The following is a 57,671-nucleotide window of genomic DNA, read 5'->3' as shown; positions in this document are numbered from 1 at the left end:
GCAAGGCCGCCGCTGAGGAGGATCGCAACATCTCGCTGCTGATTGCTGTCGGCGTCATGTTCCTGGTCCAGAACCTGATGACCGTCATATGGGGCGGCAACACCGCCGCCGTGGTCACCACTTATACGGCGAGCGGCATCGAACTGCTCGGCGTGCGCGCGTCCTTCACCCGCTCCATGGGCTTCCTGATCGCGCTCGCGGGTACCGCCCTGGTCGTGCTGTTCCTGCGCAAGACCCTGGTCGGCAAGGCGGTGCGTGCGGCATCGGAGGACATGACTGCGGCGACGTTGATGGGCATCAGCCCACACAAGGTCAACGCGATTGCTTTCGCTATCGGCATCGCGCTGGCGGGCGCCGCGGGTGTTGCCGTGGCAACCACCTTTCCTTTCAATCCATTCGCCGGCTTCATCTTCAGCCTCAAGGCGCTGGTGGCGCTGGCGCTTGGCGGCATCGGCAATGTCGCGGGCGCGCTGGCCGGTGGGATCATTCTTGGCCTCATAGAGGCTTACGTACAGTTTTTCATCTCCGGTGGCTGGACCAACGCCATCGCCTACGGCGTCTTCCTGGCTGTCTTGATGTTCAAGCCGGAAGGGCTGTTCAGCCGGCCCTACAAGAAGGCATGACCGCCATGACCAATGTTTCGTGGAAATGGGCGGCAGCGCTGCTCACCGTCATCCTCGCTCTGGTGCCATTCTGGCCGGGGGCGATAGACAGCTACCTGTTCTCCTTCCTGTTCTTCGTCTTCATCTATGCGGTGATGGCGCAGGGCTGGAACCTGGTTGCCGGCTTCGGCGGGCAGATCAGCCTTGGCTCGCACGCCTTCTTCGGGCTTGGCGCCTACACGACGGCCATCCTGTGGAGCGGCAACTATCTATGGGGCTCGCTATACGAGACGTTCCCTCGCATCTACTATTTCGATCCCGTGACCATGGTGCTGAGCGGACTGGTCGCCGCGCTGGCGGCTGCGCTGATAGGCCTGCCGCTTCTTTCCAAATTGCGCGGCGACTATTTCGCGCTAGGAACCCTGGGTTTTGGTGAGATCCTCAAGGTGATCTTCGTCAATGGCGGCGACTTTACCGGTGGTGCGTTCGGTCTTGTGACGCCCTCCGGCACCTTCGAGACGCTGATGCCGCACTACTATGTCGGGCTCGGGCTTACCGTTGGAACGGCCCTTGCGGTTGGTTGGCTGATGCGGTCGCGTTACGGCCTCGCACTCATCGCGGTACGCGACGACGAGATGGCGGCGTCGGCCAATGGCATCAACACGCTGAAGGTCAAGGTCGCCGCCTTCGCAGGCAGCGCCTTCATCGCCGGTATCGCGGGAAGCCTCTACAGTTATTACATTTTCCATGTGGGACCGGATTCTGTCTTCAACCTCGACTGGATGCTCCTGCCGCTGATGATGACCGTGGTGGGCGGGACGGGCACCGTACTCGGACCGATCATCGGTGCCTTCATCATGTATGCCGTCTTCGACATCGCCCGCATTTTCGTGCCGGATTATCACCCCATCATCTCGGGACTGACCATCATCCTGGCGATGCTGTTCCTGCCGAAAGGACTGGTGCGGAAGATTCTGCCGACGTCTTTAGCGCGGAACTGATGTCGCGAACGCAAGCTGCGAACGATCTTCGTTCAGCGCAGGCATGTCGTCTTGCCAAAAGCCGGCGCTGACAAGGTTGTGATTCCAAGTTCGCCGGGTCTCATGGTGCTGCCTTCCCCCAACCGGGAAGGCAAAAATCGTTAGTGCAGCCGGTCGAGAACAGTGTCGCGCAATTCGCGCGGCGAGACTTCGTACTTTGCCTTGAAAGCGCGCGAGAAGTGGGCGCTCGAATTGAAGCCGCTGGCAAAGGCGATTTCGGAGATCGAGACGCCGTTGCCCGCCATCAGCGCCTCGCGGCTGCGCTCCAGCCTGCGGTCCCACACAAAACGCTCCAGGGTTATGTCCTCGCCTTCGAAAGCGCGATGCAGGTAGCGGCGTGAGCAGCCCATGTGGCGGGCAATCTCATCAGCGGAAAGATCGCTGCGCGACAGGTTGGCGTCGATATAGGCGACGATGCGCTCGCGCAGCGCTCCCAAAGGTGAACGACGCTGGTCGGCGATCTGCGGTTTGGAGCAGATCAACCCGTTGACGAGCTGGATCAGGCTTTCGCCGACGCGTCGGCAATTGGCTTCATCCAGCCTTCGGCCATCGTCTATGGCCATGCGCATCAGTCCCGACACAATGTGCGTGAGGCTGTCGTCGTCGCCGGGCAAGGGAAGGGGCGCTGCCAGTCGCGCCAGCGTGTCGTCGCTGAAGGTGGAACGTGGTACCTGCAGGATGAGCTGGTCGACACCGGTCAGATTCTGCAGGGAATAACTGCGCACCGGATCGTAGATGATGGCCGAGCGCGGGTTGAGGTCGACGGCGACCGACTGTTGTTCGAAATGGCTGCGACCGGCTACCTGCACCAGGATCTTGATCGCATCGGGGTCAAAGCTGCGCCAATGAGCACGGTCGTTCACCACAACATGCGCCTTGGCCCTGATCTCGGAAAGCCGGCAGGGGCCTAGATTGACCGAAAGCAGCTTGGGGATCGATTCGACCGAGCCGCGCGCGAAACGCTGGGTGATCGGGCCGAACAGGATACGGGACGTCGACAGGAAAGCTTCGCCATCGGCAATGCTGACATGACGGGCGGCATGCTGCATGGTTTCCTCCTCGGTGGCATCTCCCGTCTTGGCGCGGGATGACATGACAACTGCCGCAAGTGGCGGGTGACACATTTTGAAACGGAACTTAACACGCTAATCATTCTGTTCGCAACGCTCATGCAAGCGGTGGCACATGATCTGGTCAAGCGAAATCGCCGCTTATCCTTCCACCCCTGTCATCAGTTGCCGAGAGCTGAAGCATGCAGGGGTCAACCAGGCGTTTCAGCGGCGCTGGTCGGAGCTCGACAACTGGGCTGCCGGTTCGACTGCTTCGCCGATCAGCCGCAATGTGATCAGCCGCGTCGTTTCCATCACCATCTCACCCTGGGCCGCAGCCACTGTATCGTTCGCACGCGAAACCGGCGACGCGATCGCGACCGTGCCAATCGGATAGCCATCGGAGCCAAGGATCGGCGCGGCCACCGAGTGCACCCCTTCCTCATAGCCTTGCGCGCTGCGCGAATAGCCGCGTTCGGCGGCCTGTTGCACGGCCTGCCAAACCTTGTCCGCGTTGGTCATGGTGTGCGGGGTGAAGGCGGCGAGCGGCGTTTCCAGATAAAGGCGACGCATGTCGTCACGGGCGAAGGCGAGCAGCGCGATGCCGGATGCTGTACCGTGCAATGGCAGGATCTGCCCGACATTGACGTTGACGCGGTTGGCCTTGGCCGAAAGCTCGACATGGACAGTGAGCAGGGCGCCGGCACTGTATTCCGAAAGATGGACGGTCTCGCCTGTCCGATGTGACAGCTCGCGCAGGATAGGCACGGCGACACGCGTCAGCGGCAATTGCGCGTCGCGGATGCGAGCGAGCCGGGTCAGGCCGGCTCCGAGGCGATAGCGGCGGCTTGCCGGCTCCTGTTCAATCAGCCGATGTTCTGCCAGCGCCACCAGCAGGCGTCGCGCTGTCGCCTTGTCCAGGTCAGCCTTTCTGGCCAGATCGGAAAGGCCGATTTCCGGCTCTTCCAGCGTGAACAGTTCCAGCAGTGACACAGCCTTGCGCACGGTACTCATGATCAGCTTCTAAAACGATAGTTAGCGCGTGAATTAACTTGACAGCAGGCAATTGAGCCTGCAGTTTGCATACAACAAATAAAACGCTGGTTCAAATAATGAACCGCTGCAAAATTGTAGTCATGCCTGTGGGGGCATGTACAGGGAGATTTCACAGCTTGACGCTTGCCGCACGATCAGACCGCAACACCGCGACCATCGCGGAATTGCTCGACCGGGAACAGGAGCGCTTCCGGCTTTCCCATCCGCGTTCGGCCGCAGCCTGGGAAGAAGGGCAGCGGCACTTCCTCTATGGCGGTCCATCGCACTGGATGCGGCGCTGGGCAGGCGGTTTTCCAGTCTACGCGGCGCAGGCCAAAGGCGCGCACATCCGTGATATCGATGGTCAGGATTACGTCGACTTCGCGCTCGGCGATACCGGCGGCATGTGCGGTCATGCGCCCGAGGCGGTGACGCGTGCCGCGCTTTACCAGTTGCAGAACGGCACCACGATGATGTTGCCGACAGAAGACAGCCTCTGGGTCGGAGCCGACCTGACCCGCCGCTTCGGCTTGCCTTACTGGACGCTGACCACGTCGGCCACCGATGCCAACCGCGGTGCCATCCGCATCGCCCGGATGATCACTGGCCGGCCAAAGGTGCTTGTCTTCTCTGGCTGCTACCACGGTGGCGTCGAGGAAGCGCATGTCGAAATCCGCGACGGCCGCGTCGGCCTGCGCAACATGATCCATCCCAACGGGGTAGACCATTCCACGGTATCGCGCGTGGTCGAGTTCAATGATGTCGAGGCGTTGGAGCAGGCCCTGTCGGCCGGCGACGTTGCCTGCGTTCTCACCGAACCGCTGATGACCAATTTCGGCATGATCCCGGTCGCCGACGGTTTTCATAAGGCATTGCGCGACATTACGCGGCGCACCGGTACGGTGCTGATCATCGACGAGACGCATACCATTTCGAGTGGCCCAGGCGGCTACACCAGCCAGCACGGTCTGGAACCGGATATTCTTGTCGCCGGCAAGGCGATCGCCGGTGGCATTCCGGCCGGTATCTTCGGCGTCTCGCAGGAGATCGCCGAGCGGCTTTGGGCGGTTGTGCCCAAGGTCAATCCACGTGTGCGTCAATCAGCGCATCTTGGTATCGGCGGCACGCTGGCCGGTAATGCGCTGACGGTAGCCACCATGCGCGCGGTGCTTGAGGAAGTGCTGACACCCGCGAATTTCGAGCTGATGACCGCCAACGCAACCCGGCTTGCCGAAGGCGCGCGCGATGTGATCCGGACCCGCGAACTGCCCTGGCATGTCACTCAGATCGGCGCGCGCGCAGAGATCATGTTCATGCCGAAGCCGCCACGCAACGGTGCCGACGTCATTGCCAGCCGGCGCGGCGATCTAGAGACGCTGCTGCATGCCTACTACATGAACGAAGGCATACTGGTGACGCCGTTCCACACCATGTTCCTGATGTGCCCGGCGACGACTGCCGAGCAGGTCGATCGCCACACGGAGGTGTTCGGGCGTTTCGTCGATCTTCTCGCCGACGCCGGGGTGTCCTGAACCATGAGCACGCCCGGCTTCGATCTGACCGGACGGGTCGCGCTGATTACAGGTGGTGGACGCGGCATCGGTGCTGCAATCGCAACGCGTTTTGCCGAGGCCGGGGCCTCCGTTGTCATCGCCAACCGCACCCTTGATGTTGCCGAAATGCTGGCGGCGGATCTGACCGCCCGAAGCCTGTCTGCTCGTGCCGTGCCGCTTCCCGGTCTCGGGCGCTCTGAGTTGCATGAGGTCGTCGGCAACGCCGCTTCGGGAGCGGGGCGGCTCGATATCGTCGTGCATAATGCGGGTGGCTGCCCCTGGGCTTCTATCGATGAACTCGACGAGGACAAGCTCGAACAGGCCCTGTCGTTGAACCTGAAGGCCTGTTTCTGGCTGGCGCAGGCGGCAGCACCCATCATGCGCAGGCAGAGGTTCGGCCGCATCCTGGTGACGTCATCGGTCTCGGCACGGGTCGCCATGGCCGGTGGGGCACATTATTCGGCCGCCAAGGCTGGCGTGAATGCCTTCATCCGGGGTACTGCCTTCGAATATGCACGCGACGGCATTACCGTGAATGGCGTCGAGCCCGGCTTCATCTCCAAGGATCGCGGTTCGATGAGCAAGCCTGAGGTGGCTGACAGGCTCAGCCGGTTCATCCCCGTCGGACGCTACGGCGAGGCCGACGATATTGCCTACGCCATGCTCTATCTGGCGTCCGCCGAGGCCAGATACACAACGGGCCAGACGATCGTCGTCGATGGTGGGTCGACGCTGCCCGAAACCGGTTACGCGGTCGAAAAGCACTGGGGGCTGTCGTGAGCGGGCGTTTGCAGGGGCGCAAGGCGCTGATCACGGGCGCCGCCACCGGCATGGGACGGGCGACGGCCGAACTCTTCGGCAGAGAGGGCGCTGAAATCATCCTGTTTGGCCTCGGAGGCGAGGTTCTCGACGATGCCGCCATGGCCAGCCGGGGCAAGGCCGTGCATGGCGACATCACAGACAACGCTGATGTGGCACGCGCCATCGATGCCTGCCGTGGGCAGGTCGACATCCTTGTCAACGCGGCTGGATTGCTGATCCCGGACGAGCCGGAAACCGTGTCCAACGAGGTCTGGGAGAAGACCTTTGGCGTCAACGTCACCGGCACGATGATGGTATGCCGCGCTGCACTGCCGTTGTTGAAGAAGAAGGGCGGTTCCGTCGTCAACATCGCCTCGGTCGGCGCCTTCAATGCCAGCGCCCAGAATTCCGCCTATTCGGCGAGCAAGGCGGCATTGGTCTCCTACACCCGCTCGCTTGCCTATGCGCATGGACCGGACGGCATCCGCGCCAACGCGCTGGCGCCAGGCTGGGTACGCACGCCGATGAGCGAAGAGGAGATGGAGGTTGCGGCGACCGCCAACGGCTCGACGCCGGAACGGGAATTCGCGGCGCTGACAAGCCGTATTGCCCTGCGACGGATCGCCGACCCTGCCGAGATTGCATCGTGCTGCCTGTTCCTGGCTTCCGACGAGGCATCCTTCGTGACGGGTGCGGTTCTGGTGGCCGACGGTGGAGGGCGGGCACCAACCCATAATCGGGCGGTGTGAGGAGAATACGGCCGCAGCGGCGGCCGGGTGAATGGGTGGAGGAAATGGAATGCCTGACAAAAGTGCCGATCTGGTTCTCGGCAACGGCCGCATCTACACGATGAACCGCAAGTTGCCCTGGGCATCGCATCTGGCGGTGAAGGGCGGGCGCATCGTGGCGGTTGGTGATACGGCAAGCGTCGCGCCATTTACCGGAAGCAGCACGCGCTACGTCGACCTGAAGGGCGCGATGCTGATGCCAGGCGTCGTCGACGTCCACGCCCATCTGATGATGGGCGGTCAGGCGGAGCTGTTCGAACTGCGTTACGCCTCAACCTCCAGCTTCGAAACCATTGTCGACAAGGTGCGCGAGAAGGCAGCTTCCACGAAGCCGGGCAGCTGGATCATCGGCGGCCAGTGGGGCAGCGATCTGCACGCCAAGCTGAACAGCCTGGACGCTCTCGCCCAACTGGATGCCGCCTCACAAGGCCATCCGGTGATGCTGCGCGACGACAGCTATCACAACCGCTGGGTCAACTCGGAAGCGATGCGACTGGCTGGCATCACCAAGAATACGCCCGACCCCGAGCAGGGCTCCATCGGTCGCGATCCGGCAACCGGTGCGCCGACCGGTCTGATGATCGAATCCGCCTCTGGTCTGGTTGAAAGCGTGATCGCCAATTCCGGCTACTACACCGAGGAAATGGACAGGGCGGCGATGGCGCAGTCCATCTCCACGCTGAATTCCTACGGCGTGACGGCGTTCCTCGATGCGGCCGCGATGCAGCCGATCCTGGCGGCCCTCAAGGGGCTGGACGACCGCGGGGAGCTGACGGCCTGGTCCGTCTCCGCCATGCCGGCGGTCGAGCCTTCCTTCATGTTCGGCATTGCCGGCGATGAGCTGATCGCGCTCAAGGAACAATATCGCAGCGCTCACGCCAAGCCGGATTTCGTCAAGGTCTTCCTGGATGGCGTTCCGGGTGCCAAGACCGCCGCGTTCCATGAACCCTATGTCGCCGATCCGATTCTCGGCTGCTGTTTCCGCGGCTCGACCATCGTCACGGTGCCGGATCTCATCCGCTGGGTCGGCAAATGCGAGAAGCTCGGGCTCGCGGTGAAGATCCACTGCGCCGGCGACGCGGCCGTCTCCCAGGCGCTCGATGCCATCGATGTCGTGCGCTCTTTCAACGGTCCGACCAGGCTGATCCACCATATCGCCCATGCCAGCTATATCGCACCTAGCGACATTCCGCGTTTTGCCGAACTCGGCGTCGCCGCCGACCTTTCGCCATTCCTGTGGTATCCGACCAGTTTCCTGGAAGGACACAAGCAGGCGATGGGCGTGGAGCGCGCCTTGCGCTTCTGGCCGAACAAGCAGTTGCTCGCCGCCGGCGCGCTGCTGGCAGGCGGCTCCGACTGGCCGGTCATGCCCAATCCCGATCCGTGGAACGGCATAGAAGGCCTGGTGACGCGCCAGAACCCCAGCGGTGAGTTCGCCGGCGAGGCGTTGTGGCCCGAAGAGGCGATCGACGTCGCCACCGCGCTGGAGATCTTCACCATCAATTCCGCACGCGCCATCGGGCTCGGCGAGACGATTGGTTCCATCGAGGTCGGCAAATCGGCCGACTTCATCGAACTCGACCGCAACGTGCTTGAAATCCCTGCCGACGAGATCGCCGACATCAAGGTCATGACGACCTGGTTCGAGGGAAGGGTGGTGTATGAGCGAACCTGACCCCGCCGGCAAACTTGTCCCGGTCACCATCCTCACCGGCTTCCTGGGTTCCGGCAAGACGACGCTGCTCAACCGGCTGCTCAAGGAGCCGTCGATGGCGGGTGCCGCCGTCATCGTCAACGAATTCGGCGAGATCGGGCTCGATCACCTGTTGATCGAAGCCAGCGAAGAGCAGTTCCAGCTGCTCGACAATGGCTGTGTATGCTGCACGGTGCGCGGTGATCTGGTCGAGACGCTGAAGACCTTGCATCGGCGCGCTGTCGACGGCGAGTTGCCGAAACTCAGCCGCGTCGTCATCGAGACGACCGGTTTGGCCGATCCCGTACCGATCCTGCATACGCTGATTGCGGAGCCGGATCTCGCCAGCCGCTACCGCATTGCCGGCGTCATCACCACTGTCGATGCCGTCAACGGTCCGGCGACGCTGGAACGTCACGCCGAAGCCGCCAAGCAGGTGGCGGTGGCGGATCGTCTGATCGTCACCAAGGCCGATCTTGTCGATGGCTGGAAAGTGGATGCTCTGCAGCACAGGCTGGCGGCACTCGCACCAGCCGCCGAACGCTGCCTCGTCGCGGACGCGGCGCTGGCAACGCTGCTCGACGCTGAAACACTGGACCGTGACGCGCGCGCGGACAGGATCGCGGCCTGGTTCGACAAGGCGGTCCAGTCGGTTCACGACCATGAGCACGAATGCGGTGCGCATTGCGATCATCACGACCACAATCACCACCACGGTCAGAGCCATCATCACGGCATCCAGTCCTACAGCTTCGTCATCGACGAGCCGGTGGAATGGACGACGTTTGCAACATGGCTGGACTACATAGCAGCCTTGAAGGGAGAAGATCTTCTTCGCCTCAAGGGGCTGGTCTGCGTGGCTGACGACATCGAGCGGCCATTGGTGCTCCACGGCGTGCAGCATGTGTTTCACCCGCCGGTCAGACTGGATTCATGGCCATCGCCTGATCGCCGCACGCGGCTCGTCTTCATCGTGCGCGACATCGCCCGCGAGACCATCGAACGAACGCTCGCGAAGTTCGCCGGGATTCGCCCGGCCCAAGCGTCCGAAAGGCACGCGGCATAGCAATCAATCAAGGCGTGCAGACACGCTTGAAACAAGGGGAGAGAGAAAATGCATTGGAAGTCAGCTTTGCTTTCTGGCGTCTTTGCCGCGATCGGCATCGGCGCCCTGACGGGAGGCGCCGCTGCTGTCGGCCCGACCTGCGCCAACGGTACCATCAAGGTCGGTGCGGTTTCGACCATCACTGGCCCGGCCGACTTCAGCGAAGTGCCGAAGGCGACACAGGCCGCGTTTGACGCCGTCAATGCCGCCGGCGGCATCAATGGCTGCAAGATCGAGTATACGATCGCCGACGACAAGGCCGATCCAGCGGTCGCCGCCCAGGCGGCCCGCGACCTGATCGACAACAAGGAAGCCGTCGCTCTTGTCGGTTCGGGCAGCCTGCTCGACTGCGCCGTCAACGCCGTCAACTACAACCGTAAGAAAATCTCTTCGGTTCAGGGGCTTGGCGTCGACGCCGCATGTTTCTCCTCACCCAGCGTGGCACCTGTCAATGTCGGTCCGTTCACCCTGTCGACCGCCATGGGCTATTACGCCACCAACGTGCTGAAGAGCCAGAAATTCTGCGCTTTCTTCATCATCATCGGCGGCACCCAGGAGGCCTACAAGAAAGGCATCGAGGATTGGGAGAAGATCAGCGGCCAGAAGGTGCATCTGCTTGACCTCACCCTGCCTTTCCAGGGCGATCTGACGCCTTATGTCATCAAGGCGCGCGACGCCGGCTGCGACACGGTGCTGACCAACCAGGTCGAGCCGCAGGTGGTGCAGCTCATCAAGACCGTCGACGCCCAGAAGATCAGCGGCATCAACTGGCTGTTCCTGGCTCCCGGCTATACCGTGCAGGTGGCCAAGGCACTCGCCGACACCAAGCAGCCGATCTATGTCGGCACCGAGTGGGAGCCGTTCACTGAGACGGGATCTGCCGCGAACGCGCAGTGGATGGCCGACATGAACAAGGCCGGCCGGCCGCTCACCGCCTTCTCGCAGGGTGGTTACCTGGCTGCCAAGATGTTCCTCAAGGTCATCGAGGGCATCGACGGTGAAGTGACGCGCGAAAGCGTGACCAAGGCGCTTCTGGAAATGAAGCCGATCTCGGATCCGCTCGCCGGCTCGCCTTACGTATTCGGTGAAGCAAAGACCCATTCGCCGATGCGCGCTACCAAGGTCATGAAGCTCGAAAACGGGGCTTGGAAGGTGGAAACACCGGAATGGGTCGTGCTTCCTGACGCAAAGTAGCCGCTGACTGAAGGACGGCAGACATGTTCTGCCGTCCTCTTTTTTCATTCGGGATCATCGATGAATTCGTTTCTCACACCCGCCATTGCGGGGCTGACGGCAGGCGGCACTTATGCGCTGCTCGGCGTCTGCGCCGTCTTCACCTACCGGCTTGTCGCCGTCGTCAATTTCACCGGCGCCGCCATCGGTTCGGCCGGCACCTTTGCGCTGATTGCCTTGACTGAGTCCGGCTATCCGACCTTTCCGTCCGTGATTGCCGGCATTCTGGTCGGTGCGGCCGTCGGCGTGCTGATCGGCTTCATCATGACGCGCTGGTTTGCCGAAGCGAACTCGTCGACCAAGGCTGCTGTGACGGCCGCCCTTCTGGTTGGCTTGATCGCGATCGGCCTCAGGCTGACCGGTGGCCAGCATCCACGTGTCATGCCGGACCTGTTTCCCGGCTCGGCCTTCCGCCTCGCCGGCGTCGAGGTGACGATCGCTTCGGCCCTCACCATCGGCCTTGCCGTACTTTTCACTGTGCTGTCCGATCTGTTTCTCAATCGGACCCGCATTGGTTTGCATCTGCGTGCGCTTTCGGACCGGCCGCTAGCCGCCGAACTGATCGGTGTGAAGGTGAGACTGTTGTCGCTGCTGGTGTGGGGTGCCACCGGTGCCTTCACCACTTTCACGCTGATGATCATCGCGCCACAGCGTTCGCCGAATTTCATGACGCTCAGCCTCTTGGTGGTGCCGGCTCTGGCGGCCGCACTCGTCGGGCTGTTCCGCAGCTTCTGGCTGACGCTCGCCGGCGGCATTCTGCTCGGCGTGCTGGAGGGCCTGGCGAGCTCAGTCGACTCGATCGCGCAATATCGCAGCGCCATTCCGTTCCTGGTCATCCTGGGTGTGCTTCTGTGGTCGCAAAGGGAGGCCCGCTGGGATGAAGCGCGCTAGTATCCGGGCCTCGCTCATAATCATCATCGCCGCCGTCGTTCTTGGCGGCGTCATCGCCGGCCTGCTGCCGTCCTATTGGGTGTTCCTGGCCACGTCGGTGCTGATCACCGGCGTGGCGCTGCAGAGCCTTGGGCTCGTGGCTGGCCGCACCGGCATGATTGCGCTCTGCCAGATGTCCTTTGCCGGCGTCGGCGCCTGGACGGTGGGCTATCTCAACCTCGCCGAGGCGCCGGGCGGCCTGGCGCTCTGGATCTTGCTCGGCGGCCTGGCCGCCGTGCCGCTGGGTGTGGCGATCGGACTGCCGGCACTCAGGCTGCGCGGCATCAATCTCGCCATCATCACACTGTCGTTTGCAGCTGCCTTCGACGTTATCCTGGCCACCATGACATTTCCAGGCCAGACCGCCTTCATCCAGGTGCCGAGGCCAGCGCTGTTCGACAGCGACGAAGGCTACTTCGTCTTCGCATTGATCTTCTATGTGGCGATCGCCGTGGCGCTGGAGTTCCTGACACGCTCAAGGCTTGGCGCCTCCTGGCTTGCTGTTCGCCATTCCGAACGTGCCGCGGCGGCACACGGTGTCAGCGTTGCCAAGGCCAAGCTCTCCGCCTTCGCCATCAGCGCCTTCATCGCCGGCATCTCCGGCGGCCTGCTCGCTGGTTATCTCGGCACGCTGGTCGCCGAGAACTTCTCGATGATGCAGTCGCTCAGTCTCTATGCTGTCGCAGTGATGACCGGTGCGCATTTCACCGAGGGCGCCATTATCGGCGGTCTCCTCGTGGTCATGTTCCCGGAAATCCTGCGCCGCTTCGACCTGCCGCAGGACATCGGCAACGTGCTGTTCGCGCTCGGTGCCACACAGGCATTGTCGACTGGCGAGACGATGAGCGAAACTTACCGTCGCTTGCTGCGCAAGCTGGCGCCAAAAAGGAAGGATGGCGGCAGCGCCCCTTCGGAAGGCGATTTGCCGACACGCACCGAACATACCAAGGGTGCTGCGCTCACCGTCGACAAGCTCACCGTGCGCTACGGCACAGTCTTGGCGCTGGATGGCGTCGATCTGACCATTCCCGCCGGTTCGGTGGCCGGCCTGATCGGGCCGAACGGTGCCGGAAAATCGACCTTCATCGACGCGGTTTCGGGTTTCCTTGGCTCTTATAAAGGCTCGATCAAGCTGGGAACGACGCCGCTGGAAGGGCAGGCTGCACATCTCAGGGCCCGGGCAGGGGTGCGCCGCACCTGGCAGACCAACCGCATCGCGCCCGAATTGACGGTGGGTGGCTATCTGCGCCTTGCCGCCGGCAATCTGAGCGAGGCCGAAGTTCGCGCCATGCTCGACTGGCTGGATTGCCCGAACCCGGAAACGCCCGTGGTTGCGGTCGATGCCGGTACGCGCCGTCTGCTCGATGTCGCCGGCGTGGTCGCGGCAAGACCTGCCGTCATCCTGCTCGACGAGCCGGCAGCCGGCCAGTCGCATGAGGAGACACTCAGGCTCGGCAAGCGCATCGCGGAGATTCCGGCACGTTTCGGATCTTCCGTATTGTTGGTCGAACACGACATGGATCTCGTGCGAGCTGCCTGCAGCCAGGTCACGGTGCTCGACTTTGGCCGAGTCATCGCATCTGGTCCGCCCGCCGTGGTTCTGGACCAGGGCCCCGTCAAACGAGCCTATCTCGGCATCGAGGAAAGCGTCGCGGCATGAGTGAACTTGTCATTTCCTCGCTGTCGATCAGTCGCTCCGAACTGCCTGTTGTCACGGGCATCGATGCGCGTGTCGAAAGCGGCTCGATCAGTGTCGTGCTGGGAGCCAACGGCGCCGGCAAGACGACGTTGCTCGAAGGGCTTTCCGGCATCATTCCGGTGGCGAGCGGAACCATCGCCATCGACGGCCACGAGATCCAGAAAGCCCGGCCGGGCCAGCGCTCGCGTCAAGGCCTGGCGCATGTCGAACAGGGCCGTACCATCTTCAGCCAGCTGACCACCGAAGAGAACATGAAGGTGGCGTTGCGCGACGGCAGTGATCTTTCCGAAGCCTATGGCCTGTTCCCCGAGTTGCTGCAGCGTCGCACGGTACGCGCCGGTCTGCTGTCGGGTGGCGAACAGCAGATGCTGGTCATCGCGCGGGCGCTCCTGACCCGACCGAAAGTGCTGATGATCGACGAAATGTCGGCGGGACTCGCCCCGGTCATCGTCTCGCGGCTGATGGCGGCAGTGCGTAAGCTGGCTGATGCTGGTCTTGCCGTGCTGCTCGTCGAGCAGTTCGCGGCTCTTGCCCTTGGCATCGGCAATCGCGCCTATGTCCTGCGCCGCGGCCGTGTCGTTTATGATGGTGACTGCAAGACGCTGCTGCGCTCACCAGACGAACTGCACAAGCTGTATCTGGGAGGGTAGCGCAACAAGGAAATCCGGCCCGGTTGACCGGGCCGGATTGCATATTGCGACTTTGTTGCTTACTGCGCCGGCGGCGAAGCCGTGCCGCCTCCGGCCGGAGCCGTCGTGCCGCTGTCGGATGCGCCCGGAGCGACGCCTTCGGCCAGCTTGTTCCTGTCGAAGGCCGGCGCGCTGTTGAGCTGATCCTTGCTGGCCTTCATGACCAGCCAGGTCTTGCCGTCACTGCGTGTCGCCATCTGCAACTGGTCGGGGCTGACCGCGACGTCCTTCTCGCCGACCCCAAGGAACCCGCCAACGCCGACCACTGCGGCTTCGATCTTGCCTTCAGGCGTGAAGATAAGATCATTGACCTTGCCGACGGTAGCGGCATCGGCCTTGTCGCTCTCATAAACGCTCTGGCTGATGAAGTTCGTCGCCAGGACCTGCCCGTCCTTCGGCTGGATCGAACCCACGGTGTTGGCGTCGGTGCCGGGAGGCGCCGTAAAGACATCCTTTGTCGAAACCGACATCTCGGTTTCAGTCGATCCACCGGCGTTTGGCGTTGCGGTTTGCGCGAGCGCGGAGCCACCAATCAGCAGTGCGCATGTCGCGCCCAAAAGTGCCGTTTTCATCATGCCTGATCTCCTTTTCTGCAACGGATGCACAAGGACCCAACGGCACGTCGAAGGGATCGTTCCGAAAAGTTGAGGGTTCGGGAAGGGATTATGTCAGGCCGTGGCGGACGAGATGACGCACGATCGGCGAGAACAGATTCTGGCCGACATAGTTTCCGATGTTGGTCTTCTCGAAGAGATCCTGCACAAGTGATGCATCCTCCACGATGGGGATGCCGGCTGACCGGGATTGGGCGATCATATCAAGTGCCGCGCGGCCCTGTCCCTTGGCCACGATTGTCGGGACCGGCGTTTCGCCCTTGATGTAGCGCAGCCCCACCGCCAGTTCGTTGCCCGCAAACACGATGACGGCGTTCTGGACACCCAGCCGCGCCGGCTGCTGCACCGCTTCCCGCCGCTGGCGTCGCTGTTCCTGGCGGATAAGCGGATCGCCTTCCATATCCTTGTGTTCGCGCTTGTACTCGGTCGTGGTCATGCGCATGTCGCGCAGGAACAGCCAGCGCTGCAGCGGGACGTCGAAGATACCGATCGCAAGGAAAGCGAGAGCGGCCGAAACGCCGACAGGGACCATCACGCCCCACAGCATCGGTGTCATGCAGGACATGCCGCATCCCGGTGCATCGAAAAGCGGTTGCAGCCACTGCACCAGGATCACCACGAACAGGGTGGACAGAAAGATCAGTTTGACCAGACCTTTCACGAACTCCACGACATTGCGCAGGGACATGATCTTCTGCAGGCCTTTGGCCGGGTTGATATGGTCGAATTGCGGTTTGATGGTCTCGAAGGAAAAGACCGGACCGAAGGTCGCCAGCATGCCAAAGACGAGGGTGACCGCGACGACGATCGCGACCATCGGCACGGTGATGTACATCAGCAGGAAGAATGCGTGACGGCCGCTGCGCTGCAAGATCTCGCCGAAGGGGACATTGTAGTCCGTGATGGTGTCGACCAGTTCGGAAAAATGCGCCGACGCGGTCGGCCAGACGAGATAGACATAGGCAAGCACCGCGCACAGGCCGAAGCCCGAAACAAAGTCGCGGCTTTGCGAAACCTGGCCCTTGCGTTTGGCATCGCGCAGCTTCTTGTCGGATGCCGGTAGTCTTTTTTCCTCGGCTTCTTCGGCCATCTCGCCCCACGGGCCTTCCGTCGCTAGCCGAGAACTGAACCGAGGGCCTGGGCCTTGGCCTGTGTGCTGCCCTTGGCACGGATGGACTGAGCTTGCGACAGCAGCTTGTTGATCTCCTGTGTCGGCAAGCCGACCGGAGGTGCTGCCCTGACCTGATCGCCCTGGCCCAGCAGCCCGTAGACGATGACGGCGTTACGTTTGTGGTGAAGCTGCGCGTTGGAGGCTCCGACCAGCTTTTGCGCCAGGGGCAACGCTACACCGGCATTGCCTTCGAGTCCCGCGGCCAGAGCCATGTTGGTTTCGATGTCGAGGTCGCCAGGTGCCATCTTGAGCGCCTGACCGAAGGTGACCTGCGCTTCCTGGGTGTGACCGGAAAGCGTCTGTGCCACACCGAGGCGATTGTAGGAACTGCTGGTGTTGACCAGCGGCGCCGCCTGAGCAAGCGCTCGCATTCCGGCGTTGTAGTCACCGGCATCCATCATCGCCGACCCCAGGCCAAGCATCGCTTCGCCATTGTTCGGCGCCTTGGCGAGCGCCGCCTGATAGGCTTTTGCGGCCTCGGCCGGCTCGCCGGCGCGCATGTAAGCATCGCCGGTCTTCACATAAGCGCTCGGCCGGGCATCAGGCAGCGCGGCGGCCTTTTGATAAAGGGCGATCGCTGTATCGCTGTCGCCGCGCTTCGCAATATCATCGGCGAGATTCACCAGTCGCTCCGACGGGGAGCTCGAAGCCGCGGCCTTCGGATTGACGGCACTGTGGCTTCCGGTCTGGCAGCCCGCCAGAGCCACGATGGCCAAGACCGGCAGGAGCACGATAGGTACACGCATTTCCATCTCTCCCCATTTACCTCGGTGGTCGGCTGATCAGCCACGTCGCCGGGTTGGTTTTCGTTGGTTAGTTGGTCGAAAGGTCGGAGGTCTCAGCTGGTGCCGCAGGTTGCTCGCCGTCGAGGTAGCGCCGCGCCGCGCGTGCAGTCGGGCCTGCGGCTGCTGGCCCCATGCGACGACCTTCGACAAGGTCCCGTTGGCTTTCCACCATGCGCTGCAGATTGTAGGCGTTGGCGCAGCCCGGCGGCAGGTGCTGGCCCACGCCGGAAATCTGCGTCAGGCTCGCCTTCGAAGCAGCAGGCGTATTGTCGTCATCGACCGGATCGTTCAGGCAGGAGTTGGGCGCGAGCACCGAACCGGATGCTGTCTTGTCCGAACCGCCGGGGCCGGTCGCCACATAGCTGTAGCCAGGCGAATAGTCCTGCTCAGGCCTGGTGGCAGCACCGACGCAGCCGCTCAGTAAAATGGCCGGGATGACGGCATAAAGGGCACGTGGCACTCTCATCGCGGTTCTCCTACTTGACGATTAGGCCGACGGACGCGCCGCTTTTTTTTCGCTTGGCGCGTTTCGCTGGCCGATCCTGTGGGGTGGCGAGGCTGTCACGCACCGGCTCGACCAGATAGGGCGTGATCAGGATGACCAGCTCGGTCTCTTCGCGCTGGAAACGTTGCGACTGGAATAGCGGGCCAAGCACGGGCACGTCGCCAAGCACCGGGAATTTCTCGACATTCCGAGATGTGCGCTGCTGGAAAAGCCCCGCGATGGCAAAGGTCTGGCCGCTGGCCACTTCAACGGTGGTGTCGGCTCGGCGAACCACGAAGCTCGGCAGCGAAAAACCGTTCGCGCCAATGGCAGTACCACTGTCGGACAACGAGCTGACTTCCGGCTGCACGTTGAGCGCGATGCGGTTGCGACCAATCAGCGTCGGCGTGAAACCCAGCGAAACGCCAAACGGCTTGTACTGGACGGTGACAACGTCATTGCCTTGCGGAATGGGAATGGGGATCTCGCCGCCGGCCAGGAATTTCGCCGTTTGGCCCGTGACAGCGGTCAGGTTCGGCTCGGCCAGTATCTTGACGATGCCGTTGCGCTGCAGCGCCTCGATCAGGATATCGAAGTTGACACCGGAGGCCTGGTCCATTCCCAGATGGAGATTTCCATTCCTGCCGATCGGCACGCCATTGTCCTGGAACATATTGAATTTGAAGCCGCCGCTCTCGTAACCGACATTCCAATCAACGCCATAGGACTGGAGTTCTGTCCGTGAGACTTCAGCAAAGCGCACGCGGATGTTGACCTGCTGCGAGCCCGTCACTGTCATGTTGTTGATCGGCGGCTGTTCAGGCGGAGCGACAGTGCGAGCGATGTTGTCCATGTCCGTCGCTTCTTCGACGCCGCGGGCCTCACCGGTCATGACGATGCGATTGCCGAAAATGGCAAGATTGGTGGCCGAGTTCGGACGCAGGGCTTTCTTTGCCTGATTGGCCGATGAAATATCCGCCGTTACGCGAAACTGCGCGGTTGCCTTGATGCGTTCGTCGGAGGTTATGGCGATCAGATTGGTCAGGCCGGGCTTCAGGCCGAAGACATAAACCACCCCCGGCGAGACGACCTGCAGGTCGGCGATCGTGGTGTCGGCAATCAGCACGGATTCGACCGGTTCGTTGAAACGAAGCAGACGTCCCTGGCCGACGGGGAGATCCACCATCGGTTGCGCGGGCAGGTCCGAGATTTCCTGCGCCCTCAACACTGTCAGGGACGACGCGAGGCTGATCAGGAAAACGACGAATGCAAGCACCACCCATGGCGCTTTTATCCAGGCTTCGAGCCGCCGGTCGGTTGTCGCGGCATAGTGGCTTGGCATGCAGTCCCTCTCTTCAGCATGGCCGGCATCCGTTGGTCCCCGATACCGTTGCTGCCCCGGTTCATCCGGCTCTGTTTTGTCCACCCAGCGCACCCGCCGAAGGCAGCGATGGGGTTCTCGATCGTCCTGAATTTCCTGAGATCGTTGCCAGTGGCTGGACGTTGAATTCGGGCGCGAGCTCCTGGAAGGAAAGAACCGACAGTTCGATGCCGTTTTGCACCAGAAGCGCGCGCATATGACGGCGCACATCGCTCGCCGTCACGACGACCGGCGAAACGCTTGCCGCGGCGCGTGAAAGATTGCGTTCGATTTCGGCGGCCACCGCCTGGACGCCGGAGTCTGCAGTGTTCAGGAAGCTTGCCGTCGATGAAGTCTGCACCGCTTCACGCAGGATATCCTCGGCGGAACGCTGCAGCACATAGGCGGAGATGATGTTGTTGCGGTCAGCAACGCGGAAGCTGATCTGGCGCCTCAGTGCTGTCCGGACATGCTCGGTGAGTGGAACGACGTCCTGTTCGCGTTGCCCGGCATCGACCAACGCCTCCAGAACAAGCCGAAGGTTGCGGATAGGCACATTTTCGGCCACCAGCCGCCTCAGCACGTCGGCGATCTTCTGCAAAGGCACGATCTCGGCGGTCTGTCGCACCAGGTCGGCATAGTCCGTCTCCATCTCGGAGAGCAGCTTGCGTGTTTCCTGGATGCCGACGAAATGGCCGCAATAGAGCTGGAGTGCATGCGCGGTCCATTTGGACGCGATATCAAGCGGCTCCGAATAGGGCAGCTGTGCCTCCTCCAGCGCCGGAACGTCGTCCCGATCGACCCATGAGAACTTACGTTGGCCGACAAGGGCCGCACCTTCCTCATAGGTGAGGCTGAGCAGTTCCAGATGGCTTGCCTCTGTCTCCACCAGCACCCGGTTGGCCGGGATCTCGGCTTCCAGGATCGGCACGCCTTCGAGGTCGATGCGGATGTTGCGGGGAGAAATCATGTCGCTGACATCAATCCCGACGGCCGGAATCTCGACACCGAGATCTTCGAAGATCTTTCGACCCATCGCCTCGGTCCGCTGGCGAAATTGCAACTCGGCCACTTCGGCGGCCAGTTCCTTGCCGAGCCTGACGATGATGCGTGCAGAGCCGAGCAACGGCCTGGAGTTACCCTCGAGCGCAGGTACGCCTTCGGTGTCTTGTGACGTTGCGGACAGGATCTCCTCCGGTTCCTCTTCGCGACGGGTATTGCGATGGATCATGAAAGCACCAGCGCCGAAGGCGATGCCGAGTGCGACGAAGACAAGACTGGGGAAACCCGGTACGAGCGCCAACCCCATCATGATCAGCGCGGCAAGGCCGAGCGCACGTGGATCGCGCAACAACTGGAAGCTGATCTGCCTGCCGAGATCTTCCGTCCCATCGGCACCGCCGACACGCGTCACCATCGTGCCCGCCGCGATGGCGACGAGCAGGGCAGGGATCTGCGCCACGAGACCATCGCCAACGGTAAGCAGGGAGTAGGTGGATGCGGCTTGTCCGATCGACATGCCGTGCTGCAACGTGCCGACGGTGAAGCCGCCGATGAGGTTCACCAGGATGATGACGATGCCTGCAATGACGTCGCCCTTGACGAATTTCATGGCGCCGTCCATCGCGCCGAAGAGTTGACTTTCCCGCTCCAGTTGCCGGCGCAGATGCCTGGCCTCAGCCTGGTCGATGTCGCCGTTCCGGAGTTCCGCGTCGATGCTCATCTGCTTGCCGGGCAGGGCGTCCAGTGTGAAGCGGGCAGCCACTTCGGCGACACGCTCGGCGCCGCGCGCGATGACGATGAACTGCGCCACGGTGATGATAAGGAAGACGACCAATCCTACCGCGATGCTGCCGCCGACGACGAAATTGCCGAAAGCCGTGATGATCTCGCCCGCGTCGGCCTGCAACAGGATCAGGCGGGTGGTCGTGATGGTGATTGCCAGCCGAAACAGCGTGGCGATCAGGATAACGGATGGCATCGACGAGAATTCGAGCGGATGTGAAACGTAGAAAGCGACCAGCAGGATCAGCACGCTGAGCGCGATGTTCGCGGTGATCAGTGTATCGACCAGGAAAGTCGGCAGCGGGATCAACATCATCACCACGGCCACCAGTATCAGCACGGCAATGACCAGGTCACCGCGCTGAGACGCTTTGCCGAGCAGGTGCAGCAACCGTTGCGAAAGGGTCATTGCACCTGCCTTTTCGCCAGAAAGCGTTGGAACGCCTCGCGCGCTTCCGGCTTGCGCCCCGCAACAAGCAAAGCGCGGCTTTTCAGGAGGTGAAGGGTGGGATGTTGCATTCCTTCCAGTGTCTCCAGCCTGGCGATCGTGGCGAGCGCCTTGTCTGCTTCTCCGTCCAGGATGAGCAGATGTGCCAATGTTCTCAGTACGCCGGGGTCTTCCGGGGAAAGCTGTGCTGCAATCAACAGATAGACGGCACCCCGCCTGGCCTGGCCGTGACATCCGTAGAGATGGCCAAGGACATGCAACAGATGCGCAGCCTCGCGTGGCCCGGTCAGGTTCCAGTCCCTCCTTGCAGACGCCCAAGCAATTCCCGGTGACGCTCGATCTCGTCGTGCATCAGCGTTCTGGCAAGCGCTCTCAGCGGCTCTCCACCTTCGAGATCGGGCACGACCTCCGTGATGAAATGGTGCAGAATGGGGACCGAACGCCTCAGGATCGCCGGTTCGGGGATTTCCGGCATGACAAACTCTGCGAGAATCTCGTCGAGCGATTTGCCGGTGGTGCTTGCTGACGGCCCGCCAAAGGTCTCCGTTTCCAGTTCATCGGTGCCAGAAGCGGAGTTCGCGCTTTTTGTTTTGGTCCGGTTGACGCCATTCAGGCGCCGGCGTTCAATCGGTTGAGGATGGGAAGCGTTCGCATGCCCGTCCCTGCCAATCGAATCCGGCCGTGCGTCGAAACGTGGCCCGTCGACACGGCGGTTCACTGGTACTTCAGCGCGACGGTGGCGCCGCCCTTTGTCAGCACGAGCGCGGTCTGTCCAATTTCCTTGATGGTCCAGCCGTCATTCGTGAAAGCGCCTTCATGATAGCGTGTGCCATCGCCAGCGATCACATAAGGGCGCTCGCCATACCAGATCGCCTGCAGGGTGAGGCGCGGTGGCTGCGCGGCATCGCCAACCGCGATATTCGACACCAGCGGCACCTGTCCGAATTTCTGGTCGAACCAAGTGCGGACCTCGGTCCAGGTGCCGGATTGCGCATTGGGTATCGTGCCGGAAACGACCAGACGTTCGTCCGATCGACCGACCGAAACGGTTCCCAGTCCCGATTGCCCGAGCCGCTCGGTCAATGCCGTTTGCGCGGCAGCCAGATGTTCGGCATCGGCACCAGGAATGCTTCCCGTTACCTCGCCGTCGGCGAGCGCGATCTTGACGGCTTTGTCGTCAGTCTTTGCAATGGACAGGCCATTGGCGGCAATGGAAATGGCGAAAACCGCTGCGATGAAAACGCCTCCTGCAAGCAAAGGGCGCTGCGACAGCGACCAGCGGCTTTTGGCAGGTTCAGGTCCCGTGAGTTGCAGTTGCGCCGCGCCTAATGAAATGCCGAGTGGCAGCCGACGCCGACAACCCTGGCCCTTGCGGACGGTTTGGCCACCGTCAAGCTCGAGGTCACCACCGATGGCTTCGATTTCAACCAGGCTGCCCTTGCGGTGAAGCCTGACGTGGAGTGATGCGATTCCAGGATCCCTGAGGACGATGTCCGAACCGCTGTCAGAACCGATCACATAGGAAGGTTCGGTCAACTCAAGGCTGGCACCGCTATGAAAGCCGCCGACCACTGCCAATGTCGTGGGCTTGTAGGGGATCAGGCCTGCGGCGCCGCTCGCAAGGGCACGCAACGCAAGCTTGCCCGAGCCACCTTCAAGCTTCTGGGTCGAGTGAGCGCTCATGCCTTTCAACCTCCCGCCGAAACGATTTCAAACGCCTCTTGGTCCAACGTTCTTGCACCGAGAAAAGGCTCGCCGCCGGCAACCTCCGGCGGCGCAGAATGATTGATAAACCCTGCGCCTCAGGCCTTTTCGGCCGACTGGCCAAGAGTCCTGGCGGTGCTCATCAACATATCGTGCTGAGATTTCGCGATCTCTTTGTTGATCTCCAGGCCGAACATCCGCTCCTGGTGTTTGATCATCTTGTCCAGGTTCTGCTCCGGACTTCCGCCGTTGACGGGAGGGGTAGTGGTCATGACTGTCTCCTTGAGGATCCATTCCACGCAATCGTGACAGCCCGGCGTAATGGACTCCCTTTAGATTGCTGTTCGAACTTAGTGCAGCCCTGCGGAAATGAAAAGTCCATTTGGAATAGCGAAAACACGAAAATTCCAACTGTTGCATTGTCATCGAGCAGCAGGTAAATTCGAACCGGGCAAATTGGGGTTAGGAAATGGAAAAAGGTCCTTTGTCGGAACTGCTCGTGGAGCGATTCGAAACGATGCCGCCGCAGTTGCAAGTCGCTGCGCGATTCGTGCTCGACCATCCCCAGGACGTCGCCTTGATGTCCATGCGTGAGCAGGCGAATCAGGCGGGCGTGTCGCACAGCACTATGATGCGGCTGGCGCGCTGGCTTGGCCTCGATGGCTATGAGGATATGCGCAGCCTGTACGCGCGAGCTTTGCGTGAACGCGGTGTGGGCGAGGTGGGGCGATCCGGCTCGTTGCCGCAACAGGATCCGGACTATCCCGCAGCCGGGATCGCGGCAGACACGCTCGCCGCTCAGATCGCCAGCCTCGGCGAATACGGCAGCGCCATGCAGTTTCTGGCGGCAGCCAAGCTGATCGCCGGGTCAAAGACCATTTTTGGTCTGGGATTCGGAAGCTCGCGTTCGGTCGTGGGCCATTTCGTGCAGACGGTTTCGCCTCTCGTTGATGAAGGCCGCAAGGCCGTGTTCGTGGCGGATTCGCAGGGCGCTGGTGCCGAAGCGCTGCTGGATGCAGGCGCAGGCGATGTCGTGCTTGCGATCGGCTTCGCACCCTACGAGCGCGCTACCATCGATTTCGCCCGTCAGTGCGCAAGCCAGGGTGCGGCGATACTGGCAATCACCGACAGCAGCGTTTCGCCGCTGGCGCGGATGGCTCGCGAGACGATCGTAGTGACATCGAACTCGAGTTCATTTTTCCCGAGCATGGTACCGGCATTTGCCGCGGTTGAGATCCTGGTCGCTCTGGCCACGCCGCTCACCAATGTCGATGCCGCCGAAAAACTCAAACAGTCGCAAGAGCAGCTCGCTGCCTTCGGCGTCTATTGGAAGGCCGCTCGCTAGCACCCTTTCGGGGTGCCTGTCGGACGACCTTCCGCCTGCCCCTTGGGGCGGAGCACATTGCGGAGGTCGTTCACGTGGTTCGTCCGATATTGCCGAAGCTGAACCCCACGCCCAAGGTCGACCCTAAAGCCAATGCTGCGCAAATCGCGCAACTGGAAGCCCAGGCTGCCCAGCTCAGGGAACAGATCCGGCTTGCCAACAAGATGGGTGAGCGCGAGTGGGCAGCGACGGCGCGTCAGGAGCTTACCCAGGTCACAGGCAAGCTTGACGCCCTCCAGCTGCCCCCTGCCACGCCTGTCAACGCGAGCGTTCCCGTCAACGCTGGGGCGCCAGCCAATGGCACGGGCGTTCAGCCGGCGCTTTACACTCAACCAACGACCCTGGCCTTTGCTCCGGTCAAGCTGAACACCGGCACACCTGAAAAGGATCCCGCTGCAGACGCGACGGCCCATGGCATCGTGGATGATGTGAGGAAGGGCAAAAGCATAGAAAAGATCGCCTCGGAACGAGGGATGACCAACGAACAGGTGCTCGCGGCGATCAGGGCGGGCAACAACCTGGAGGTCACCGTCACCGATCCGACGAGCAACAACGGCGATGTTCGGACGACGGTTATCAAGGATACCAGCGACCCGAAGAACCAGAAGACCGTCACGCTCTACTACGACTACCAGCATGACACCTACTATGCGGCCGTGCAGGACGGATCGGCTGCCCCCACCGAGACACCTCTTCGAGATGGTCTCGGGCGCAAGCAGACCAGCAGCCACGATTCCGAAACGGGAGCCATCACCACCCGCTACGAGGACGATCTTGGCTCCGGCACCATAACAGAGCGGACCTCGATGCCGAACGGAGCGTCGGTTGAAACGGTGACGCCGAAGGGCGGGCCGGCTCTTCCGGTCACCACCGTGACCGGACCGGACGGAAAGAAGACCGTGCTTGCGCCGACCCAGGATCCCGGAGGGGCAACGACGAAAGGCATTCAGGACGATCTTGCCGCGGGCAAGAGCATCGTCCAGATTGCCAGGGAGCGGGGCCTTACCAAAGAGCAGGTGATCGCCGAGCTGCAAGGGGCCGGTTACCAGGTCAAGGCCGGGGATCCGAAGAGTGACAATGGCGACGTGCAGTCGGTCGAACTGGTCGATCCGCATACCGGCGACAAGACGGCCTATTATTACGACTATCAGCACGATACGCGCACGGTAGTGACCACGAAGGGCGATACCGAAACCACGGCGTCCGAGGACGGCAACGGCAAGACGACGAACACCACCCGCAACACCAAGACAGGTGAGGCCACCACGTCCATCGTCGATCCGAAGTCCGGCACCGAGATCAAGATCGTCACCGACAAGGATGGCCGCGTCACCAAGACGACCACCGAAAAGATCAACGATGGAAAGCCGATAGATTACGAAGTTAAACCGGGAGACAACCTCACTCTCATCGCGCAGCAGCACGGTGTGACGCTTGATGAGCTGAGGAAGACCAACCCGGAGCTTTTCGACAACCCCCGCGATCCGAACCTCATTCATCCCGGCGAAAAGGTCAGGATCGAGAACGGAACCCGCACGACCGTGGAGATCACGGCCAACGGCTATACGCTGACCACCAAGCCTGATGGCAAGATAACGCTGCACAACAACACCACGGGCACGGATCTCGATATCAAGGCTGGTACGGCACAGGAGGCGCTGGCGACGCTGCTCTTGTCAATCAACCCGACGAGCAACGATCCGGAAACTGCCAAGTCGGATACGGTTCTCAAAACCACTCTGGAAGGCATCCTCGGTGGGGCAAGTCCCGAGCTGCTCCAAGACGTCACGAACAAACAGCAGGCGGTAAAGGACGCGATCACGACATATGGCGGGGGTAAACCCGCAACGCCACAGCTCGATGGTTCCACCACGACAGTTGGCCCATTCGGCGTACCACCGAAGGAGTCCACCAAATCCGGCGGCAAGTGGGTGCCGCTCATGGTGGACGGAAGCTGGCAATGGTTCGATCCGGAAGTGGCCAAGGCGATCGCCGCAGAGAATGCGGCCGTTGCGCGCCTCGGCGAGGCCCAGGCCAAGCCCGTGCAAAGCCAGGCGCAGCTCGACGTCTACGCCCTCGACCCGGCTTACAAGGGAGCGATGACCGTCGCCAAGTCGACACTCGACAAGGCATTGGCGCCTTACGGCCTGGAATGGAAAGCACCGACCCCGAAAGGCACGCTTGCCGAGGCGCAGGAGCGACTGACCCTCGCTAACGACGCGCTTGAAAAGGCCACGACGGCCAGAGTCGAGTACGCGCAAGGCGAGAAGGATCTTCTTGCGGCGATTGGCAAGCAGGCGACTCTGCCGGCCATCAGCGATCCGAGCAAGCCAGCGGCCGGCCAGTCGGGCGGGCCGAGCAACATGGAGATCAATCTAGACGCCAAAGCCAAGCACTCGGAAGTCTCCAATCTTTTCATACAGTCAAGCTTGCATACCGCCAATGGCAACAAGGCAACCGTCGACCAGATGGTCAGCGCGACCGAACTGGAGCTGAAACTGACAGATGCCAAACCGGGAAGCCCGGAGCACAAGGCGCTAACGGACCGGCTCGAAGGTTTGAAAACGTTGCAAAAGGCGGCAGGCAACCAGGTGGCGCTGGCTGAAGCCTATGCGCAGTACGGCGTTGCGCAAAAGGAAGCCATGGATCTGGCAGTCCGCGTCGAACCGATCAAACAGCAGATCATCGCGCAGGCCAAGCAGAGGAATCCGCATCATTTCGACGAGAAAGGATACACCAACGGTGAAGGTGACTACACCGGCAAGCTCCTGAAACAGGAATTCATCGAGGAAAATGGCCAGCTCTACATGGTCAACACCTACGAGAACGACAACTTCCTGGATGAACACAACAACGACACCAACGTTCTGAAGGTTCAGCTCACTTACGATCTCAACAATAAGGGCATCAGGGACGACTTCCGCAACAATTCCCTGAACAAGCAGTGGCAGGAGGTGATGTCGTCGACGCGGAGCACGCCGACCTCGGCACCGGTTTGCACACCGGGCGGCACGGGCTCGATATCGGCGCTGGAGGCGGCCAAATCCAAGATCATCGGCACGCAGGTCGGCCAGCTCGATGCCGGATTGAAAGATGCCAAGACCAAACTCATCAATGCGAATACGGCTCTCGACAAGGCGATCACCGACCACGGTGCCGGCACCATCGAAGCACCGGCGGGCACACTGAAGCCTGGTGAGCAACCGGTGAAGATCACGGTCAACGGACGTGACGTTTGGGTCGCGCCGGAAGTTGCCGCAGCCTACGGAAAGCAGGGGCCGAGTGCGATCGGTGACAGTGGCAAGGCTGTCCAGATCGAGATGAATGGCCAGAAGCTCTGGGTTCATCCTGAGGTCGCCGCCGCTGAAATCGATCGCGGCAGGGCCGAGGATGAAAAGAACCAGCTGCAGAAGTGGGAGACCGAGTCACGACCTGCGATGGTGGCGGCACGCGACTGGTATAGCTTCTCGGCCGGTCATCCCAAGCTTCTGGATGACAGTGGCATGGGGACACGTGAATCGGAACTCAAGAACGAATATTTCCAGGAGCATAGAGACAAGGCGCTGGCTGGATACCAGGTCCAGTTCGAGAATCTCTACGACAACGGCTTCACCGGCGAATACAAGCAGTACAAAGCTGGCGAACTCACCGATGCCGTTGCCAAGACGCTCGGCCTCGACCCTTCGAGCGAGGGTGTCGAAAACGTTACAGATGAAATTCGTGACCGAGCCGGCGACAACGCCCAGGTGAAGATCGTTCCGATCTTCTCGCTGGATGGCGGCATGGAGTCCATGACAGCGCTGTTTGCCATCAAGGATGGTGGCGGCAAGGAGGTTGGCTACGTCGATAGTTCCGGAAAATATTACGGCAGCTTCGACGAATTCCAGCACGAGAACCGCATCTTCAGCGACAAGGGCAAGCTGGTAATGGCAAAGGGCGGCGACATGTCGCTCGGGGCCGACGGAAAGTTCACGCTCGACGAGTTGGAGGTTGCCGACGGGCGCAAGGTTGACTTCTGGGACAAGGCCACTGACATCGGCCTTGGCATTGTGGCAGGCGCCGCGACCATCGTGTCCTTCATTCCTGGCGGGCAGTGGGCAATTCCGATCGCACTCGCTTCCGGCGCGGCCCTCGGCGGCAAGACCTTGTACAAGGAAGGCGAACACCTGCTGCAGGGTGGCGAGTTCGACAGCCAGTCTGCCTGGAACATCGCGACAGGCGTCGTTTCATTCCTGCCGGTCGGTGCAGGTTCATTAAGAACAATCGGCCTGGCAAAGTCGGGCGCATCCTTGTCCACGTTCCAGGCTTTCAAGGGTGGCTTTGGCATGACGCGCATGGCCGACGCCAGCTGGGGCATCGGCAAATTCAAGGTGAATATATCCCAGTCGTCCTACGCCGGCGAGGTAAGCAGCGTTATGCAGAGCGGCGGCAGGCTCAACAACGCCGCCTGGGGGCTCGATGCGGCCGGCCTTGCCACCGGCGTACCGATCCTGATGCGGTCCGCTGAGGACCTGGCACTGCACGGCGGTGAAATGTCGTTTGCAGAACTCGCCAATGCCATCATGGGCATAGGGACAGGTGCCGTTGGTACAGGCCTCGGTGGGCGCGGGCTGGTGCACAACATGCCGGGAGCGTCAGGTTCCCGTGGCGGCGACGGCCCTTCGTCCGGCGATGTACCACCAACCGATACTCCGCCTCCGCCGCCCGCGGGTGAGGCAGGCTCCGAGCCGCGGCCGCGCCACATCTATGAGGCTGGTTCCGATGGAGTTTACCGGCCGACAGGTAAATATGTCATGCCGAGCCCGGATGAAATTGTCATCCAGGGCGAGGTGATTGGCGAAGAGCCCAGCGGATCGGGGACCAACTTCGGCACTCGAAACAGTCCTGAAGGCACGCCGGGAGGTACCAATCCGACAGGACCGCGCGCTCTGCCGGCCGGCAATGGACCAGAGCAAACATCGCCGACAGGTGGCAAGGGTGATCCGTCGGGCGATGGACAATCTCCTGACGTGACGTCCACTCGCGCGGGTGGCAACCCTGTGAAGGTAAATGCCGGCAAGCCTGCCGACAGTGACCCGATCATCGTACCGGACAGGCCGGTTACGGCAGATGATCCCGTGCATCTGGTCTGGGACCCGACAACGCGCACCTTCAGCGGCATGCCGGAAAGGGACACCAGCGGTTACACCTACACCAGCGGCAAGGACGAGCGCACGCCATCGGCCTATCTCGATGGCCTGACCAATGAGCAGTTGCTGCAACGTTATGAGACGGAGAAGAGCTATTATTCGAGCCGCGAAATGGCGGAACGCTACGGGCCGGATGGTGTTCAGTTGGCACGTACGCCACTGCGCGAGAATCTCCCGGATCTTCGTGTCGGTATGACATTCCGGGTGCGCCTGAACACCGGGCAAGCCTTCGGCATCGGCTCCCCGACCATCGCGGCGGTCGGTTTTGGAGTTGGAACCAAGACGGATTTCGGCGCCATCGGGTGGTCGATCGTCGACAGTTTCAGTCAGCACAGCATCACGCCCTTCAAGGATGCGTTGAGCACGCAGGGCGTCGTTTCCTATCGCGCTCGTGAATACCGGAACATCACCGCGCTTCAGGCGGGGGTCTGGCCGGTTTCCGAGCAAACGGCTCTGCCGGTCCGCGCCAGCGATCTGTCGCGGAAGGCGAGCGAAGGCATCTTCAACGATACGGCCGGCTATGATGCCAGGCCGCTCAATGCCGCCATCGTCGGCAAGACACCGGACGGAGACGGCACGGTCATCGAGATGACCTATTCCCCTTCGCTCAAGGGAACAGAGGTTACGCTCGCCCCGGGCCAGCATGATTTCTTTGGCGTGCCTGCCGAAAACAAGGCAGGCCACGTCAGGCTGGAAGGCGCGCTGCCCTTCGATCGCGTCATGACGGAGACCAAGGCCGGCCTGCGGCTGCCTGTCGTCGCAAATCATGTCGACGCGGTCGACGCGCTTCCACGCGTGGGCGTGGAGATGCGCCCGGAGCTGCCTGTCAAGGACACGCTCAAGCCGGGCGATATCGTCTCCAGACAGACTTACGACCAGATCCAGTCCGGTCTCGGCTCGACTGTCCTGAAGGTCCAGTTCGTGGTCAAGGATCCCGTGCAAGCTGCGGATCTCGTCGTAGCCGTTGGGGAGGGGAACGGCATCCAGTCGATTCGCGACCTGGCCAAGGCCGGCCAGATAGACCCTGCCAACACCGTTTCATACGCTGACGAACCAACGATCAGCGGATTGCGGCTGTCGGCTGTTCCCGGCAAGACGCCAAGCGCCGACATTGTTCTTCTGACCGGTGAGAAGGTGCGCGTCCTCAATCCCGAGGCGCTGCTGGTCGATATCATCTTCAATGACCGCAATGGATTGCCGGGAGTGCTCGGCACGAACCCCGATCAGATCGCGACATCGCTGACCTACAAGGTGAAGTCGACGGTCAAGTCATGGCTGCCAGCCCGCTTCCAGCCCGATGGCGCGCCGCAGCCACGCTACATGCCGGGCGCCGGCAATATCTACAAGAACCTCTATGGGGCGGATGGCACGCCGGCGACGCGATACACCGCCTCGCTTTCGACCCCGCCATTGCCTGGGGGAGCATTCGCATACAGCGCTGAAGTCAGGTTCCAGTACAAGTCGAAAGCGCCCAGCGCTGCTCGTTCCATCGCGAAGAACGAAACCGCCCAGGTAACGTTCAAGACTGCCGATGGGCAAAGCGAAGAGTTGTCGGTTCCAGCCTGGATCGCACGCGCCGTCGAGCCCTCGCGCGACGGCGGCGCCACTGGCATCCCGAAGGGCGGAAAGAAGTCCCTTGAAGACTTCCTCGATAAGCTGGAGACGACGGCTCGGCCCGATCAACTGGCGGCAATAGCGCAGTTCCGCAACGAGTTCGGTGCGTCGATCGTCGATGGCGGCTTCATGCGCCAGAACGTTGCCGACGGACTCATGACACTGCTTTCCTCGCAGGTCGGTCGTCGCAACAGCGGACCGATGCAGATCAGGGACGAGAACGGCCACTTTATCACGGCAACCCGCTTCGGGCCGCTGCCGAAGAGTGCCGAGAGCGTCTATGTCCCACAGGCGGACGGCCCGCAGGCACGCGGCGACGAACCCGGCTTGATGCACAAGTCGCATATCTTCTTCCGTGACCCGGAAACTGGCGAGGCTTATGTCTTGCCCTGGACGCGCGGCGCTTCGGAGGACCATGTTCCCGGTAGCGCAGGAAAGCCCGACGACGGAGCTGGACCAGCCGGTGAGAGGGGAGCGGAGGCGGCACCTGCCAGGAGAGCGCTGGAGGCCGCGCCGCCGACCACGTTCTCATTGCAGCAGGTCCGCAACATGCGGCAGCCTGACAAATGGAAGGCCGGCGAAGTCTATACCCGCGAACTCAACGGTTCGCTGGGGGAAGTGCATTTCCCGGTTGCCGCCAATCCAAACGGACCGCACCCCGTTACCGGTGAAGGTGGCCGCTACGTAGACGCGCCTGTCTTCAAAAGCCAGGACGAGATCGAGGCGATCGAAGTCAAAACATATCATCGTTGGATCACCACCGACGGTGTGGCGCAGGCGCGCGAAGTACCCTTGACGCCAAAGTTGCAGGAGCAGGTCAATAAGGACGTGGCCCTGCGCAACGAGAACCCAGGCTATCAGCCGCGCTGGGTCTTTCTCGATGCGCCGCCGTCACCAGAACTCCAGGGGGCGCTGGATCAAGCCGGAATCGTCGGCAACATCTTCGGTCACAACAAGCCGGCGGCAGCAGAAGCGCCTCGAACCATCGAACTCAGGGACAAGGACGGGGAGGCTATTGTCGCTGCCATGCTGGGGACCGAACCCAGAGGCCCGGAACAGGTCTACATACCGCCGGTCGACGGGCCTCGTCTGGCTGCGGATGCTCCTGAAACCGCAACCAAGACGCATATCCTGGTTCGCGACCCCGACAGTGGCGCGCCTGTTGTCGTGCCCTGGATCCGCGGTGCGTCGGAAGATCCCATGCTGGGTGGCGTTCAGCCACCGGCGGCCCCAGGTCCAAGGCCTAGACAAGGCACAGGCACTGGACTGCCATGGGGAACGCCTTCTGCAAAACCGTTGAGCGGGACGGAAATCGCGGCAAATCGCCAGGAAGCGCTGACCCTGCTGGGCGAGGTGCTGCCCCAGAATATCGGCATGCAGGAAGTGACCAGGGCCGGTCTCGCCGACCAGATTTCTCGATCGCCAACGCTGATGTCTCTTTTGCGCGGCGCTCAGGCGGAAGGTGTGCGCATCGTCAATCCGGCTCGGAGCGATCTTCGGATCGTCGATGCACACTCCGGTGACGACGTGACTGCGATCGGATCGCAGTACAGGGACGATGTGCGCCTGATCTCTGTGGACGCAGAAACCTTCCGTGCACCCGATGCAGACGGCGACACGGTGCTCGCTGATTTCGTCGACATGCTCGCCCACGAATTGTCGCATGTAAGCGATGTTCCGATCGATCTGCGGCCCGAAAACTTTGCGAACGGACAGGCTTTCAGAGACGCGGCCGTTGACGCCTACATGCGTCCCGAGGGCAAGGCGATGTTCGCCCAGTATGCAGTCGCCGACGAGCTTGCTGTGAATGGCGGCAAGCCGGCTTCCTTCCTGAGCGATCAACAGAACCAGATTGCAGCTGATGCCTTTGCCAGCTACGTGGCGAATGAGATCAGCGTCGGACAAGCCGTCGACAGGATGGCCGCGCTGCACAGAGCAAAGTCCCCAAGCACGTCCGACGGCACCTACGAACAGTTCTATGGTCGCTATGCCGATACGACATACCAGCAGTATCAGGCGGCACATGGCCTGGAAGGGCTTGCCCCGGGAGCACGGGTACTTGCTGTTGGCTATGACGGCCCCGTGCTGCGCAACACCAGCGATCTCAACATAACGTCGCTGTCTCCACACGGCCGCGGCATTTCTGCACTCCGGAGCGGCAAGGCATTTGACCGCATTGTCGTAGGCACTGATGTGCTTCCGCAAGGAGGCAGTGCGGATCAGACAATGGTCCCGCTAAAAGTCCTGTCTGATCGGCTGAAACCCGGTGGCCAGGTTCATCTTATGGGTGTTGGGGACCAAAATGTACTGAACGAGGCCGTGGCGGGGGTTCCGGGTTTGACGGTGACCCGTGCCGCCGACGAGACCGGCTCCTATTTCCGTTTGATGAAAGACGGGACTGGACAGACAGGGCAGGTCCCGCTTCACGCTGGGCGGCCGCATGCCCCTGCGCCTGCCAACAAGGGGCAGCCGGCTTCGAGCAATGGACCGCTCACCCGAGATGGTGTGCGGGCGGTTCCACTCGACCAGGTCCGGAATCTCGACATGGGAGATTTCCAGCCAGCACAGATTCCCTGGCTGAAGCGTGAGCAGGTTGCCGAGTTCACCGAACAGCAGTTCCACGACCTGGATCAGGCCGGCTTGCTGCCGTATCTGACTAAAAGCCAGTTGCGGGGGATTCCGAAGTCGAAGACCGGTTTCCTGAACATCGCGGGTCTCGATGCGAAACAGATCCCATGGGTAACCAAAGGTCAGGTCGGCAACATGACCGGCCAGCAGTTCGTGGATTTAGGCAGCGCCGGGCTTACGCGTCACCTGATCGAGCCACAGGTACAGGCGATAAAGGGAGACAAGATCGAATTTGTGGACGTCTCGACCTTGGAAGGCCGGCAGATACCGTGGTTCAAGCCAGGCCAGGTGGCGAAATTCACGTCGCCGCAATTCGAGAGTCTGGGCAAAACCGGATTGTTCAAGAATCTCGGTGAGCGCCAGGTTCCGGCGATTCCCGAGACCATGATCAGCTCGCTGGACATGGCAAAGTTCGATCCGAAACAGGTGCCGTGGCTTACCGGCAGGCAGATTCCAGCACTGACCCGCGAACAGTGGGGCGATTTCACCATTCACCACACAGAAGCACTGACACAACCGCACATCGAGGCGGTGACGCCGAAGCAGTTCGAGGAAATGAGCCCCGGCCAGTTCCGCAAGTTCACGCTCGAGCAGTTCGAGTGGATGGGCGTCGACCAGACCAACGGGCTCTCGGTCCTGCAGTTGACCACATTCCGGGCGACTCACAGGAAGTCGATGACACCGGATCAGCGCGTTCTTGTCGACGGTGCCTTGGCCTACGCCCGAACCAGGGAATACCAGGCGGCGCTCGATACGTTCGGCGCCATGGCCGGCACGTCCTACACATTGTGGAGCACGCTGCCGCCAACTTGGAGCGCAACAGCGGGAGCCGTCTCGTTCGGGGTGCGCGGTCTTGTTTTCGGAGCGCAGGCCATATTCCCCAACGCGACCGCGGCCCACAAACCGTTCGGGCGGTTCCTCAACGCGCTGGGAGGAGCGACATTCATCGCCGCGGCGCCGGGCGCTGCGACGGGCGTGGTTCAAGGCAAGGACCTTATCGTCAACAGCACTTTCACGCTCGGCAACATGGTCTACGGCACCAAGTCGATGCTGCAGTCCTTCACCGGCCGCCCGGTGATCCGGAATCTGGCCGAATATCTGGCGGGTCCGGGGTATGTGCTGGGCTGTGCCGTCTATACGGTGAATTCCTGGCCGGCGCCGATCGCGACCGTAGCGGGAGCGATGTTCACCTTTGGCTGTGCCGAGTTCTGGGCGTCGGCGATCCGGACGGATCGCGTCAACAGTCGTTCCGTTCCGCGCACCGAGGCCGACATCGCAGCAGCGGAAAAGTCTGACAAGAAATGGGCCTCCTGGGACCGGTGGACCTTGGGCATCACCTTTGGCGTCGGCATGCTGCTCTTCTCGCTGGATGCTCTGCTGAGCGAGCCATGGAAGGCAGCCAAACCTGCACCGGTGCCCGATCCGAAAGACACGGACGACAAAACCGGAGTCGACGGTACGCAGCCGGATGATGACAAGGACAAGCCTGACCCGGGGAAGAAAGAACCGCCGCAAACCTTCCCGCAACTTGTCGTTCTTGCCGATGACGGCCTGAACCTGCGCGCGGAGCCTGGCAATGGCGCCACTGTCGTTACCGTGCTGCAGCCCGGCACTTTCGTCGAGCAAACGGCGAAGCCGTCGACCGATAGCTCAGGAAAGGCATGGCTTCCCGTCAAAGGTTACGGGCCTGATGGCAAGATGCATTCCGGCTGGGTTTCGGCTGATCTCGTGACGCCCCATAAAGATGGTGCCAGCAACGGCGACGGGCGTATCAATCCAAGGCTCGAGCAGAGCGGTTACCGCTGGGTCGAGGTGAAGAACGGCGAGAGCATCCGGCTCATTGCCACGACCAACTCGGCCGACGTCGCCGATACGGTGGTGCTCAACATGGATCACATCGTGAGCCCGGACCTGATCTTCGCCGGCGATCGAATCTATCTGCCGACCGTTGCAGTTGGTTGACTGTGATCGTCCGTCATTGGGTCCGCGCTCTGCTGGCGCGGACCGAATAGGAGTGTGCTGTGCATGCCGCCAGTTGCGCTGCCTGCTCGGCCAGCGGGTTGGACGGCTCCGACGAATAGGACGCGGTGAACTCCAGGTCGGACGGATGCCAGTCGCAGTCGGCGATGCGCAAGGTCCCGGCCATTGTATGCTCCACAACGACATCGCGCGGCAGTGAGGCGATGCCTATTCCCGTCATTGCCATCTTCAGCGCCGCAGCGATCGAATTGGCCGGGAATATGCGCGGCATTTCCTCAAGATCGCGGCTGAACTTGCGGTAGAGCTCGGTATAGGGACGCGTGGTGCGGGCATAGCTGATGACCGGAAAACGCGTCAGCTCCTGCAAGGTCAACTTCCGGCCCTTCGGCAATTCCAGGTCAGGAGCGCAGACCCAGACGAGCGGGAAGGGCGGCATGTCAATGTTCTCGATCGCATATTCCGAGACAGGTCCCATCAGGAAGGCCAGGTCGATGCGGTGGGTCATCAATTCGCTGCGCAAAGTTGCCGATGAATCGACGAGAATATCGGCGTCTACCAGCGGACAATGCGTCTGCAGTTGCTTGAGAAAGTCCGGCAGCCAGGTGTGGACGATGGTTTCAGAGACGCCGAGCCGCAATACGCCTGCGGTTTCCGACAGCGATTTGGCCGTGAGCTGCAACCGCTCCGCCACCTTGAGCACGCTCTGTGCAGACGGCAGCAGCTGTTGACCCTGCGCGGTCAGTCGCACGGTACTGGCCTGGCGCTCGAAAAGCTTTGCCCCGAGCGCTTCCTCAAGGCTGGCGATACGGGTGGACACGGCGGGCTGGGTGGTGTTCAGCCGCTCGGCGGCTTTGCGAAAAGAGCCGAAGGCCGCGACCAGAAGAAATGTCTCTAATTGTTTGATATTGAATGGGATCATTGTAATCTTTAAACGTTCTTTGCTGCTGAAAAGTGCTTTGTCGCGATCTTACTGCCTCACGATAACGTTCGCCCCGATTTGCACGCGCGCATAGAGATCGATGACATCTTCATTGGTCAGGCGAATGCACCCCGAGGAGTTGGCCTTGCCGACTGTCCAGGGTTGGTTCGTACCATGGATACGGTAGAGCGTGTTGCCGATGTAGAGCGCTCTTGCACCGAGAGGATTGTTCGGCCCGCCGGCGACGTGAACCGGTAGCGACTTCCCGTCCGCTGCGACGCGTCTGCGCATCTCCTGCGGTGGGCGCCAGTCCGGCCATTCCTTCTTGTCAGAGATCTTGTCGCGGCCCGCCCATTCAAAGCCCTCCTTGCCCACCCCGATGGCATAACGCAGGGCCTTTCCATTGCCGAGCACATAAAAAAGCCGCCGCTCGCCTGTGCTGACAATGATCGTTCCGGTCGGCTGCGCATCGCGGAAGCTCACGACCTGCCTGGGAATAGGCGACCAGGACGGAGGCGGCCCCTCGTTCTCGACAGGTTGATCGGTATCACTCGCTGCGGAAGGTGGGATCACTGCGTTGGTAGCTTCGTCATATGCCCAACTGCGCGGATCATAACCGGAATTGGTCTGAGCGCCTGCGGAGATGACCGTTAAGACCAGGCTCACAAGAAACAGCGGCAAGCGCAACCGCATTGTCATCGCCACATCCCCTCTGCTCGCGATCACCGTCCCGTGATCCTCGATTGGAGCGCAACATATCTTTTTCAAGAGCGCGCGCAACATTTGGAACTGATTTTACAATCTCAATCCAATTGGACTTCCCATTTCAACATGTGCGCGATAGAGTGAATCGGCGGGTGAATGTTGCGTGGGCGGGATCGGCGAAAGCCGGCTTTTCTCGGTAGGATCAATGTTGACGGGACTTGCTTCCTGCACTTCGGATCGACTGTCTTCTCTCACCGCCACCTGCTCGAGACTGGCTGGTGTCGTGGGCCTTTTCGTATTCGGTTTCTCCACTTTTGCCGTGCAGGCGGCCGAGCCGCGCTGGCCGGACGGCCCCTACAAATACATCACCGTCGACCAGTCGGTTCGCGATGCGCTGATCGAGCTGGGACGCAACATGGGCGTGACCGTGAGGGTCAGCGATCAGGTTAAGGGACGTTTGAGCGGTACCATGCCAGCTGGCACCGCCAAGACATTTCTCGATGAACTCTGCAGCCGCTACGGGCTGGTCTGGCACTTTGACGGTCTCGTCCTCAATGTGGCGACCGAGGCGGAAGTTCGCAACGAGACCATCCCGCTCGATGCAAACGCAGCGGCTGGAGCAGAAGAAAAGCTGAAAAGGCTTGGTGTCATCGATCCGCGCTTCTCGCTCAAGGTGTCGCAACAGGACGACGTGGTTCAGGTGGCCGGTCCGCCATCCTACATCGACCTCGTCAGGAAGACGCTCGGCGTCTCCGCGAAACAAAGCGCACAAAAAGCTGTTTCGGTTCGGGTTTTCCGGGGCAGGCAGGCGGAGATCGTTCCCGCCGAGAAACCGAAACAAGGGCAGGAGGCACGCTGATGCAAGTTGCACCGATTGGAGCGCTCGAGGTCGCACTGTCGAACATGTCCAGCGGCATGGCACTGCAGCAACAGGTAGCCGTCGGTTCGGCAACACAGCCAGGCAACGGCACGAACGCAGCCGACCCGAAGTCACAGGTCCTGAAGGCGAAGAAACCGGAGCAGGGTGGGATCGCGACCGGTGCCGGCCAGCAGGTGGCAAAGGATGCGCCGCAGACTGCGGCATCGACCAAGGCGCAGCGACAGACCCTCGAACCTGTCGAAGCGACCAGCGAACATCAACTCTTCGAATATCTGACCCAGATCGAAAAATCAGGAGGCGGGCAGGGTTCAGATACATCGGCGCTGCTGGGTTCGGCGGTGAAGTCTTTGGAAGGGACGATGCAAAAAGTGCAGGCCGCCCTCAATAAAGCCGGCGTTCAGCCAGACGCCAGGCCGAATGGCACATATGGCGGGACAGCAGCTGCGGAAGGCGAAGAAGCTGTTTCGCCGGCTCAGAATGCGGAACAGCTTCTTGATCGTTCAATCTCGGTCATGTGGGCTGCTGCCAACCTTGAAGTGGTAACCAGCAGCGTAACTGCAGTCACGTCATCGACGAGCACCCTCATCAAGCAGCAATAGGCACGACCGTGGTGGGGAAGTCGATGATATTACTTTTGCGCGCGCTTACGCCGCTCCGTTTCCGAAAATGGCTGCGCGCGGCTCTGGCCGTATCGGTCATGCTCGTTCTGCAGGCCTGTTCCGTCGAACTCTATTCCGGTCTCAACCAGCAGCAGGCGAATGAGATCGTCGCCACCCTGATCCGTCACGGCATTCCCGCTCAGCGCGAGGCCGCCAAAGACGGAAAAATGACAGTCTTCGTCGACAAGGACCGTTTTGCCGAAGCGATGGCGATCCTCGACGAAAGCGGTTTACCCAAGCAGGAGTTCCAGACGCTTGGCGATGTTTTCAAGCGCAGCGGCATCGTCTCGTCGCCGGCCGAAGAGCGGGCGACCATGATTTATGGTCTGAGCCAGGAGCTGTCGCGCACGATATCCGAAATCGACGGCGTGCTGTCGGCGCGGGTTCATCTGGTGCTGCCCGAAAACGACCCGCTGAAACAGGGGCTGGTACCGTCATCGGCATCGGTCTTCATCCGCCACCGTGCTTCCGTTCCGATGAACGAACTGATCCCGCAGGTGAAGATGCTCGTGGCCAAGGGGGTTGCAGGACTGACCTATGACAATGTGTCGGTGACGCTTGTGCCGGTGGCGGCGACTGTGGAACCGCCGACAGGCGAGGTTGGTTTTACATCGTTCCTGGGACTTTGGCTCCACCCCGACAGCGTCGCAACGGCACAGTGGCTGTTCTATGGAATGATCGCCATCATCGCGGCTCTTGCGGGGTGGCTGGCCTACATACGCTGGTATCGGCGCCCCAGCGTCTATGCACTCGATGTGCCGGCGGTGCCGGCCAAGAAGGCATGACGCAGTTGGCCGGGCGTGAGGAAGCCGTCAGTCCGGACTGGCAGGAATTCTGGTCGAATCCCGCCGGCTACGCCGATGCCGGGTGGCTCTCCGATTGTTTCGATGGCCAGATCGGCTTCGAGGCTTGCGAGCGAATGCTGGAAACGCCACGCTTGCAGCCGCGGCTTTCGAAACTCCTGGCCGAGCGTCATGGATTGGCGGCTCGGGGGCTCGCCCGACTGCCCGAACAGGTTGATCAACAGATCGCTCTCTTGTCGGGCGACGAGATCGAACGATTGGCCTTGCGCGCCGGTGCCATCTATTGGGCAAACAGCCTTGCCGCAATCATCGACGGGCGTCAGGCCAGTGCCATCCAGGCCGCTCTTGGTCCCGAGCTTTGCGCTTCTGCCGTTGCGAACCGGGATATTTCCGGTCCGGCCAAGTCGCTGGAACCGCTGGACGGTTTGAGCGGCAGGATATTTGCCGACGGTTTGAGTTGCGTCGAGTCATGGCTGCAGGACGTGCCGCCACAGCTGGCCAGCCGGGTGCGCTTGAAACTCGCACACGGTCTGCCGGGTTTGGGCGATGCCAGGCAGGTTGCGGAGCTTGGTGCTCGTATCCTGCGTCGTGCCGTGGAGTAGCCGGATGTCGAGCGCCGACGTTACCCGGACAACACTGGCCCGGCCGCGTGCACGCATACTGCGTGCAGACGAAGTAACCGCCTGGCAGGACGGGTACGCGTTTATGGAGCAGGCCAGAGCAGAAGCGCAGAAACTGAACGATGCCGCCAAGCGTGCATATGCCGCCGAATACGCACAGGGCTACAAGGACGGCAGGACACAGGGCGAAACCGATGCCGCTCGTCTGGTTGTCGATACATCGGCCAAAATCGATCGTTACCTGACAGGCCTTGAGGCGGAGGTCGCAGGCCTGGCGCTTGACGTCGTGCGCCGCGTGCTGGGACAATTCGACGTCAGCACGTTGGTCGCCAAGGCTGCGCGGCAAGCGATTTCTGAAGTCCGCCGCGCCAAGTATCTGAAGTTCCGGGTGCACCCGCAAAATGTGAGCCGGATGCGCGACGAACTGAGTGCCATCCTCGCGGACAGCGATCTTGGCATGTCGTTGGAAATCGATGCCGACGACACTTTGGCGCCCGGCGCATGCGTTCTTTCGACCGATATGGCCGTGATCGACGCGGGTATCGAAGCACAGCTCGAAGCAATCGCCGCTGCGATCGCCTCCAGATCACAGGAGGCTTCGTGACCGGAGAGCGTGCAGCCATCGAAAACCGCCTGGCTTCGATCATGCCAGGTTTGCGCTCCGGGCTGAGCGAAGACGCGAGCCGGCCGAAAAAGGGACGCGTCCGCCGTGTCATCGGCACTGTCATTCACGCCAGCGTCGAGGAAGCCAGGATTGGCGAGATCTGCGAGCTGGTGGACAGAAGAACCGGCCGAACCATGAAAGCGGAGGTGGTCGGGCTTCTCGAGGAAGCCGCCATTCTCGTACCGCTCGGAGACCTGTCCGGCTTGTCAGGCTTGACTGAGGTCGTACCCACCAGGCGGGACCAACAGGTACCGGTGGGGCCGGGCTTGCTGGGCAGGGTCATCGATGCGTTCGGCGAACCACTGGACGGCAAACCCCTTTCACTGGATGGCGCCTATCCCATTCATGCATATCCGCCATCGCCACTGCAGCGCGGGCTGATTTCGGAGCCGATCCAGCTTGGCATTCGCGCCATCGATGGGATGCTGACCTGCGCCAGGGGGCAGCGCGTCGGTATCTTCGGAGAGCCTGGCGTCGGCAAATCGCTTCTCCTGTCCAATATTGTTACCGCCACCGACGCCGACGTCGCGGTCGTTGCCCTCGTCGGCGAACGTGGACGAGAGGTCCGCGAATTCGTCGAGCGACAGCTCGGAGCAGACGGATTGGCGCGCTCGGTCGTTGTGGTGGCGACCTCTGATCGCCCCGCGATCGAACGCGTCAAGGCAGCCTACGTCGCCACGACGATCGCCGAATATTTCCGCGACCAGGGCAAGCATGTACTGCTCGCCATGGACAACATAACCCGTTTTGCACGCGCACAGCGCGAGATCGGACTGGCGTCGGGCGAGCCGCCGACGCGCCGTGGCTTTCCGTCGTCACTGTTTGCCGCCTTGCCGCGCTTGCTGGAGCGGTCCGGTCCTGGGAAGGCCGGCTCGATTACTGGTCTCTACAGTGTTCTTCTGGAAGGCGATGGAACCTTCGATCCCGTCGCCGAGGAGGTGCAGGCCTTGCTGGACGGCCATATCTTCTTGTCCAGCGAACTGGCGCAGCGAAATCACTTTCCGGCGATCGACGTTCTGCGCAGCCGCAGCCGCCTTATGGAAACGGTCGCACCCAGCCAGCATCGTGCGGATGCCGCACGGCTCAGGCAGCTCATGGCGCGCTACGCCGATATCGAGCTGCTGATACGGGTCGGTGAATACAAGGTCGGCGGCGACACCTTGGCCGACGAGGCCATGAGCAAGATCGATGCCATCAACGCCTTCCTGCAGCAGGCTTCGGAGCAGAGCGAGAGCATGGAGGGGACACGCCAGCGTATGAGGAAGATCGTCGATGAATAGCAATTGGATGATCGCCCAGTTGCGAAAACTCAGGCAGCGTCGGGAAGACCATGCGCATGGGGTCGTTGCGGTACATCAGGCCAAGGTCGTCGAAGCGAGACACGATGTCGAGGCAGCGTCACAGATGCTCGCGGAACATTTGCAGTGCGCCATCGATGAACAGAACGCCGCGGTTTCCGGACTGGCCAACCGGGTCGTGAAAGCCTCCGAGTTTCATTTGGCGCAGAGCCGCTACGAGGCATCCCTCACCAGGGCTGGGCAAATCCAGGCGCAGGGCGAGGCTGCGGTGCTTGTCCAGAAGCAGCGCGAAGTCGGACTGGCGGAAGCGCAGCACCGGCACGCGCAGCGCCGGAAAGCTCTGTTGAAGTTGGAGAAGCTGGCGGATCAGATCGAGAAACGAACGGCGCCGCGCCGTGCGGCGGCGGCTGAACTGCTCGACGATGAAGGGCGGCTTCCGCATGCTCCGCACAAGCCATGATGTTCGATGACCGAGCAGGGGACAGTTTGATGCCTGGAGCCCTGACGTCAGCGAAGGTCGCAACGCGGCATAAACCTGCCCGCCGAACTCTCAAGAATGCGGCGACCTTTGATCGGCCGGAACTGGAAACAGTTCCGCAGGACCAACTCGCGGCCGTGAACGCTTTTTACAGGCGCCGCGGCGCCATCGACGTCACACTGGCGGGACAGCAGGCGAAGATCTCGGCGGCGTGGCCGGTCGTGCAGGCCGATGGCCAGTCATTTACGCTGCGCTTGAACGTCGGTGAGCATTTCGCCGCCCTTTCCATGCCAATCGCACTTGCCGAGCAACTGCTCGCGGTGGTGGACAAGACGGCGAGGCTGGAGACCCTCTTGCCGCAGCATACGGCTCTCCTTCTGGAAACCGCCGTTGCCAATGAACTCGATGATCTCGAAGCCACGCTGCAGACGACCATAGAATTCGCGACAGTCGAAAAGCCAGAGTCGTCGCCCGAAACACGACCCTTCGGCTTCATTCTGTCCATTGGCGACCAGCTGATGGAGTGCACGCTGCATTTGGATGACGGCGCGCTGCTTACAAGGCTGAGCAGGCTGCTGGACGAAGCAGACCGCAGTGTCCCTCAATTTCCGGCCGCGTTGCCTTTGCCGGTTCGCCTGTGGTGCGACGTTCTCGCCAGCAGCCTTGGCGAGGTGAGAGGGCTGAAACCCGGAGATGTCGTGTTGTTCGCCGAGCAGGCGACGACAGTGCTCGTCATTGGCGACCGGCTGATCGCGCCTGCCAGCACAAGTGCGTCGGGGACAGTGGTGACCGCCGCGCCGGCCCTTATTACCGGATCGAAATGGGAGTGGATGATGGGTCAGGACACCGGGGCAGCAGGCCATGCGCTGGACGATACGACACTCGATGATCTGCCTGTTGCACTGGCTTTCGAGATCGGGCGCAAGGCCATGCCGCTTGGCGACATCCGGAAATTGACCGCCGGCGCCATCGTCCAGCTGGATCGAGCCGGGCAGGCCGTGGACATCGTCGCCAATGGCAAGCGTGTCGGGCAGGGTGAGATGGTCAGGATCGGCGAAAGCCTTGGCGTGCGGATCACCCGCATGTTCGACAATGCTTGACGCCTCTCCCAATCTCCTTGGCATTCTGATCGCGGTCGGCTTTGTCGGGCTGCTGCCGCTTGCCGTGGTCACCATGACCGGGTTCCTCAAGATCTCGGTGGTTCTGTTTCTCATCCGCAACGCTCTCGGCGTGCAGCAGATGCCGCCAAACCTCGTGCTTTATGGCATTGCGCTGGTTTTGACGGTCTATGTCACCACGCCGCTAATCAGCGAGATGGGCACAAGACTGCAGGAAGGGCAGGTGCAGTTCCAGACCACGGACGATCTTGCTCGCGCTGCGCAAATCGTGAAGCAGCCGCTGCAGCAACACCTGATCAAGTTTACGCACCCGCGCGAGCGCCAGTTTTTTCTTGATGGAACCACCCGCCTGTGGCCCGAGCAGGCGCGCCAGAACGTCAAGGATGATGATCTTTCCATTCTCGTTCCCGCCTTCGTTGCTTCCGAACTCACGCGTGCCTTTGAGATCGGATTCCTGCTTTATATTCCCTTCCTGATCATCGACATCGTCGTTGCCAACATCCTGATGACGCTTGGCATGATCATGGTTTCGCCGGTGCTGATCTCGATCCCGCTGAAACTTCTGCTCTTCGTCGCCATAGACGGATGGTCGCGCCTGATGCACGGCCTCATCCTCAGTTACAGCTGAAGCAGGCGGTAGCGATGAACAGCGATTTCATCCTCGCGAAAGTCCAGAGTGCGCTGATAACGATACTGCTCGCCTCCAGTCCGGCCATCATCGCAGCCTTGGCGGTCGGACTTCTGGTGGGGCTCGCCCAGGCTTTGACGCAGATCCAGGATCAGTCTTTGCCCCAGACGATCAAGCTGGTCGTGATCCTTGTGGTCATCATCATCGTCGGCCCGCTGATCGCCCAGCAGATCGCCGAACAGGCTTCGGCGGTATTCGACGAATTTCCCTCGGCGACCCGCTGAGGTTCCGCCATGCCGGTCGAGCCGCTCTTCGCATCGCTCAGGGACCTGCAGCTCTACCTTCTTGCCGGAGCCTTCGTGCTGGCGCGCCTGGGCGGCTTCATGCTGATGATGCCGCTTTTTTCGCGCGTTCCACTGTCGGGGTTGTTGCGCAACGGCGTTGCGCTGGCTCTGGCGGTGCCGATCCTGCCGATGCTCACGCACACGTTGGCGGGACAGCAGATCGCCGGCGCGATGATCGTAATCTACATCCTCAAGGAGCTCATGGTCGGCATCGCGCTGGGTTTGGCGATGGGCGTTCCGTTCTGGGCGGCCGAAGCCGCAGGCGATATCCTCGACCTGCAGCGTGGTTCATCCATGGGAACCCTGATCGACCCGATGATGACGCACGAGACCAGCGCCACCGGCACATTGCTCGCCATTGTCATGATCGCAGTCTACCTCGCAGCGGGCGGGTTGGAGTTGTCGCTGAACGCCGTCTACGACAGCTACGGGCTTTGGCCCGTGGAGAGACTGACACCGGTGTTCAGCAGAGATGCCGCCGGAATCTTCCTCGAACTGTTGAATCAGCTGCTTAAAATGGCGCTGATCCTGGTTTTTCCGCTGATCGTCAGCATGTTGCTGTCCGACATCGTGCTGGCATTTCTGGCGCGTGCCTCACCGCATTTCAATGTCTTCAGCCTGTCGTTGATCGTGAAGACACTGGTGTTCAGCCTCGTCTTCGTTCTCTACGCGGCATTTCTTCTGTCCTATATGAGCCGCGATCTTGGCTACCTGCACGAAGCCATACGGCAGATCAAGCTGCTCAGCTGCACGGAATGTCCATGAATAAGATTTGTCGGCTAATAAATGCAATTTATTGTCAGGAGAAAATTCTGGTGATTTGACAGTGCTATCGCCAACTCTGATTTTAGCACTTCCTGAAGAGTCTAAGCAGCGCGGACTACCTCGAAGCATGGGACGTCAGACCAGTTCAATCGTCGAAGATTTGCGGCTGGTCGAGCCTGACCAGCTGCGCCGAATGGTCAGGGCTGGCGCCTACAGGGGCGCAACCAGCGGCCTGGCACGCGGCAAGCTGCAGGCGAATGTGGTTATCGTGCCGCAGCGTTTCGCCGCCGATTTTCACAAATTCTGCCTCGCCAACTCCAAGGCATGCCCGCTCGTCGGGCTCGGCCGCGCCGGCAGCCCTTTTGTTCCGGCGCTGGGAAATATCGATATCCGTACCGACGCCCCCCAGTACAGCGTCTTCTGCTATGGCGAGTTCGTGCATCACACCAACCATATCGCTGATCTGTGGCGTGAGGATTTTTCTGCCTTTGCGTTGGGCAGTTCGTTGAGCTTCGAGCCGACACTGGTGGAGAAGGGGGTACAACTGCGTCATGGCGGCATCAGCGGACCAATACCAAAGTACCGCACAGGCATCAGAAGTCGTGCGGTCGGCCCGTTTGGCGGCAATCTCGTTGTCGCCATGCGCGCCATCAGACGCTGCGACATCGACAGGGTTCGAGCCATAACCACACGTTTTCCTAACGCTCATGGTTCGCCCTTTCACGTCGGGGACCCTTCAATCCTGGGCATAACGGATCTCGATTCGCCTGATTGGGGCGATCCGATCGATCTGCGGGGCGACGAGGTTCCCGTATTCTGGGCAAGCAGCGTGACAGCGCAGGAAGCCCTCATGCATGCGGAGCTGGCGATCGCCATTACCGCTTCTCCCGGTCATCTGCTCATCACTGACGTGGACGCAGTGGCCCGTCAGGACACTGCAAGGGTCGCTTAGCGCGACGTGCCTTCAGGTAGATACTATGGTCTGGCAACATACAGGTCGTTGACAAACCAGACCGGAGCGGGAACCTCCCCTCCATGGCAATCAATCAGCTCCTCTCCATCGCCGTCATCATCCTGATGATGGTCGCCTTTGTCTGGGGGCGGCTGCGCTACGATCTCGTCGCTTGCCTGGCATTGATCCTCGCGCTTGCCGTTGGTGTCGTACCCTACGACCGGGCATTCTCGGGGTTCAGCGACGATATTGTCATCATTGTCGGAAGCGCGTTGCTGGTCAGTGCCGGCGTGGCCCGCTCAGGCGTCATGGAATTCGCGATACAGCGCATCGCCCCTAACGTGACGGGCGTCCGGGCACAACTGGTGCTGCTGGTGGCCGTCGTCACCGTGCTGTCGGCTTTCGTCAAGAATATCGGTGCGCTGGCAATCATGATCCCGATTGCCTTTCAGTTCGCGCGCAGATCCAACTGTTCACCTTCGGTCTTTCTGATGCCGATGGCTTTCGGTTCGCTGCTTGGCGGGCTGATGACACAGATAGGCACGTCGCCAAACGTTGTCGTGTCGCGCATTCGCGAGGAACTGACGGGAACCTCCTTCACGATGTTCGACTTCACCCCTGTTGGAGCGGCTCTCGCCATCACAGGCATCATCTTCCTGTCGCTGTTCTACTGGCTGGTGCCAGTTCGTGTTCGCGAAGCCGGTTCTGTTCAGGATGCTTTGGACGTCAACAACTACGTCACCGAGGCACTGGTCGTTTCGAGCTCAACGGTGAATGGAAAAACAGTCGGCGAACTGATGAGTTATGCTGGCAGCGAGGTGGTGGTCACGTCCATTCTGCGTTCACGAACGTTCCATGTTGCACCCCTGCCGGACGCCAGGCTGCGCGAAGGTGACATCGTTCTGCTTGAGGGCCCGCCAGAAGCACTCGACCGCGTCGTTGCCCAGGCCAAGCTCGACCTGACCGATGGTAGGCAGGATTCCGGGGAAGGCAGCAGCGAATCCTACGTGGCGGTCGAAGCGGTCCTAGGTGAAAGCTCACCTTTGATCGGCTGGTCCGCCCAGCGCCTTGCGCTCTACGATCGTTATAAGATCAATCTTCTGGCCGTCAGCCGCAAAGGTGAACGCATCAGCGAGCGTCTCGGAGCGCTGACCCTGCGGTTGGGCGACGTGCTTCTGCTGCAGGGCAAGCGAACGCGGTTGCCGGATATCCTGCGTGAACTTGGCGCGCTGCCGCTCGCCGAACGGCCAATCCTGCTCGGCAGCGTGCGGGGCGGCAGTATCCCCATCCTTATCCTGGCTGCCGCCATGATCGCCACGACCACTGGAGTGGTCCCCATACCAGTGGCCTTCTTCACGGCGGCCGTTGCGATGGTGCTTTTTCGCGTCGTGCCGATCCGCGACATCTACAATGCCATCGACGGTCCGATCCTGGTCATGCTCGCCGCACTCATCCCGGTCTCGGACTCTCTGCGCCGCAGCGGTGCGACCGATGTGATCGCCATGTGGCTGGCTGAAATAGGCTCGAAATTGCCGCCGGCCGGGGCGTTGGCGCTCATTCTCGTCGTTGCCATGGCGGTTACGCCGTTCCTCAACAATGCCGCGACGGTCTTGGTGGTGGCGCCGGTGGCAGCAGGTTTCGCATCGACACTGGGCTATCACCCGGAAGCCTTCCTGATGGCCGTTGCCATTGGCGCCGGCTGCGACTTCCTGACCCCGATCGGCCACCAGTGCAACACGCTTGTGATGGGACCGGGCGGCTACCGGTTCAGCGATTATCCCCGTCTTGGTCTTCCGCTTTCCATCCTTGTGATAGCAGTCGCGGTCCCGATGCTGATGCTTGTCTGGCCGCTGCAATAGATCGGGCCAGCTTCGCGGAACTGTACCTCCCGTGCACAGGGCTTGCCATGAAAAGGACCTGGTCTCGAAAGCTGAATTTTCTTCCTTGACAAGCTGAGCTCTTCGCTCAGCTTAGTACGGCGTTGTCGCTGCCGGAGGGGCACATGACCGTCGCGCTTGACCAGTTTTCCGAGCTGGTTTCCAACATCCACGAGGCCGCCCTCGACGAGGCCAGGTGGGACTTCACCTTGCGACGCATTGCAGGAGCCTTCGACGCTTTCGGTGTGGCCCTTCTGGTAGTCGACCCGAAATCGCGCGAGATGAAGGTGGCGTCTTCCGGTACGGACCCGGCGACGATGGAAACATACAATGCCTATTATGGCCGCATGGATCCGGTCGCGGCGGCCATTCACCATTCTCCCGTAGGCGCCATTCTGACGGGGGACCAAATTACGTCGAGATCGGAACTGCTGCGCAGCGAGTTCTTCGTCGACTGGGCGCTCCCCAACGAAGTGGGAGATGGCCTGTTTGCGAAGCTGAATACGGATTCGATGGTCGATGCGTGGCTTTGCATCGCAGCTCCGCTTCGATCGGAAGCCTATGGCACGCAGGAGCGGCAGGATCTGATGCGGCTTTTGGCACCGCATCTCAGGCAAGCCCTGCGGACCCAGTCACTGCTTGCGCACCACGCAGCCATTGGCAAGGACACCTTCGACGCCTGGGAAGCAGTTCGTCACGGCGTGATCCTTGTTTCAGCGAACGGCAGGGTCGTTTATGCCAATTCGGCAGCGCTTGACCACATTCGCAAAGGGGTCGATCTCAAGGTCGGCATCGGAGGCCATCTGCAAGCCGTCCGATCAGCTGATGATGCCGTGCTCCAAAAACTGATTGGAAATTCCACCCAGGCTCTGGCCGATGGTACGCTGACTGGTGGGAGTTACGCGTTGCATTCATCAAGCACACATCACCCACTTTTGGTGCAGGTCGTGCCAGTTGGCCGCCGAAGCGCGAACAGCAAACCTTCGTCGGCACTGGTTCTGCTGGTGAACCCGCAAGCTCAGGCAGAGTTTCCATCGTCGGTCCTTCGCCAGACATATCGTTTAACCAGGGCTGAGACCGACGTGGCTCTGGCCGTGGCGCGCTGCCAGGGGCTGCAGGCCGTTGCCGATGACCTCTCGGTGTCCCTGCCAACCGTTCGCGTCCATCTGCAGCGCGTCTTCGAGAAAACTGGCACGAACCGGCAAGCCGATTTGATACGATTGATGATGATGCTTGAGGGCGGACTGCACCAGCCTGCCCGGCGAGCTTAGACAAACCAACTGTCAAGCTCGGTGAAGCCCCGCATTCGCTGAAGCGTGCAAATTTCAGAAAAATTTCAGAAAACCCACGGCGCGGCATCAGGACGCTCCAAGCGGTACCGGGCATGTGAAACGCTCGATTGACCGAGGGGCAGGGACGGTGTGGGGCATGTTTCCACGCCGCGGGTTGGATTGTCATCACACGACCGCCTCCTTCGGAGCAAAGCGGCCCGCACTCAGTATGCGCAAGCATGCGGAGCGGCGGGATTTTGCCATTTTATCAATAAAATCAATTTGCTGGCTTTTCTTGGGTGTATCCCGTCCAGGGCTCGCGCCCGCTTTGGAGTTGGTGTCTACGCCCAGGAAAAGTGCGGGAGGAATCGAAAGTGAGTGCCAGGGCGGGTTTGAGAATTCGTACAGGTTGGATCGCACGGCTTTCGGCGGGCACAGCCTTGGCGGGATTCGCGCTGTCGCCGCTGTCTGCATCGGCCGCGACCTACACCGCCAACGACACCGCCAGCCTGCAGACCGCGATCGCCAACGTGAATGCCGGTAGCGGCGGCGACACGATCGACATTACAGGCAACATCACGCTGACTGCGGAACTCACCGCGATCACCAAGGGAGTGACGATCACCGGCAACGACCATACGATCAGCGGTAACAATCAATATCGTATCTTCTTCATCGCCGCGCCGAGCGGTGACGACATCAACATCTCGAATATAACTCTAGCCAACGGCTATGCCAAAGGCGGCGACGGCGGCGCAGGTGGCGGCGGTGGCGGGCTTGGGGCGGGCGGCGGCATGTTCGCCATGTCCGGCGATGTGACTCTGACGAATGTTGGTTTCTCCAGCAATAGCGCCAAAGGCGGCAACGGCGCCGGCGGGGGCATTTCGGGAGGTGGCGGTGGCCTGGGTGGCGACGGCGGCTTTAGCGGCGGCGCCGGGGCGGGCGGTGGCGGCGGCGTTGGCGTAAACGCCGATGGCGGCAACTACAACAGCGGTGGGTCGGCGGGAATCCTGCCCGGCGGCAATGCGGGCGCAGGCGGAACCAGCGGCGGAACCAACAGCGGCGGCGGCGGTTTTGGCGGCAATGGCGGCGGTGGCGGCGGCGCGAATGGCGGCGCCGGCAACTCTGGAGGCAATGGCGGCACCGGCGGTTTTGGCGGCGGCGGCGGCGGCGGCATTATCGGCGCGAACGGTGGTTTTGGCGGTGGCGGTGGCGGTGGCGTCGGCACAAGCGGACGCGGCGGCAATGGCGGCTTTGGCGGTGGCGGTGGCGGTGCCGGTTTCGGTGGCGGCGGGGCATCCGGCGGTTATGGCGGCGGCGGCGGTGCGGGTGGCCAGTCCAGCGGTTGGGGCGGCGGCGGCGCCGGCATGGGCGGCAGCGTGTTCGTCTGCACTGCAGCGATCGACGCCAAATGCGGCGCCACATTAACGATCAGCAACACACGAGACGCGGCAATAGGTGGTACTGCAACTGGTGGATCCGGCAGTGGTGGAGGGTCGCAGAACGGTGTCGGGCTCGGTGGGGCGATTTTCACAACCACTGACGCGATGACAAACATCGCAATCTCGGCAGGTACTACAACTACGGTCTCGAGTTCGGTTGAAGGTGTTGGCGACAAGGGAATATCGCTTTCCGGCGGCGGTACGCTGAAGCTTCTGAACGACGCCAACAATTTCAATGGGCTGGTCGTCAGTGGTCCGGGCACGACGGTTAGCGTGGGCGCGGGAATCTCGCCCGGTAAAAACGGCTCGCTTGGCTACGGAAAGGTATCACTGGGCAACGGTACGTCCGTTCAGTTCAACACGAACGGCACCTTCAACAACGGCTTTGCGCTGACTGCCGATCCGACCTTCGACACCGCCGGTAGCACGATAACGCTGTCGGGCAAGATCGAGGACGGTGCCGCGCCAGGTGTGGTCGACGTGATCGGCGGCGGCATGCTGTTCATGACCAACAATGCCAACAGCTACACGGGCGGCACCGTCGTGCGCGCCAACAGCAAGATCGGCATCGGCAATGACGGCCAGCTCGGCGGCCTGGCCAGTGGCCTCAGGCTGGGCGACGCCACGACCAACGGCACGCTTTTTGCAACCGAAACCTTTACCTCTGCGCGCAGCATCACGCTCGGCACGGGGGGCGGAACGATCTCGGCCTATGCCGACAAGACGCTGACGCTGTCAGGTGTGATCGGCGGCGCCGCTCTGTCGATCGGCGGCGGGGGAACCGTCGCGCTCACCGGCACCAACACCTACACTGGCGGCACCAAGATCGACGGCGGCACCCTGCAGATCGGCACGGCCGGTACAACCGGCAGGATTCTTGGCAGCGTGGATGTCGGAACGATCGGCGTCTTCAATATTGTCAATGCCGACACCAGCGGCATTACAAGCATCTCGAACAAAGGCACAACCTATTTCGGCGGTGCTTCGAGCGCAGGCACCGCTGAAATCACGAATGACGGCACCGCGATTTTCCTTAACACCAGCACGGCCGGCAGCGCCGCAGTCACCAACAATGGCACCTTGGCGTTCAATAGCTCCAGCACCGCCGGCAGCGCCGGGATCGGCAACAACGGCACGCTGAATTTCAACAACACCAGCAAGGCCGGCAGCACGGCCATCATAACCAACCGCGGCACTGTGAATTTCGATGACGACAGCTCGGCCGACAACGCCACAATCGTCAACGAGAGCGGAACCGGGCACCGCGTGGTGTTTTCGGGAAGCAGCAAAGCCGGCACTGCCCAAATCACCAACAACTCCGATCTGGCTTTTTCCGGCACCAGCACCGCTGCCGATGCGAAAATTACCAACAATTTGACCTTGTCCTTCCTTGAGGGCAGCACCGCCAGCAATGCCGTCATCACCAACAACGGTGACCTGTCCTTCAACGAAAGGGTTCTCATCGGGGCTGCCAGCACGGCCGGAAGCGCAACCATCACGACCAATGGCGGCGGAACTGCCAGGTTTTTTGGCAATGCCAGCGGGGGCAACGCGCGCTTCATCACCAATACCGGCGGCACATTCGACATATCCAACGCCACAACCGGAACGGCGACGGGCTCGATTGAAGGTGCCGGTGTACATTTTCTTGGCGCGAAGACGCTCACCGTCGGTGGCAACAACAGGTCGACCGAAGTCAGCGGAAGGATAGAGGGCACCGGCGGTTCCCTGGTGAAAACCGGCAGCGGAACGCTGACACTTTCCGGCTCAAGTACCTACACAGGCTCGACAACCATCTCCAGCGGCACGCTCAAGGGCGGTGCAACCAACAGCTTTGCCTCGAGCAGTGCCTTCGGCGTTGCCAGCAGTGCGACCATAGACCTCGGCGGAACCGACCAGGAGATCGGTTCGCTGACGGGAACTGGTACTGTCACCAACAGCGGTACGAGCGATGCGAGACTGACGGCAGGCCGCGACAACAACTCGACCGCCTTCAGCGGCATCATCAAAGACGGTGCAACCAAAAAGACCGCGCTGACCAAGGTCGGTTCGGGGACGCTGACGCTGACGGGGGCCAACACCTACACGGGCGGCACCGTGATCAGCGCCGGTACCCTTGCCGGCAACACAACAAGCTTGCGCGGCGACATCGTCAACAACGCAACGCTCTCCTTCGATCAGGGAGCGAGTATAGGAACATATGCCGGCGCCATCTCCGGCTCCGGCGCACTGGTCAAGTCCGGCACGGGCAACCTCACGCTGACCGGCGCTAACACCTATACTGGCGGTACGACTGTCAGCGCCGGCTCGCTGACAGTCGGTAGCCTCGGCTCGATCGCAGGCAAGGTGACCGTCAGCAACAGCACATTCACACTGGATGGCGCGGACGCGAGCGGCATCACCGAGATCAGTGGCGCCGGCAATATGTATTTCAGCGGCGGCACGAACGCCGGTTCCATGACCATCGTCAACGACTACGGTGCCGTGGGATTCTACAACACCGCAAGCGCCGGCTCCGCCAATATCTCCAATATCGGCGGAAACGTGTTTTTTACAGACAATGCAAATGCCGACCAGGCGACGATTATCGGCAACTCCGCCACACTTGTGGTGTTTCAGGGAGCCAGCCGCGGTGGTAACGCGCGTATTGTGATGAATGGAGGTGCCAATATTAGCATCTCGCAACTGTCGTCCGCAGGAACAACAGTCGGCTCGATCGAAGGTGCCGGCACTTTCAATCTCGGAGCGAAGACCCTCACAGTCGGCAGCAACAACCTGACGACCACGGTCAGCGGTACCATTTTTGGCTCGGGCGGCAGGCTCGTCAAGACCGGTAACGGCACGCTGACGCTCTCGGCAACTCTCAACAGCTACAACGGCGGAACGGTTGTCGAAGATGGAACATTACGGGCGGGCTCCGAGAACGGGTTCGTCGACAACACAAAATACACGGTCGATGGCGGCACTCTGGATCTCGGCGGTTTCGGCCTTACGATGTCGGAGCTGTCGGGCACCGGCGGCACGGTCGAACTCGGCGGAGCCGTGCTCAGGGTCAATCAAACAAACACTTCCGTATTCTCAGGCGTGATCTCAGGGGCGGGCTCCGTCGTCAAGCAAGGTACCGGGACGCTCACGCTCAACGGCAGCAACGCCCATTCCGGCGGCACGGTCATTTCGCAAGGCACGCTCGTTGTTTCGAGCGACGCCAATCTCGGCAACGCTTCCAGCGGATTGGCGCTGGATGGCGGGACGCTACAGCTGGGCGCGACATTCGACCTCGCAGCGACGCGCGATCTGACGCTCACCACCAATGGTGGAACGATCGACACCAACACATTCTCCTCGACCGTCAGCGGCAACGTCACAGGCCCCGGCAGCCTTCTCAAAATCGGTGCCGGTGCGCTCACCCTGGCCGGCAGCAGCACCTATGGCGGCACCACCAGCGTGGATGGCGGAACATTGAAGATAACCGGGGCAGTTGCCAACGGCGACGGCTATGCCGGCAACGCGGCCGGTTCCGACGGCAAGGTTCTGGTCACAGGCAACAGCGCGAACTGGACAAATGGCGGCGAGTTGTACGTCGGCTATCGGGGAGCCGGCGAACTGACGATTGCTGACGGTGCCACCGTCAGCAGCTCCCAGGCGTACACAGGTCACACTTTCGGGTCCTCCGGAACCGTCAAGGTGATCGGCCAGGGCTCGACCTGGAACAACAGCCATGATCTGCATGTCGGTTATCTCGGCACCGGCAGTTTGACGGTTGCCGATGGCGGCACAGTGAACAACGCGGTTGGGGGGATAGGATATCAGGTCGGCTCGTCGGGCACGGTCACGGTGACAGGCCAAGGCTCGACCTGGAACAACCGCAAAGAATTGTACATCGGTTCCGCTCGCAATGGCGAATTGACGATTGCCAATGGCGGCGTCGTGAACAACACCTTCGCGCGCATCGGATATCTGTCCAGCGGAACGGGTACAGTCATGGTGACCGGCCAAGGCTCGACTTGGGCCAACAGCAGCATGGTGTCTCTCGGCGACTCCGGCAACGGCCAGTTGACCATCCAGGACAGTGGCAGTGTGTCAGCCAGCTATCTACGGATCGCTCAATATGCGGGATCGACGGGGACGCTCAACATCGGCGCTGCCGCGGGCGACACAGCGGCCCGCGCCGGCAAACTCGACGCGCCAGTGGTGGATTTTGGGGCAGGCAGTGGCAAGATCGTCTTCAACCACACCGAGACGGACTATCAGTTTGCGTCCAACATCTCCGGCAATGGTAGCGTCCAACAGGTAGCGGGCACGACGATCCTCACCGGCACCAGCACCTATGCGGGCACGACGACGGTGAGTGGCGGCAAGCTGCTGGTGAACGGTTCGATCGCTTCGTCGTCAGGCATCACCGTGGATGCCGGTGCCACGATCGGTGGCAATGGCACGCTGGGCAGCACGGTCGTCAACGGCACGCTGTCGGCTGGCAGCAGCCCGGGCAAGCTGACGGTCGCCGGCGACCTGACCCTGGGTGCTGGCTCGACCAGCCTGTTCGAGCTCGGCGCTCCGGGTACCGTCGGCGGTCCGTTGAATGACCTCGTCTACGTCACCGGCAATCTCCAGCTCGGCGGAACCCTGCTGACGCCAGGCGCGGTGTCGGGCTACTACCGGCTCTTCAATGTCGACGGCACGGTGTCGGGCAGCTATTCCAGCCTGCCGGCGAGCGCCACCATCCAGACCGCGATCCCGCACCAGGTCAACCTGTTCATCCAGAACGGCGACCAGATCGTGCAGTTCTGGGATGGCACCGACGGTTTAGGCAACGGCACTGTCGACGGTGGCGCCGGCATCTGGAGTGCGGCAGGAACCAACTGGACCGGCGCTCCGGGTGCGGCCGACTTCAACGACCAGTGGCATGGCTCGGTGGCGGTGTTCACCGGCACCGGCGACGTGGTGAAGGTCAGCGGCCCCGTCGGCTTCGAGGGCATCCAGTTTACCAGCGACGGTTACAAGATCGAAGGCGATGACCTGACGCTGAGTGGCGACAGCGCCAACAACAGCTCGGCGAGCTTCGTCAACGTCAATGCAGGGGTCACTGCCGAGATCGCCTCGATCCTGACGGGCGCCGCCGGCATCGGTCTGGACAAGTTCGGCAGCGGCACGCTGATCCTTTCGACCGTCAACGACTATACCGGCGCCACCACGATCAAGGGCGGCACGCTGGCGCTGTCGGGCGTAGGCGACATCAGCTCCTCCAGCGGGATCAACATTGAAAACGGTACCTTCGACATTTCCGGGGTGAACACCGCCGGCCTTGTCTCGATCAGCAGCCTTGTTGGAACATCCGCCGGAACCGTACAACTGGGCAACAAGGGACTTGGGATCAGCAACGGTTCGGGCGATTTCGCAGGGGTGATCGCCGGCGATGGCTTTATCGATATCGGTGCCGGTACGCAGACGCTGTCTGGCATCAACACCTATGCCGGCACGACAGGAATTTCCGGAACGCTGGCGCTGAAGGGCAGCGGGTCCATTTCCGCTTCTTCCTTCATCATGGTCAGCGGTACTTTCGACATCTCACAGACGACAGACGGAACCAGTGTCCGCCAGTTGTTCGGGCCATCGGGCTATGGCGTCGTGGCGCTCGGTTCGAAAACTCTGACCATCACCGACGCCGGCAGTTCCTCAAATCCATTTATCGGCTCGATCCAAGACGGCGGTATCGGCGGAGGAACGGGGGGCGGCGTGACGATCGCGCGCGGTGCATCGCAGTACCTTTCCGGTACGAACACCTATACCGGCACGACGACGGTCGAGCAGGGCGGCAGCCTCTGGCTTGTCAACAATGGCGGTCTGTCGTCATCCAGCAGCCTCGTCGTGAACGGCTTGTTCGATTTCGCGGGGAGCTGGGCGTCTTCCACGTTCAAGTCTCTGAGCGGCAGCGGCGAAATCCGTCTCGGCGACCACGATCTCCGTATCACCGCCGCGAACGGTACCTTCTCGGGCACAATCAGCGAATGCGGTATCGGCTGCTCGCCCAGTTCTTTCGGCAAACTGACAATCGACGGCGGCACGCTGACACTTTCGGGAGTGAATGAATATCATGGTGGCACGACCGTCGGCCGTTTCGGCGGAATCGCGGCGACACTCATCGTGACGAACAACAGCGCCGTCGGCACTGGGCGTGTGCTGTTGAACGATACCGGTGTGTTCCAGGCTGGAGCGGATGGCCTGACCTTCGCCAACCGTTTCGAAGTCGGCCCGAGCTACGGCACGGTCGACACCAACGGTCACACCATGACCATCTCCGGCGTGATTGCCGATGCCACCGATCCCGGCACGCTGCACAAGACAGGTGCCGGCACGCTGATCCTGACCAATGACAACACCTATGGCGATGGCACGGTCGTCGAGGCCGGCACGCTGCAGCTCGGCAATGGCGGCACCACGGGTTCGATCCTGGGTGATGTGCAGCTCGGCGGCACGCTCGCCTTCAACCGCTCCGACACCTACGCCTTCTCCGGTGTCGTCTCCGACAGGGCCGGCAGCCATGGCCAGGTCGCGCAGAACGGCACCGGCGTGCTGGAATTGACCGGCGCCAACAGCTATTCGGGCGGCACCTTCTTCAACAAGGGCACCATCGCCGTCGCCAGCGACGGTAATCTCGGCGATACCGCCGGCGGGCTGACCTTCGATGGCGGCACGCTGCGCTACGACGCTGCCTTCGATGTCGCGGCAACCCGTGCCGTCACGCTCTCGGCCGGTGGCGGCACCTTCGACAGCAACGGCTTTGCCGCAGGCGTCGCCGCCGACATCACCGGTGCCGGCGACCTGACCAAGACCGGGGCGGGAACCCTGACGCTGTCGGGGCAGAACGACTACACCGGCACCACCACG

42 protein-coding genes (1 of these 42 running past the window's edge) are annotated in these 57,671 nt (G+C 61.6%); 28 read left to right on the top strand and 14 right to left on the bottom strand.

Going from position 1 to position 57,671, the window contains the following annotated elements; translation table 11 throughout:
• Positions 1–623, top strand: the 3' portion of a protein-coding gene (locus tag ACFWYE_RS23260) for a branched-chain amino acid ABC transporter permease (protein WP_379071309.1). 268 nt of this gene lie to the left of the window's left edge; the window shows 623 of its 891 coding nt (coding positions 269–891); the start codon falls outside the window, past its left edge; it ends in the stop codon at positions 621–623.
• Positions 620–1,603 (top strand): branched-chain amino acid ABC transporter permease, encoded by a 984-nt coding sequence (locus tag ACFWYE_RS23255; RefSeq protein WP_379114633.1) that lies wholly within the window; start codon positions 620–622, stop codon positions 1,601–1,603. The genes ACFWYE_RS23260 and ACFWYE_RS23255 overlap by 4 nt, the downstream gene beginning before the upstream one ends.
• Positions 1,604–1,743: 140 nt before the next feature.
• Here the strand turns inward: ACFWYE_RS23255 and ACFWYE_RS23250 are convergent, their stop codons facing one another.
• Both ACFWYE_RS23250 and ACFWYE_RS23245 read right to left on the bottom strand, forming a co-directional pair.
• Positions 1,744–2,736 (bottom strand): helix-turn-helix domain-containing protein, encoded by a 993-nt coding sequence (locus tag ACFWYE_RS23250; RefSeq protein ID WP_379071307.1) that lies wholly within the window; start codon positions 2,734–2,736, stop codon positions 1,744–1,746.
• Between the two features lie 180 nt (positions 2,737–2,916).
• A complete protein-coding gene (locus tag ACFWYE_RS23245; protein ID WP_379114631.1) occupies positions 2,917–3,705 on the bottom strand; it encodes an IclR family transcriptional regulator in 789 nt (262 codons plus the stop codon).
• 158 nt (positions 3,706–3,863) lie between these two features.
• Here ACFWYE_RS23245 and ACFWYE_RS23240 point away from each other — a divergent pair, with 158 nt between their 5' ends.
• The 9 genes from ACFWYE_RS23240 to ACFWYE_RS23200 are packed head-to-tail and all read left to right on the top strand — an operon-like array spanning position 3,864 to position 14,178.
• On the top strand, positions 3,864–5,258 hold the full coding sequence (locus ACFWYE_RS23240; RefSeq protein WP_379114629.1) for a transaminase: 1,395 nt from the start codon (positions 3,864–3,866) through the stop codon (positions 5,256–5,258).
• Between the two features lie 3 nt (positions 5,259–5,261).
• Positions 5,262–6,059 carry an SDR family oxidoreductase gene (locus ACFWYE_RS23235; protein WP_379114627.1) on the top strand — a complete coding sequence of 266 codons (798 nt, stop codon included), beginning with the start codon at positions 5,262–5,264 and terminating at the stop codon, positions 6,057–6,059.
• The gene (locus tag ACFWYE_RS23230) at positions 6,056–6,829 is read left to right on the top strand and encodes an SDR family NAD(P)-dependent oxidoreductase (RefSeq protein ID WP_379114625.1); all 774 of its coding nucleotides are present in this window, start codon (positions 6,056–6,058) and stop codon (positions 6,827–6,829) included. Before ACFWYE_RS23235 ends, ACFWYE_RS23230 begins: the two co-directional genes overlap by 4 nt.
• A 49-nt stretch (positions 6,830–6,878) precedes the next feature.
• On the top strand, positions 6,879–8,543 hold the full coding sequence (locus tag ACFWYE_RS23225) for an amidohydrolase (protein WP_379114623.1): 1,665 nt from the start codon (positions 6,879–6,881) through the stop codon (positions 8,541–8,543).
• Positions 8,530–9,627, top strand: a complete 1,098-nt coding sequence (locus tag ACFWYE_RS23220) for a CobW family GTP-binding protein (protein ID WP_379114621.1) — start codon at positions 8,530–8,532, stop codon at positions 9,625–9,627. The genes ACFWYE_RS23225 and ACFWYE_RS23220 overlap by 14 nt, the downstream gene beginning before the upstream one ends.
• Positions 9,628–9,675: 48 nt before the next feature.
• Entirely contained in the window at positions 9,676–10,860 is a 1,185-nt protein-coding gene (locus tag ACFWYE_RS23215; RefSeq protein WP_379114618.1) for an ABC transporter substrate-binding protein, read from the top strand.
• A gap of 60 nt (positions 10,861–10,920) precedes the next feature.
• Positions 10,921–11,790, top strand: coding sequence for a branched-chain amino acid ABC transporter permease (locus tag ACFWYE_RS23210; protein WP_379114616.1), 870 nt, complete (start codon positions 10,921–10,923; stop codon positions 11,788–11,790).
• Positions 11,777–13,489, top strand: coding sequence for an ATP-binding cassette domain-containing protein (locus tag ACFWYE_RS23205; protein ID WP_379114614.1), 1,713 nt, complete (start codon positions 11,777–11,779; stop codon positions 13,487–13,489). The genes ACFWYE_RS23210 and ACFWYE_RS23205 overlap by 14 nt, the downstream gene beginning before the upstream one ends.
• Positions 13,486–14,178 carry an ABC transporter ATP-binding protein gene (locus ACFWYE_RS23200; RefSeq protein ID WP_379071282.1) on the top strand — a complete coding sequence of 231 codons (693 nt, stop codon included), beginning with the start codon at positions 13,486–13,488 and terminating at the stop codon, positions 14,176–14,178. Before ACFWYE_RS23205 ends, ACFWYE_RS23200 begins: the two co-directional genes overlap by 4 nt.
• A gap of 59 nt (positions 14,179–14,237) precedes the next feature.
• Here the strand turns inward: ACFWYE_RS23200 and ACFWYE_RS23195 are convergent, their stop codons facing one another.
• The 10 genes from ACFWYE_RS23195 to ACFWYE_RS23150 form a co-directional block, all read right to left on the bottom strand.
• On the bottom strand, positions 14,238–14,792 hold the full coding sequence (locus tag ACFWYE_RS23195) for a PRC-barrel domain-containing protein (RefSeq protein WP_379114612.1): 555 nt from the start codon (positions 14,790–14,792) through the stop codon (positions 14,238–14,240).
• Positions 14,793–14,880: 88 nt separating this feature from the next.
• A complete protein-coding gene (locus ACFWYE_RS23190; protein ID WP_379114610.1) occupies positions 14,881–15,921 on the bottom strand; it encodes an EscU/YscU/HrcU family type III secretion system export apparatus switch protein in 1,041 nt (346 codons plus the stop codon).
• 23 nt (positions 15,922–15,944) lie between these two features.
• Complete coding sequence (locus tag ACFWYE_RS23185; protein WP_379114608.1) at positions 15,945–16,748, bottom strand: tetratricopeptide repeat protein; 804 nt, start codon at positions 16,746–16,748, stop codon at positions 15,945–15,947.
• 67 nt (positions 16,749–16,815) lie between these two features.
• Entirely contained in the window at positions 16,816–17,253 is a 438-nt protein-coding gene (locus tag ACFWYE_RS23180) for a hypothetical protein (protein ID WP_379071274.1), read from the bottom strand.
• Between the two features lie 10 nt (positions 17,254–17,263).
• Positions 17,264–18,613, bottom strand: coding sequence for a type II and III secretion system protein family protein (locus tag ACFWYE_RS23175; RefSeq protein ID WP_379114606.1), 1,350 nt, complete (start codon positions 18,611–18,613; stop codon positions 17,264–17,266).
• 61 nt (positions 18,614–18,674) lie between these two features.
• Positions 18,675–20,825 carry a type III secretion system export apparatus subunit SctV gene (gene sctV, locus ACFWYE_RS23170; RefSeq protein ID WP_379114604.1) on the bottom strand — a complete coding sequence of 717 codons (2,151 nt, stop codon included), beginning with the start codon at positions 20,823–20,825 and terminating at the stop codon, positions 18,675–18,677.
• Positions 20,822–21,124, bottom strand: coding sequence for a tetratricopeptide repeat protein (locus ACFWYE_RS23165; protein ID WP_379114602.1), 303 nt, complete (start codon positions 21,122–21,124; stop codon positions 20,822–20,824). Before ACFWYE_RS23165 ends, sctV begins: the two co-directional genes overlap by 4 nt.
• Before the next feature lie 26 nt (positions 21,125–21,150).
• Positions 21,151–21,582, bottom strand: coding sequence for a hypothetical protein (locus ACFWYE_RS23160; RefSeq protein WP_379071266.1), 432 nt, complete (start codon positions 21,580–21,582; stop codon positions 21,151–21,153).
• Entirely contained in the window at positions 21,579–22,547 is a 969-nt protein-coding gene (locus ACFWYE_RS23155) for an FHA domain-containing protein (protein ID WP_379114601.1), read from the bottom strand. The genes ACFWYE_RS23160 and ACFWYE_RS23155 overlap by 4 nt, the downstream gene beginning before the upstream one ends.
• Positions 22,548–22,666: 119 nt before the next feature.
• Entirely contained in the window at positions 22,667–22,840 is a 174-nt protein-coding gene (locus ACFWYE_RS23150) for a hypothetical protein (RefSeq protein WP_165358259.1), read from the bottom strand.
• Positions 22,841–23,067: 227 nt separating this feature from the next.
• On the opposite strand from ACFWYE_RS23150, the gene ACFWYE_RS23145 reads away from it, so the two are divergent.
• Both ACFWYE_RS23145 and ACFWYE_RS23140 read left to right on the top strand, forming a co-directional pair.
• Positions 23,068–23,913: a MurR/RpiR family transcriptional regulator gene (locus tag ACFWYE_RS23145; RefSeq protein WP_379114600.1), complete on the top strand. Its 846-nt coding sequence runs from the start codon at positions 23,068–23,070 to the stop codon at positions 23,911–23,913.
• 74 nt (positions 23,914–23,987) lie between these two features.
• Positions 23,988–35,345, top strand: coding sequence for a LysM peptidoglycan-binding domain-containing protein (locus tag ACFWYE_RS23140; RefSeq protein ID WP_379114599.1), 11,358 nt, complete (start codon positions 23,988–23,990; stop codon positions 35,343–35,345).
• A gap of 13 nt (positions 35,346–35,358) precedes the next feature.
• Here the strand turns inward: ACFWYE_RS23140 and ACFWYE_RS23135 are convergent, their stop codons facing one another.
• Together ACFWYE_RS23135 and ACFWYE_RS23130 are read right to left on the bottom strand one after the other, a co-directional pair.
• Positions 35,359–36,282 (bottom strand): LysR family transcriptional regulator, encoded by a 924-nt coding sequence (locus tag ACFWYE_RS23135; protein ID WP_129415337.1) that lies wholly within the window; start codon positions 36,280–36,282, stop codon positions 35,359–35,361.
• Positions 36,283–36,330: 48 nt separating this feature from the next.
• On the bottom strand, positions 36,331–36,981 hold the full coding sequence (locus ACFWYE_RS23130; protein ID WP_379114598.1) for a L,D-transpeptidase: 651 nt from the start codon (positions 36,979–36,981) through the stop codon (positions 36,331–36,333).
• A gap of 289 nt (positions 36,982–37,270) precedes the next feature.
• Between ACFWYE_RS23130 and ACFWYE_RS23125 the strand changes: the two genes are divergently transcribed.
• The 15 genes from ACFWYE_RS23125 to ACFWYE_RS23055 form a co-directional block, all read left to right on the top strand.
• Positions 37,271–37,846, top strand: a complete 576-nt coding sequence (locus tag ACFWYE_RS23125) for a type III secretion protein (RefSeq protein WP_379114596.1) — start codon at positions 37,271–37,273, stop codon at positions 37,844–37,846.
• Positions 37,846–38,466, top strand: a complete 621-nt coding sequence (locus tag ACFWYE_RS23120) for a hypothetical protein (protein ID WP_379114594.1) — start codon at positions 37,846–37,848, stop codon at positions 38,464–38,466. Before ACFWYE_RS23125 ends, ACFWYE_RS23120 begins: the two co-directional genes overlap by 1 nt.
• 23 nt (positions 38,467–38,489) lie before the next feature.
• Positions 38,490–39,311, top strand: a complete 822-nt coding sequence (sctJ, locus tag ACFWYE_RS23115; RefSeq protein ID WP_379114592.1) for a type III secretion system inner membrane ring lipoprotein SctJ — start codon at positions 38,490–38,492, stop codon at positions 39,309–39,311.
• Positions 39,308–39,931 (top strand): SctK family type III secretion system sorting platform protein, encoded by a 624-nt coding sequence (locus tag ACFWYE_RS23110; RefSeq protein ID WP_379114590.1) that lies wholly within the window; start codon positions 39,308–39,310, stop codon positions 39,929–39,931. Before sctJ ends, ACFWYE_RS23110 begins: the two co-directional genes overlap by 4 nt.
• The gene (gene sctL, locus ACFWYE_RS23105; RefSeq protein ID WP_379114766.1) at positions 39,900–40,553 is read left to right on the top strand and encodes a type III secretion system stator protein SctL; all 654 of its coding nucleotides are present in this window, start codon (positions 39,900–39,902) and stop codon (positions 40,551–40,553) included. Before ACFWYE_RS23110 ends, sctL begins: the two co-directional genes overlap by 32 nt.
• 41 nt (positions 40,554–40,594) lie before the next feature.
• Complete coding sequence (locus tag ACFWYE_RS23100) at positions 40,595–41,893, top strand: FliI/YscN family ATPase (RefSeq protein WP_379114765.1); 1,299 nt, start codon at positions 40,595–40,597, stop codon at positions 41,891–41,893.
• Entirely contained in the window at positions 41,886–42,371 is a 486-nt protein-coding gene (locus ACFWYE_RS23095; protein ID WP_379114588.1) for a hypothetical protein, read from the top strand. The genes ACFWYE_RS23100 and ACFWYE_RS23095 overlap by 8 nt, the downstream gene beginning before the upstream one ends.
• 155 nt (positions 42,372–42,526) lie before the next feature.
• Complete coding sequence (locus ACFWYE_RS23090) at positions 42,527–43,489, top strand: FliM/FliN family flagellar motor switch protein (protein WP_379114586.1); 963 nt, start codon at positions 42,527–42,529, stop codon at positions 43,487–43,489.
• Positions 43,482–44,135 (top strand): type III secretion system export apparatus subunit SctR, encoded by a 654-nt coding sequence (sctR, locus tag ACFWYE_RS23085; RefSeq protein WP_129415330.1) that lies wholly within the window; start codon positions 43,482–43,484, stop codon positions 44,133–44,135. Before ACFWYE_RS23090 ends, sctR begins: the two co-directional genes overlap by 8 nt.
• 14 nt (positions 44,136–44,149) lie before the next feature.
• A complete protein-coding gene (locus ACFWYE_RS23080) occupies positions 44,150–44,419 on the top strand; it encodes an EscS/YscS/HrcS family type III secretion system export apparatus protein (protein WP_379114584.1) in 270 nt (89 codons plus the stop codon).
• A 9-nt stretch (positions 44,420–44,428) separates the two neighbouring features.
• Positions 44,429–45,244 carry a type III secretion system export apparatus subunit SctT gene (gene sctT, locus ACFWYE_RS23075; protein WP_379114583.1) on the top strand — a complete coding sequence of 272 codons (816 nt, stop codon included), beginning with the start codon at positions 44,429–44,431 and terminating at the stop codon, positions 45,242–45,244.
• Between the two features lie 61 nt (positions 45,245–45,305).
• The gene (locus tag ACFWYE_RS23070) at positions 45,306–46,196 is read left to right on the top strand and encodes a D-glutamate cyclase family protein (RefSeq protein WP_379114764.1); all 891 of its coding nucleotides are present in this window, start codon (positions 45,306–45,308) and stop codon (positions 46,194–46,196) included.
• Positions 46,197–46,279: 83 nt separating this feature from the next.
• A complete protein-coding gene (locus ACFWYE_RS23065; RefSeq protein WP_379114581.1) occupies positions 46,280–48,055 on the top strand; it encodes an SLC13 family permease in 1,776 nt (591 codons plus the stop codon).
• Between the two features lie 143 nt (positions 48,056–48,198).
• On the top strand, positions 48,199–49,344 hold the full coding sequence (locus ACFWYE_RS23060) for a helix-turn-helix transcriptional regulator (RefSeq protein WP_379114579.1): 1,146 nt from the start codon (positions 48,199–48,201) through the stop codon (positions 49,342–49,344).
• 440 nt (positions 49,345–49,784) lie between these two features.
• The coding region (locus ACFWYE_RS23055; RefSeq protein WP_379114577.1) for an autotransporter-associated beta strand repeat-containing protein at positions 49,785–57,671 on the top strand (7,887 nt) is incomplete at its 3' end.

Source organism: Mesorhizobium sp. NPDC059025, assembly GCF_042739655.1.
GTDB lineage: Bacteria > Pseudomonadota > Alphaproteobacteria > Rhizobiales > Rhizobiaceae > Mesorhizobium.
The sequence above is the reverse complement of the archived record's forward strand: the minus strand, read 5'-3'. Positions and strand labels throughout refer to the sequence as shown.

Bases quoted from the DNA above. Each gene is read 5' to 3' on its own strand.
- ACFWYE_RS23255 (WP_379114633.1), top strand. From the start codon at position 620: ATGACCGCCATGACCAATGTTTCGTGGAAATGGGCGGCAGCGCTGCTC.
- ACFWYE_RS23250 (WP_379071307.1), bottom strand. From the start codon at position 2,736: ATGTCATCCCGCGCCAAGACGGGAGATGCCACCGAGGAGGAAACCATG.
- ACFWYE_RS23245 (WP_379114631.1), bottom strand. From the start codon at position 3,705: ATGAGTACCGTGCGCAAGGCTGTGTCACTGCTGGAACTGTTCACGCTG.
- ACFWYE_RS23235 (WP_379114627.1), top strand. From the start codon at position 5,262: ATGAGCACGCCCGGCTTCGATCTGACCGGACGGGTCGCGCTGATTACA.
- ACFWYE_RS23225 (WP_379114623.1), top strand. From the start codon at position 6,879: ATGCCTGACAAAAGTGCCGATCTGGTTCTCGGCAACGGCCGCATCTAC.
- ACFWYE_RS23220 (WP_379114621.1), top strand. From the start codon at position 8,530: ATGAGCGAACCTGACCCCGCCGGCAAACTTGTCCCGGTCACCATCCTC.
- ACFWYE_RS23215 (WP_379114618.1), top strand. From the start codon at position 9,676: ATGCATTGGAAGTCAGCTTTGCTTTCTGGCGTCTTTGCCGCGATCGGC.
- ACFWYE_RS23210 (WP_379114616.1), top strand. From the start codon at position 10,921: ATGAATTCGTTTCTCACACCCGCCATTGCGGGGCTGACGGCAGGCGGC.
- ACFWYE_RS23205 (WP_379114614.1), top strand. From the start codon at position 11,777: ATGAAGCGCGCTAGTATCCGGGCCTCGCTCATAATCATCATCGCCGCC.
- ACFWYE_RS23200 (WP_379071282.1), top strand. From the start codon at position 13,486: ATGAGTGAACTTGTCATTTCCTCGCTGTCGATCAGTCGCTCCGAACTG.
- ACFWYE_RS23195 (WP_379114612.1), bottom strand. From the start codon at position 14,792: ATGATGAAAACGGCACTTTTGGGCGCGACATGCGCACTGCTGATTGGT.
- ACFWYE_RS23190 (WP_379114610.1), bottom strand. From the start codon at position 15,921: ATGGCCGAAGAAGCCGAGGAAAAAAGACTACCGGCATCCGACAAGAAG.
- ACFWYE_RS23185 (WP_379114608.1), bottom strand. From the start codon at position 16,748: ATGCGTGTACCTATCGTGCTCCTGCCGGTCTTGGCCATCGTGGCTCTG.
- ACFWYE_RS23180 (WP_379071274.1), bottom strand. From the start codon at position 17,253: ATGAGAGTGCCACGTGCCCTTTATGCCGTCATCCCGGCCATTTTACTG.
- ACFWYE_RS23175 (WP_379114606.1), bottom strand. From the start codon at position 18,613: ATGCCAAGCCACTATGCCGCGACAACCGACCGGCGGCTCGAAGCCTGG.
- sctV (WP_379114604.1), bottom strand. From the start codon at position 20,825: ATGACCCTTTCGCAACGGTTGCTGCACCTGCTCGGCAAAGCGTCTCAG.
- ACFWYE_RS23155 (WP_379114601.1), bottom strand. From the start codon at position 22,547: ATGAGCGCTCACTCGACCCAGAAGCTTGAAGGTGGCTCGGGCAAGCTT.
- ACFWYE_RS23150 (WP_165358259.1), bottom strand. From the start codon at position 22,840: ATGACCACTACCCCTCCCGTCAACGGCGGAAGTCCGGAGCAGAACCTG.
- ACFWYE_RS23135 (WP_129415337.1), bottom strand. From the start codon at position 36,282: ATGATCCCATTCAATATCAAACAATTAGAGACATTTCTTCTGGTCGCG.
- ACFWYE_RS23130 (WP_379114598.1), bottom strand. From the start codon at position 36,981: ATGACAATGCGGTTGCGCTTGCCGCTGTTTCTTGTGAGCCTGGTCTTA.
- ACFWYE_RS23120 (WP_379114594.1), top strand. From the start codon at position 37,846: ATGCAAGTTGCACCGATTGGAGCGCTCGAGGTCGCACTGTCGAACATG.
- sctJ (WP_379114592.1), top strand. From the start codon at position 38,490: ATGATATTACTTTTGCGCGCGCTTACGCCGCTCCGTTTCCGAAAATGG.
- ACFWYE_RS23110 (WP_379114590.1), top strand. From the start codon at position 39,308: ATGACGCAGTTGGCCGGGCGTGAGGAAGCCGTCAGTCCGGACTGGCAG.
- ACFWYE_RS23100 (WP_379114765.1), top strand. From the start codon at position 40,595: ATGCCAGGTTTGCGCTCCGGGCTGAGCGAAGACGCGAGCCGGCCGAAA.
- ACFWYE_RS23095 (WP_379114588.1), top strand. From the start codon at position 41,886: ATGAATAGCAATTGGATGATCGCCCAGTTGCGAAAACTCAGGCAGCGT.
- sctR (WP_129415330.1), top strand. From the start codon at position 43,482: ATGCTTGACGCCTCTCCCAATCTCCTTGGCATTCTGATCGCGGTCGGC.
- ACFWYE_RS23080 (WP_379114584.1), top strand. From the start codon at position 44,150: ATGAACAGCGATTTCATCCTCGCGAAAGTCCAGAGTGCGCTGATAACG.
- sctT (WP_379114583.1), top strand. From the start codon at position 44,429: ATGCCGGTCGAGCCGCTCTTCGCATCGCTCAGGGACCTGCAGCTCTAC.
- ACFWYE_RS23065 (WP_379114581.1), top strand. From the start codon at position 46,280: ATGGCAATCAATCAGCTCCTCTCCATCGCCGTCATCATCCTGATGATG.
- ACFWYE_RS23060 (WP_379114579.1), top strand. From the start codon at position 48,199: ATGACCGTCGCGCTTGACCAGTTTTCCGAGCTGGTTTCCAACATCCAC.